Annotated in this window: 42 protein-coding genes and 2 pseudogenes; 19 read left to right on the top strand and 25 right to left on the bottom strand. The window is 69.5% G+C overall.

The window, feature by feature from the left end; translation table 11 throughout:
- The 3 genes and pseudogenes from AB0J09_RS11120 to AB0J09_RS11110 all read right to left on the bottom strand — a co-directional run.
- Positions 1 to 202 (bottom strand): annotated as a pseudogene (locus AB0J09_RS11120) (hypothetical protein); the annotation flags it as partial.
- Positions 203 to 315: 113 nt separating this feature from the next.
- Positions 316 to 564, bottom strand: coding sequence for a hypothetical protein (locus AB0J09_RS11115; protein ID WP_360688686.1), 249 nt, complete (start codon positions 562 to 564; stop codon positions 316 to 318).
- A gap of 354 nt (positions 565 to 918) precedes the next feature.
- A complete protein-coding gene (locus AB0J09_RS11110; protein ID WP_360688683.1) occupies positions 919 to 1,338 on the bottom strand; it encodes a hypothetical protein in 420 nt (139 codons plus the stop codon).
- Positions 1,339 to 1,735: 397 nt separating this feature from the next.
- On the opposite strand from AB0J09_RS11110, the gene AB0J09_RS11105 reads away from it, so the two are divergent.
- Positions 1,736 to 1,912, top strand: coding sequence for a hypothetical protein (locus AB0J09_RS11105; RefSeq protein ID WP_360688680.1), 177 nt, complete (start codon positions 1,736 to 1,738; stop codon positions 1,910 to 1,912).
- Between the two features lie 1,039 nt (positions 1,913 to 2,951).
- Positions 2,952 to 3,425, top strand: coding sequence for a carboxymuconolactone decarboxylase family protein (locus AB0J09_RS11100; RefSeq protein ID WP_360688677.1), 474 nt, complete (start codon positions 2,952 to 2,954; stop codon positions 3,423 to 3,425).
- 221 nt (positions 3,426 to 3,646) lie between these two features.
- On the opposite strand, the gene AB0J09_RS11095 is transcribed toward AB0J09_RS11100, so the two are convergent.
- Entirely contained in the window at positions 3,647 to 4,228 is a 582-nt protein-coding gene (locus AB0J09_RS11095) for a helix-turn-helix domain-containing protein (protein WP_360688675.1), read from the bottom strand.
- 79 nt (positions 4,229 to 4,307) lie between these two features.
- Here AB0J09_RS11095 and AB0J09_RS11090 point away from each other — a divergent pair, with 79 nt between their 5' ends.
- Both AB0J09_RS11090 and eccB read left to right on the top strand, forming a co-directional pair.
- Positions 4,308 to 5,783: an alpha/beta hydrolase gene (locus tag AB0J09_RS11090; protein ID WP_360688672.1), complete on the top strand. Its 1,476-nt coding sequence runs from the start codon at positions 4,308 to 4,310 to the stop codon at positions 5,781 to 5,783.
- Between the two features lie 88 nt (positions 5,784 to 5,871).
- On the top strand, positions 5,872 to 7,287 hold the full coding sequence (gene eccB, locus AB0J09_RS11085) for a type VII secretion protein EccB (protein ID WP_360688669.1): 1,416 nt from the start codon (positions 5,872 to 5,874) through the stop codon (positions 7,285 to 7,287).
- A gap of 27 nt (positions 7,288 to 7,314) precedes the next feature.
- Here the strand turns inward: eccB and AB0J09_RS11080 are convergent, their stop codons facing one another.
- Positions 7,315 to 8,184, bottom strand: a complete 870-nt coding sequence (locus AB0J09_RS11080) for a hypothetical protein (RefSeq protein ID WP_360688666.1) — start codon at positions 8,182 to 8,184, stop codon at positions 7,315 to 7,317.
- Between the two features lie 9 nt (positions 8,185 to 8,193).
- Entirely contained in the window at positions 8,194 to 9,210 is a 1,017-nt protein-coding gene (locus tag AB0J09_RS11075) for a hypothetical protein (protein ID WP_360688663.1), read from the bottom strand.
- Between the two features lie 259 nt (positions 9,211 to 9,469).
- Between AB0J09_RS11075 and AB0J09_RS11070 the strand changes: the two genes are divergently transcribed.
- From AB0J09_RS11070 to AB0J09_RS11045, 6 genes are read left to right on the top strand one after another with little or no spacing between them, the layout of a single operon-like run.
- Positions 9,470 to 9,805 carry a WXG100 family type VII secretion target gene (locus AB0J09_RS11070; RefSeq protein ID WP_360688660.1) on the top strand — a complete coding sequence of 112 codons (336 nt, stop codon included), beginning with the start codon at positions 9,470 to 9,472 and terminating at the stop codon, positions 9,803 to 9,805.
- Between the two features lie 49 nt (positions 9,806 to 9,854).
- The gene (locus AB0J09_RS11065; protein ID WP_360688656.1) at positions 9,855 to 10,166 is read left to right on the top strand and encodes a WXG100 family type VII secretion target; all 312 of its coding nucleotides are present in this window, start codon (positions 9,855 to 9,857) and stop codon (positions 10,164 to 10,166) included.
- 34 nt (positions 10,167 to 10,200) lie between these two features.
- The gene (locus tag AB0J09_RS11060) at positions 10,201 to 10,581 is read left to right on the top strand and encodes a hypothetical protein (protein WP_360688653.1); all 381 of its coding nucleotides are present in this window, start codon (positions 10,201 to 10,203) and stop codon (positions 10,579 to 10,581) included.
- Positions 10,581 to 11,966, top strand: a complete 1,386-nt coding sequence (locus AB0J09_RS11055; RefSeq protein WP_360688650.1) for a hypothetical protein — start codon at positions 10,581 to 10,583, stop codon at positions 11,964 to 11,966. The genes AB0J09_RS11060 and AB0J09_RS11055 overlap by 1 nt, the downstream gene beginning before the upstream one ends.
- The gene (locus AB0J09_RS11050) at positions 11,963 to 12,379 is read left to right on the top strand and encodes a hypothetical protein (protein WP_360688647.1); all 417 of its coding nucleotides are present in this window, start codon (positions 11,963 to 11,965) and stop codon (positions 12,377 to 12,379) included. Before AB0J09_RS11055 ends, AB0J09_RS11050 begins: the two co-directional genes overlap by 4 nt.
- Before the next feature lie 17 nt (positions 12,380 to 12,396).
- Positions 12,397 to 13,710, top strand: a complete 1,314-nt coding sequence (locus tag AB0J09_RS11045; RefSeq protein ID WP_360688644.1) for a hypothetical protein — start codon at positions 12,397 to 12,399, stop codon at positions 13,708 to 13,710.
- 56 nt (positions 13,711 to 13,766) lie between these two features.
- Here the strand turns inward: AB0J09_RS11045 and AB0J09_RS11040 are convergent, their stop codons facing one another.
- The 3 genes from AB0J09_RS11040 to AB0J09_RS11030 are packed head-to-tail and all read right to left on the bottom strand — an operon-like array spanning position 13,767 to position 15,758.
- A complete protein-coding gene (locus AB0J09_RS11040) occupies positions 13,767 to 14,207 on the bottom strand; it encodes a YbaB/EbfC family nucleoid-associated protein (RefSeq protein ID WP_360688641.1) in 441 nt (146 codons plus the stop codon).
- 49 nt (positions 14,208 to 14,256) lie between these two features.
- On the bottom strand, positions 14,257 to 15,432 hold the full coding sequence (locus tag AB0J09_RS11035) for a hypothetical protein (RefSeq protein ID WP_360688638.1): 1,176 nt from the start codon (positions 15,430 to 15,432) through the stop codon (positions 14,257 to 14,259).
- Positions 15,432 to 15,758, bottom strand: a complete 327-nt coding sequence (locus tag AB0J09_RS11030; protein WP_360688635.1) for a hypothetical protein — start codon at positions 15,756 to 15,758, stop codon at positions 15,432 to 15,434. Before AB0J09_RS11030 ends, AB0J09_RS11035 begins: the two co-directional genes overlap by 1 nt.
- 111 nt (positions 15,759 to 15,869) lie before the next feature.
- On the opposite strand from AB0J09_RS11030, the gene AB0J09_RS11025 reads away from it, so the two are divergent.
- A complete protein-coding gene (locus AB0J09_RS11025; protein WP_360688632.1) occupies positions 15,870 to 16,304 on the top strand; it encodes a YbaB/EbfC family nucleoid-associated protein in 435 nt (144 codons plus the stop codon).
- 72 nt (positions 16,305 to 16,376) lie between these two features.
- Here AB0J09_RS11025 and eccD read toward each other — a convergent pair whose 3' ends face one another.
- The gene (gene eccD, locus AB0J09_RS11020; protein ID WP_360688629.1) at positions 16,377 to 17,762 is read right to left on the bottom strand and encodes a type VII secretion integral membrane protein EccD; all 1,386 of its coding nucleotides are present in this window, start codon (positions 17,760 to 17,762) and stop codon (positions 16,377 to 16,379) included.
- A 194-nt stretch (positions 17,763 to 17,956) separates the two neighbouring features.
- Between eccD and eccCa the strand changes: the two genes are divergently transcribed.
- From eccCa to AB0J09_RS11005, 3 genes are read left to right on the top strand one after another with little or no spacing between them, the layout of a single operon-like run.
- On the top strand, positions 17,957 to 21,946 hold the full coding sequence (eccCa, locus tag AB0J09_RS11015) for a type VII secretion protein EccCa (protein WP_360688626.1): 3,990 nt from the start codon (positions 17,957 to 17,959) through the stop codon (positions 21,944 to 21,946).
- Complete coding sequence (locus AB0J09_RS11010) at positions 21,943 to 22,278, top strand: hypothetical protein (protein ID WP_360688623.1); 336 nt, start codon at positions 21,943 to 21,945, stop codon at positions 22,276 to 22,278. The genes eccCa and AB0J09_RS11010 overlap by 4 nt, the downstream gene beginning before the upstream one ends.
- Positions 22,275 to 23,363, top strand: coding sequence for a transglycosylase SLT domain-containing protein (locus tag AB0J09_RS11005; RefSeq protein ID WP_360688620.1), 1,089 nt, complete (start codon positions 22,275 to 22,277; stop codon positions 23,361 to 23,363). The genes AB0J09_RS11010 and AB0J09_RS11005 overlap by 4 nt, the downstream gene beginning before the upstream one ends.
- 42 nt (positions 23,364 to 23,405) lie before the next feature.
- Here the strand turns inward: AB0J09_RS11005 and AB0J09_RS11000 are convergent, their stop codons facing one another.
- The 3 genes from AB0J09_RS11000 to AB0J09_RS10990 all read right to left on the bottom strand — a co-directional run bounded on the left by AB0J09_RS11000 (position 23,406) and on the right by AB0J09_RS10990 (position 27,182).
- On the bottom strand, positions 23,406 to 25,553 hold the full coding sequence (locus AB0J09_RS11000) for a serine/threonine-protein kinase (RefSeq protein WP_360688617.1): 2,148 nt from the start codon (positions 25,551 to 25,553) through the stop codon (positions 23,406 to 23,408).
- Positions 25,554 to 25,671: 118 nt separating this feature from the next.
- Positions 25,672 to 26,811, bottom strand: a complete 1,140-nt coding sequence (locus AB0J09_RS10995) for a S8 family serine peptidase (protein WP_360688614.1) — start codon at positions 26,809 to 26,811, stop codon at positions 25,672 to 25,674.
- Between the two features lie 98 nt (positions 26,812 to 26,909).
- The gene (locus AB0J09_RS10990) at positions 26,910 to 27,182 is read right to left on the bottom strand and encodes a WXG100 family type VII secretion target (RefSeq protein ID WP_344997026.1); all 273 of its coding nucleotides are present in this window, start codon (positions 27,180 to 27,182) and stop codon (positions 26,910 to 26,912) included.
- 130 nt (positions 27,183 to 27,312) lie between these two features.
- Between AB0J09_RS10990 and AB0J09_RS10985 the strand changes: the two genes are divergently transcribed.
- From AB0J09_RS10985 to AB0J09_RS10965, 5 genes are all read left to right on the top strand, one after another.
- A complete protein-coding gene (locus AB0J09_RS10985; RefSeq protein WP_360688610.1) occupies positions 27,313 to 28,032 on the top strand; it encodes an SDR family oxidoreductase in 720 nt (239 codons plus the stop codon).
- 26 nt (positions 28,033 to 28,058) lie between these two features.
- On the top strand, positions 28,059 to 29,810 hold the full coding sequence (locus AB0J09_RS10980) for a biotin carboxylase N-terminal domain-containing protein (protein WP_360688607.1): 1,752 nt from the start codon (positions 28,059 to 28,061) through the stop codon (positions 29,808 to 29,810).
- A gap of 129 nt (positions 29,811 to 29,939) precedes the next feature.
- Positions 29,940 to 31,325, top strand: coding sequence for a hypothetical protein (locus AB0J09_RS10975; protein ID WP_360688604.1), 1,386 nt, complete (start codon positions 29,940 to 29,942; stop codon positions 31,323 to 31,325).
- A gap of 190 nt (positions 31,326 to 31,515) precedes the next feature.
- Positions 31,516 to 32,034 carry an AAA family ATPase gene (locus AB0J09_RS10970; protein ID WP_360688601.1) on the top strand — a complete coding sequence of 173 codons (519 nt, stop codon included), beginning with the start codon at positions 31,516 to 31,518 and terminating at the stop codon, positions 32,032 to 32,034.
- Positions 32,035 to 32,040: 6 nt separating this feature from the next.
- Positions 32,041 to 33,204: a GNAT family N-acetyltransferase gene (locus tag AB0J09_RS10965; RefSeq protein ID WP_360688598.1), complete on the top strand. Its 1,164-nt coding sequence runs from the start codon at positions 32,041 to 32,043 to the stop codon at positions 33,202 to 33,204.
- Here AB0J09_RS10965 and AB0J09_RS10960 read toward each other — a convergent pair.
- From AB0J09_RS10960 to AB0J09_RS10905, 12 genes and pseudogenes are all read right to left on the bottom strand, one after another.
- Complete coding sequence (locus AB0J09_RS10960) at positions 33,164 to 34,288, bottom strand: FAD-dependent oxidoreductase (protein ID WP_360688595.1); 1,125 nt, start codon at positions 34,286 to 34,288, stop codon at positions 33,164 to 33,166. The two genes, AB0J09_RS10965 and AB0J09_RS10960, sit on opposite strands and share 41 nt — an antisense overlap.
- Before the next feature lie 84 nt (positions 34,289 to 34,372).
- Positions 34,373 to 35,260 (bottom strand): RNA polymerase sigma factor SigJ, encoded by an 888-nt coding sequence (gene sigJ / locus AB0J09_RS10955; protein WP_360688592.1) that lies wholly within the window; start codon positions 35,258 to 35,260, stop codon positions 34,373 to 34,375.
- A 56-nt stretch (positions 35,261 to 35,316) separates the two neighbouring features.
- Positions 35,317 to 35,598: a gas vesicle protein K gene (locus tag AB0J09_RS10950; protein ID WP_360688589.1), complete on the bottom strand. Its 282-nt coding sequence runs from the start codon at positions 35,596 to 35,598 to the stop codon at positions 35,317 to 35,319.
- Positions 35,595 to 35,786 carry a gas vesicle protein GvpJ gene (gene gvpJ / locus AB0J09_RS10945; protein WP_360688586.1) on the bottom strand — a complete coding sequence of 64 codons (192 nt, stop codon included), beginning with the start codon at positions 35,784 to 35,786 and terminating at the stop codon, positions 35,595 to 35,597. Before gvpJ (AB0J09_RS10945) ends, AB0J09_RS10950 begins: the two co-directional genes overlap by 4 nt.
- Positions 35,783 to 36,541 carry a GvpL/GvpF family gas vesicle protein gene (locus AB0J09_RS10940; protein ID WP_360688583.1) on the bottom strand — a complete coding sequence of 253 codons (759 nt, stop codon included), beginning with the start codon at positions 36,539 to 36,541 and terminating at the stop codon, positions 35,783 to 35,785. Before AB0J09_RS10940 ends, gvpJ (AB0J09_RS10945) begins: the two co-directional genes overlap by 4 nt.
- Complete coding sequence (gene gvpJ / locus AB0J09_RS10935) at positions 36,534 to 36,824, bottom strand: gas vesicle protein GvpJ (protein WP_360688692.1); 291 nt, start codon at positions 36,822 to 36,824, stop codon at positions 36,534 to 36,536. The genes AB0J09_RS10940 and gvpJ (AB0J09_RS10935) overlap by 8 nt, the downstream gene beginning before the upstream one ends.
- Before the next feature lie 35 nt (positions 36,825 to 36,859).
- Positions 36,860 to 37,237 (bottom strand): gas vesicle protein GvpO, encoded by a 378-nt coding sequence (gvpO, locus tag AB0J09_RS10930; RefSeq protein ID WP_360688689.1) that lies wholly within the window; start codon positions 37,235 to 37,237, stop codon positions 36,860 to 36,862.
- A 28-nt stretch (positions 37,238 to 37,265) separates the two neighbouring features.
- Positions 37,266 to 37,496: a gas vesicle protein GvpG gene (locus AB0J09_RS10925; protein ID WP_360688580.1), complete on the bottom strand. Its 231-nt coding sequence runs from the start codon at positions 37,494 to 37,496 to the stop codon at positions 37,266 to 37,268.
- Between the two features lie 3 nt (positions 37,497 to 37,499).
- Complete coding sequence (locus AB0J09_RS10920; protein ID WP_360688577.1) at positions 37,500 to 38,312, bottom strand: GvpL/GvpF family gas vesicle protein; 813 nt, start codon at positions 38,310 to 38,312, stop codon at positions 37,500 to 37,502.
- Positions 38,313 to 38,518: 206 nt separating this feature from the next.
- Positions 38,519 to 38,692 (bottom strand): annotated as a pseudogene (gene gvpJ, locus AB0J09_RS10915) (gas vesicle protein GvpJ); the annotation flags it as partial.
- A gap of 165 nt (positions 38,693 to 38,857) precedes the next feature.
- Positions 38,858 to 39,862, bottom strand: coding sequence for a LacI family DNA-binding transcriptional regulator (locus AB0J09_RS10910; RefSeq protein ID WP_360688574.1), 1,005 nt, complete (start codon positions 39,860 to 39,862; stop codon positions 38,858 to 38,860).
- The coding region (locus AB0J09_RS10905) for a glycoside hydrolase family 3 C-terminal domain-containing protein (protein WP_360688571.1) at positions 39,859 to 40,984 on the bottom strand (1,126 nt) is incomplete at its 5' end. The genes AB0J09_RS10910 and AB0J09_RS10905, both read right to left, overlap by 4 nt.

Here is a 40,984-nt window from a genome sequence, read left to right as displayed (position 1 = left end):
TGCCATCGGTGACCTTGACGCCGATCCCGGTGTCCGGGGCGACCTTCTTCGTGCCGTCGGCAGGCGTGATCGACAGCTTGGCCACCGGACCCTGCCCCTGCTGCTTCTCAGGCGGCGTGTTGGAGCCGCCCGAGCTGCAGCCCGCGGCAAGAAGCAGCACCACCGTGAACGTGCTGACGAATATGGTCCCGCCATTCCGCATCGCCGATGCCTCCAGTCCCCCGACAAATGGGCGCATTTCAGGCTAGACAGCCCATTAATGATACAGAGAGCCCTATTCCCGTGACTGACGGTAATCATGCGGAGATGCCTAGATCAATGGTGATTTGATGTGAGATCCGCCCTGGACGACCGCGTGCCGCCGGAGGCGCCGGAGCCGGCCGACGCCGGCGCGGCGATGACGGCTTGGAGCAGGTCCTCGGCCGGGACCCCTTGGGGCACGTCGCGGCCGCCCTGGAGCGCGTCGGCCATCAGTCGTGCCAGGCGCTGTCCGCCGTCGCCGAGGCAGTACTCCACCAGGGCGGCGTTGTCGGCGGCCAGGCCGTCCAGCGTGCTGCCGCCCATCCAGCGAGTGCGGATGCCGTGGCCGGCAGAGAGGCTGTTTCGGGCATCTAAGTCCACCCCGCTGGCTGCGCTCACTCGATCGCGTGCACTTCAGGACAGCTTCGTCGCCGGCCGGCTACGCGTGGTCGGCGAGCTGATGCTGGATCCGTGCGGCAAGGGCGCACATTGGACTGGGCGTCGGCCGTGTCTTCGGAGTCGTTGTCGGCGGAGATCTGCGCCCACCGGTGCAACGTGTCCGCGATCAGCGCCCAGCGAGCTGACGGGGGTGGCATCGTCACCATCTGCCCGGGTGCGGCCATTCACGGAAGCCCTGTTCGTCGGCGGGCCAGTCCGGGATGCGGTCCCAGCCGATGCTCAGCAACTGTTCGATTGCCGCCCCGTCGTCTGCGACGGTGGCGTCGATGACGAGTCGGTCCTGCACGGGCAGCGTGAGGGTGACGATGCGGGCTCCATGTCGACCGTCCCTTCCCTCGACTCAGGCACGGTTCTCAGGACGGCGGGCTGCCGTACGGCATGCACGGAGCTGGTCCGCCGGAAGGTCGGCCGGGCGGTGTGCTTGGCCTTGCACCCGGACACGTACGTGATCAGGCCGGGCAGCAGCGGGATCGGGAGCGACTCCAGCCAGTCGGGCAGGAACGCGATGAGGCCGAGGTCGGCGTTGACCGACTGCAGGACAGCCAGGACGGCGAGCAGGCTGAGGTAGAAGCCTGCGGTGACCGCGGGGCATGCCTGCTGCTGACCCCGCTCCCAGCCGAGGGGCGACGATGTTCTCAAACATCAAAATCATGCTTGTATAACACCCCTTAGGTTTTACGTGTTGTTTGGGCTTAAAGAGGTAACTGTCAATATCTGGTGTGGGTATGTCTGCTTCCGTCCGAGTGCCTGCTGAATCCGAATGCCCGCCGAAATGGTGGGTGCCGGATTTCGGGCCCATCCATCCAATGAACGGAAACGAGAGAACGTGAATACTGAAAGTCGGCGGTCACGGACCCCACGCCATGGGCGGTTCGCGGCACTAGCTCTTACCGGCGCGGTCGCCGGTGTTATGTTCCTTCCGCTCGTCCAGGGGGTAGCCGGAGCGAGCGCGGGCTTCCCTGCCGTCCAGGCCGGCGGGCCACCGGCGCCGGCGCCGGCACCTGCGCCGCGCGTCTACGTCCACAAGGAGCGGTTCGTGCCCCCTCCGCCCCCCCGCCGGCACCGCGAGGACACCGACGTCCACGTCTTCAACCGCAACTTCAACTTCGGCCACCACAGGGACCGCTTCGATAATCGCAACTTCGAAAAGGAATTCGAGCGCTTCAAGTTCGACCGCAAGGACCACGACAACGACCACGACCTGTCAGATTGACACCATGCCAGCTGGCAGACCGATGCGGGTAGGCGAGAAAGAGGCGCTCGCACAGATGCCGGCCGCCTGCTGACGGGCTCCGAACGCAAAAACGGCCCGCCCCTCCCGGAGGAGGAGCGGGCCTTGCGATGACCTTATGTCAGCGCGTCCTTTACCGCTTTCTGCAACCCCGCCGCCACTACATCTCGGGGCTCCTCGCGTACCTGATCGTCGCGCAGAAGATAGAAGTCGGTGGGTGCGCTGGGTATTGTGCCGCGGACCCCGTAAAGCGACTGAGCGCTGCGGCAAATTCGGCTGCTGCTGGACACCCCGAACCCCATCAACTTCGGTGCCGAGCAGGACATCCCGTCCGCCGTCGTACCGCATGCCGTCGACCCGGAGTCGGCACAGCGACTCCGGGAGCTGAGCGCGCGACTGCCGGCGGCGGCCAGAGAATACAGATCACTTGATCAGAGGTTCCCGCCAGTACTGCGCCCTTGTTCCCCGCACCGCCGCCGGCCGGCGCGAATCACGCCAAGCCCATCTCACGGTCCCGATCGATCTTCCTTCCGTGCCGCCAAGATGATGAGCGCCGCGGAGATGACCCCGGAGAAGAACGGGGATGGCACAAGCAGGACGCCACCCAGCACACACCACGTCGCGACGCCCCAGCCGATTCCGGCGGGCACAGCCACCCCGCGCCCAGCGAGGTGCCATATCAGGCAGCCCAAGAGAATCAGGGGCACGGCGAAGCCTCGGACAGACCTGACGCCGCCTTCCCGGCTCACGGCGCTATCCGGCGCGTCCCTTCCGCGGGTGGACGCGGCGAGCCGGGCGCGTCGGGGCCGTGGATGATTCTTGGACAGGCGCTCAGCGCACTGACCCCCTGGGGCCGTCTGGGGTCTGCCCGGCCAGGTCCCGATGACTCAGGGGGGCGGCCCAGGAAAGGTCGAGGCGGGCGCGGAGTCGGCGAGACGCACGTCACATTCGTCTGGCTGTCACCTCTTGCCGGGCTGTTCCGTCAGTGGGGTGTAACAGCTAAGACGGCAAGGAGATCACCATGGACGCCCGTTTCAACTACTACGGCAACCCGGTCGCGACGAAGTTCCAGAAGTACATCAACTCCGCGGGCAAGGTCGTGGCGGACTCGACGCTGCCGGCCGCGACGCAGGAACTGGTGAAGATCCGCGCCAGCCAGATCAACGGCTGCGGCTTCTGCACCGACATGCACACCAAGGACGCCGCGCACGCCGGGGAAACCTCGACGCGCCTCAACCTGATCGCGGCCTGGCGGGAAGCGAAGGTCTTCACCGACGCCGAGCGGGCCGCCCTGGAACTGACCGAACAGGGCACGCGCATCGCCGACGCCGCCGGTGGCGTCACCGACGAGGCCTGGGCGAACGCCGCCAAGCACTACGACGAGGACCAGCTCGCCGCCCTGGTGTCCCTCATCGCCCTCATCAACACCTACAACCGCATGAACGTCATCATCCAGCAGCCCGCCGGCGACTACCAGCCCGGCCAGTGGGGGTAACCAGCGATCACCTCTGAAAGGCCTCGTCGAAGTCGACCCGGCCTTTCCCTGGCCCGACGTTCCGCATGATCATCGGGCACCAGTCCGCACCTGGTGAAGGGCCGACGAGCTGAGTACCTGACCCGGGGGGTCGGCGGCTGTCTCGCACGAGCACGCACGCCCTCGGGCCGGGACCAGCGTCGGACCGTCGCCGGACAGCGCCGTACGAGCATGCGGTTGGGTCAGGACTCGTCGGCGGGAAGGGTGAAGAGGCGGACGTAGACGGGGCGGGCGTCCGGAGGGGCGTCCTCGGCCCGGTGGCTGTACTTGAGCAGCAAGGCGACGTACTCGTCGTGGAACTCGTTCAGCTCCTCCTTCGTCATGCGAGCCAGGCCTCTCGAACCCTTCGCCCAGTCGGGGTCGGCGCGGTAGGCGGCCGGGAAGCGCTCCATGAGGGCGCGGTCCTCCTCGAACCCGATCCGGTGGAACTCTTCCAGGACCGCCCGATCCTCCGGGGCCAACTGCTCGGGGGCGGGGGCGCGCATGTCCCTGGGGATCCGGGCGCGGCGCCACCAGCGTTCGCGGCCTGACGAGCGTTCGGGAATCTCCTCGATGAACCCGTACTTCTCCAGCTGCCGCAGGTGGTAGCTCGTGGTGCCGGTCTTGGCGCCGAACAGGTCGCCCAGCGTGGTCGAGGTGGCGGGGCCGTGGATGTTGAGGTGGGTCAGCATGCGGCGGCGCATGGGATGGGCGAGGGCCTTGAGCCTGCCCGGGTCGTCGAGGATGAACGGCTCGTCGTCATCCCTCGTCTCGTCCTCCTTCATGAGGAGGAGCGTAGTCCTCAAGAACGATATCTGCAGACTCTTCTTTGCCGAGACTTCTCTGCAGAGTATGTTCGGCGGCATGCGGACAATTCTTGCGATCCTCGCCGCCAGTCTCTTGGCGGTCGGCCCCTCCGGCGGCTCCTTAGCGCTCGCCTCCTCCACCGGCCCCTCGGTGGCCGCCACCTCGTCAGCGTCCGGCTCCACGGCCGGGCTCGATGGGGCGCTGGACGTACCTGACGACCTGACGGCCGCTGAGGTGAGCTTCCGAGGCAGTGCCGGACTGGTGATGCACGGCAGCGTGGTCAGCCCGGTACGGGCACGGAGCGGGCGGGCCGGGGTTGTGCTGGTGCACGGGGCGGGTTCCGGAACGAAACGGGACAAGCTGCTGGGCGAGGCCGTGGCGTTCGCTCGCCAAGGACTGTCGGTGCTGATCTACGACAAGCGTTCCGAGGGGTACTCGCTGTTCCAGAGGTCGTACTCGCAGCTGGCCGACGACGCCCTGGGCGCCGTGGAGACACTGCGGCGGCAGCCGGGGATCGATCCGGCGAAGGTCGGGATCTGGGGGCTCAGCGAGGGTGGATGGGTGGCGCCGCTCGCGGCGTCGCGGTCCGGGAACATCGCGTTCGTGATCCTCGTGGGCGCCAATGCGCTGCATCCGCTGCGGCAGCAGACCTGGGCGGTGGCGGCCGGCTTGCGGAAGGCGGGGGTGCGCGGGTCCTTCGTCGACCGGGCCGAGCCCACGCTGTACCGGGTGATCGCGGATGGAGGGATGTTCCCCGAGCCCTACTACGATCCGGAGCCGGTCATCGCGAGCGTGCGGCAGCCCGTGCTCGGGATCTGGGGCGTACACGACCTTCTGACGCCTCCCCGGGAGACGCCTCCCATCTTCGCCAAGGCCTTGGAGCAGGGAGGGAACCGGCGGTACACGTTCCGGTTCTTCGCGGATGCCGATCATGCTGCTCATCGGACGCCTGATGGCGGCGTCACGCGGTTGCCCGAGCTCGCTCCTGGCTACGCGGAGCTGGTCGGCGGTTGGGTGGGAGCGGTGACCTCGGGGCGGGCGCCCGTGGCGCAGGTGACCGGGCCCGCTCCGGTCCAGGCGGACAACACGGTGGGGGTGCCGCCTGCCGAGTGGTGGGAGTCGGCAGGCGTTCAGGCGGCGGCGCTGGTGTTGTTCCTGGTGGCGTTCGGGGGGTATCCCGTGGTGGCCCTGGTGCGCCGGGTGCGACGACGGGGCGGCGTTCCGGCTGTCAAGGTGGCGCGGCTCGTGAGTGCCGGCGGGCTCGTGGTGGTCATTGGAGGGTTCGCCTATCTATTCTACGCGATCATGACCGGTGGGAAGCTGTCCTCGCCGGGACCCCTGGTGGCGGACAGGCCGCTCGTCTGGCTGGCGATCCAGGCTCTCGCGGTGGCGACCGTCGTCGGCACTGTCTTGACCTGCGTACGGTGGCGGCGGTCCGCTGCGCCTGGCGAGAGGGTACGGCTCGGGTTGCTGGTCGCGGGCGGCGTCGTGTTCGTTCCGTGGGCGTTGTACTGGGGGCTGCTCCTCCCCTGACTATCCATGGGTTGTATGTGGGGTGTTTGGGGCGGGCGGGGTTTGCGGGAGTTTATGCTGATGCGCGGATTCTGAACGGGGAGGCGCTGTGCAGACCAAGAAGGACCTCTATCAAGCACACCGCTTGATGCAGCAGAGGCTTGGCATGGCGCTCCTGCAAGCCGAGCCCGACGTCCCCGAGTCCCCCATGCGGCGCCAGAACGTGGCCACGTTCGGCGGGATCCTGATCGGGGTCCTGGTCATGGCGGTGTTCGGGATCTGGGGGCTGGTGCGGCCCGGGAACGCGACCAAGCTGACCGATCCGGGGCAGTTGCTGGTCGAGGAGGAGAGCGGGGCCAAGTTCATCTACAGCGAGAAGCAGCGTCGGCTGCTGCCCGTGGCGAACTACGTGTCGGCCAGGCTGGTGCTGGACGCCGGGCAGATCACGACCCGGAGCGTGAGCGCCGCCTCGCTGGCCGGGTACGCCCGGGGGCCGCTCATCGGGATCTCCGGGGCCCCTGACTCGCTGCCCGAGAGGACGAAGCTGGTCAAGGCGCCGTGGTCCGTGTGCGTGGTGGAAGGGCCCGACAATGTGGGCGGGCGCAAGCCGTACACGACCCTCGTAGGGGGGACGGACGTCGGCGGGCGGCCCGTGGGCGGTGACGCGATGGTGGTCTCCGACGGGCAGCAGAACTGGGTGATCTGGGGCAATCGCCGCATGCGGGTGAACGAGCAGGGCGTGCGGGCGCTCAACGCGCAGCCCAGGAAGGTGCCGGCGGCCTGGCTGAACGCGCTGCCGGCCGGCCATGACTTCAAGGGCCCGTACGTGGCGAACCGCGGCAAGAAGGTGCGAGCCAACGGCAAGGTCGCGGCGGTGGTGGGGCAGGTGTTCACGGTCGCGGCCATGCCGGGCACGGCGCAACGGTGGTACGTGCTGCTCAACGACGGCCTGGCGCCCATCTCCGCCGTCCAGGCCAGGCTGCTCCTGGAGGACCCGGCCAGCAAGGTGGCGTACGGGAGGCGCCCGGTACAGGCCATCCCGATCGACGCCGCGTCTGCCAACGCCTCGCCCTCGCGCCAGAACGTCATGGACACCACCCTGCCGACGACCATGCCCAGGGCGATCAACGTGTCCGGCTCGGTGCCGCTCTGCTCGGTGTATCCGAACACGGCGACCGGCTCGGTCGTGGCCACGGTGACGGTCGGGAGCAAGGTCGCGATTCCGACACCGTCGAGCTCGGGCGTGCAGGACCGCTTCGACCAGGTGCTGCTCCCGCCGGGCAGCGCCGTGGTGGCCGGGGTGCTGCCCGGCGAGGGCCAGCTCGGCGCGGTGGCGAGCACGCTGTCGCTGATCAGCGACCAGGGCGTGCGCTATCCGATCCCGTCGGCCGACGTGCTGGCGAAGCTCGGCTACGACCCCGCGGACATCGCGCCTGTGCCGTCGAGCATCATGCACGCGATCCCGCAGGGGCCGGCGCTGGACCCGGCCGCGGCCTGGGTGCCCCTGACCGTCGGCAGCCGGTAGACCCGGTCCGATGGGCGGATCCAGCGGCTAGAAGCCGATCTCCGGAATCAACGACGGCTGGTCCAGCCCGCTCGGGATATCCGACTGCGGGTCCTTGACGATGTCCGCCTTGGAGGGGTCCCAGATGGCGCTGGCCTGCACCAGGTTCGGCGTGCCGGTGGACGGCATGGCCTTCAGGAACGGCAGATCCTTGGTGAACTGGTTGAACGCCGTTCCCGCGAGCCCCAGGTAGAGGGTGATCTTCATGATGAGCTTCCAGTGCTTCTTGAAGATCTCCATCAGAGTCTTGTAGGCGTTCCTCGTCCACACGACGGCACTGGCCTCCGACGCTCCGCCCCACGGCGTGAAACGCACGACCGCCACCCACGCTGCTATCACCGTCAGGAGACCGGCGAAGATGTCACAGATCCACGCCAGGACGTGGAACGCGGTGGCCGAGCACTTGAGCGTGTCCCCGCAGGCGACGCGGTTGTTGTCGAGCTTTTCCAGCTCCCTGTCGAGCTCGTTGACCTTCTGCACGAACGACGAGTAGGCCCGACCGGCCCATTCGCTGTTCTCGCCGACCTCCTTGGTCATCCGCTTCAGCTCGCCGCGCAGATAGGCGAGGTCGCTGCCACCCCCCGTCGAGGGCGCCGGGACGAGCACGCCCAACGGCTGCTGCGTGGCCGTCGTGGCACCCGCCGCCATCGGCGGGTGCCACCCCTTGTTGTCGGCCTGTTGGATGTTGACCGGCGTCTTGTTGTTCCACTGCTCCGCCGCTCGGTGCTGCTCCGCGGGGTCCGCAATCAACAGGCTCATGAGCCCGAGGATGGGCAGCGCGTACGGCATGATGAGCGTTGCCGCCCCTGTGGCCGCCAAGGCGCTGTAGAACATCGCCTTGTCTTCTTCGTAAGCCACCTTGCTCGCCTAGTCCTCCCTGCCGAGCACCGCCGGCGTGATGTCCTCGTCCGTCTCCCAGACCGACTCGTCCTCGCCGGCGTGCGCACCGCGCTCGCGATCCTTCTCTTCCTGGCCGGTCCCGCCGCCCATCCCGGGCGTCATGGGATAGAGCGGCATCCCGGTGTTCAGCGCGCGGGCGATGCTCCCCGGCGCGCCCACACCTGACGCGCCGCCCGCGGCTCCGAGGCTGCCCTCCGGCATGCCGACCGACGTGCGCGGTATCGACATCGACGTGCGCGGGTCGATCCCCGTGGTGCCGGGGATCTGCGGCGTGGTCGAGGTCGGCAGGCTGGGGTTGAGGCCTTCCAGGTTGGTCTTGGGCGTCTGGTTGAGGTCGCTCAGGTCGGGGGTCTTGACATCCGGCTGCTTGATGTCGGGTTGATCAATGTTGGGTTGATCAATGTTGGGCTGGTCGACGTTGGGTTGATCGATGTTGGGCTGGTCGATGTTGGGCTGCGGGATGTCCGGATTTCCCAGGTCGTCCGTCGAAGGCTTGTCGATCTTCAGGTCATCGGGGTTGATGCCGCTCTTGGGCAGGTCGCCCAGGCCCTTGGGCAGGCCGCCCGCGCCCAAGCCCTTGGGCAGGCCGCCCCCGGGGACCGTGGGCAGGCCGCCGCCCTTGTCCTTGGCCTTGCTGGCCTCCTCGGCCTCCCGGGTGTTGGTGGCCGCGTCGGCGAGCGCCTGCTTCCATGAATCCAGCACCTCCTTGGCCTGCGACAACGCCTCGGCGGCGTTGTCGCGGACCGAGCGGTGCGCCACGTTGAGCCCGCCGCCGATCACGCCGAAGGTGAGCTGGTGCATGTCGATGGCCCGGGTCTTCTGACTCATTGAGGTCAGGTCGTCGCCGTAGCTGCCCACGTTCTTCCCCAGCGTCGTGACGCTGGAGTGCTTCATCGCGAAGCCGGGATCCTTGGAATGCGGGTCGACGGTCGTGTTACCGAGCCCGCTGAGGAGATTCGAGTAGGGATTGCTGCCGTCGGTCACGTGCCCCCCTTGTCACGATCGCCCCATAGGTTACGACAGCCGCATAGGTGCCGTACAGGCAGATACGGACGGTTACTACTCGCCAGGAACAGAGGCCCAAACAGGTACATTCTGTCAATACACCTACGATCCGCCCCGATGATATGGAAAATTAACGCGATCACATGCGACGCTAGTGGTGGATGTTCACTAATGTGACCAAACAGGCCGACTTCAGTAGTCCGCTGGAGTCAGCCGACCAGCAAGGGAGGGAGACCCTGTGGGGGCACAACCGCAGACTCAAGTAAGTGAAGCCGATCTCAAGGCCGCGATCACCCTCATCGAGGACGCCGCCGAGCGCCTGCGCGGTATCCAGTTGAACCTCGACCAGGCCGGCATCTCGCTCAAGCACCACTGGGTCGGCCAGTCGGAGGCCGCGTTCGACGCCGTCCACAAGAAGTGGCACGAGCGGATGGACGTCATCCTCGGCAGCCTGCGCCGCTTGGCGGAGAACATCGGGACGAGCAACACGAACTACGCCTCGTTCAACCAGGAGCGCACCGAGGCGATCAACCAGATCGCCAACCTGATCAACGCCGCACCGCTGTCGCGTTGACCAGCACCCCTTCGGTGACGAGGACCAACTAGCAGCACAGGAGGCCGCGATGCCCGCAGAAGACATTTTCGATATCACAAAGGTCAACTACGCCGGCCTCGGCGAGGGTGAGGACGCCTTCGCCAGGGCGTTCAACGACATGGTCACGACCCTGGACAACCTGGAGCGGGACCTGCTGGCCAAGAGCGCGATCTGGCAGGGCCAGACCAAGACCGTCTTCGACGAGGTCAGGCAGCTCTGGGAGCGCGAGGCCAACGACATGTCCCAGTTCATCGACCTGATGAAGAAGAACATCAACATCACGAACATGAACATGCAGCAGGTCGAGAAGGTCAACTCCCAGATCTTCGACGGCAAGTAAGGCGTAGCGCGGGGGCTGACACCAGAGGGGGAACATGGGCAGCGACAACGGTGGAGTCGAGCTCAGCCGGAGAGCGATCAAGGCGGCCAAGGCGGACCTTGAGGAGGCGCTCGCCATGCTGGACCCTGACAACAAGGTCGGCAAGGCGGGCGGCCACGGCGCCGTGAAGGCCATCTTCACGGACTCCGGCCCGGCCATCCAGCTCAGCAGCGACTACGACGCCCTGGGCGGGTTCTGGCCGGCGGCCCTGGGCTTCCGGCAGAGCACCACCAACGCCGTCACCGCCGTCACCGGGACCTACTCGAACATCAGCGGTCAGGTGGCGAACGTCATCGGCCTGCTCGAGCAGGCGTTGAAGAACTACGACGGCGTCGAGGTGGACAGCGAAGGCCGCTCGAAGCAGGTGCAGGTCTGATGGCCGAGTATCAGGCGGCCATCAGGGGCCACATCGGCAGCATCGAGTTCGAGGGCGCGACGCTCGATCTGCTCCGGGACACGCTGGCCAAGAACAATCCCCAGCTCATCGGCCAGGCCGCGGGCGAGTTCCTCGAGGCCAAGGTACGGCTCGACCACCTCGTCGAGGTGGTCGACAAGCACCTGCGAGAGCTGGACAAGCACTGGACCGGGGGCGAGGACGCCAAGACCGTCAAGACGCAGTTGCGAAAGCTGCGGGACGCGGCGGCGGACATCTCGACCGCGATCAGCGACCAGCCCGTCGATCCGAAGAATCCCCCGAAGAACCCGCACGGTGTCGCCCCCGCCCTCATCGTTCACGCCCGGACGTTGGCGGTGGCCAAGGGAGACGTGCCCGACAACCCCGGCAGCGACATCGACTTCGGAGAGGCCGCCGTCACGGGCGGCATAGCCGGGGCCGCCATCGGCTCCTTCTTCGGTGGGGTGGGAGCCGTGCCGGGTGTGGTGATCGGTGCCGGCGTGGGCCTCCTCGTCGGCGGCATCACCCGCTTCATCAGCGACATCCCGTTCGTGAACCTCTGGGGCGACTCCAAGGAGGAGAAGGACCGGAAGAAGGCGGCCGAGGCCATCAAGCTGCTGAGCCAGGACACCAAGCTCAACAACGAGGTGTTCCCGCCCCAGCTCAGGACCGATATCCCTCAATTCACCACGCTCTCGCCGAAAATTCCCACCGACCCGTTCAGCGGAAAAAATGGGATAAACAGCAATATTCCGGACGGCCTCAATCAGCCGTACGACCCCACGCGCGACCTCAATGATCTGAACCAGGATGGCCTGCAGGACCCCAGCCAGCACCAGATCCCCGGCCTCGACACCACGGGCAACCCGGTCAGCACGTTCCCCAACGGCACGGACGGGATCGGGGGCACGGGAATCGGGAACGGCCAGAACGGGACCGGAGCGGACGGCCAGGGCGGCAACATCCCCGGCCTGAACGACCCCTCCGCCACGAACGCGAACCTGAACCCGAACGGCTCCAACACCGGCGGCCCGAGGACGTCCCTGGCCGGGATCAACGATCCGTCCCTGTCCACCCCGTCCACCAGCTTGCCCACCACTGGCATCGGCAGTCCGTACGGCGGGTCGGGCGTGGGAGGAAGCGGCTTCGGCGCCGGCGCGGGCAACGGCGTGAACGCGGCTAGCCTGCGCGGCCTGGGCAACGGGTCCATGTTCCCGGCGGTCCCACTGTCCGGCGGCCGGGGCGGTGGCGAGGAGGAGAAGGAGAACGAGCGGACCACGTTTCTCCTGGAGGACGAGGACCTCTTCAGAAGCGACGTGACGACGACGAACCACCTGATCAACGGTGACTCGAAAGGCAAGGCATGAGCGCCCCGAGCAAAGACCCGTCGGATCACGGTCTCAAGCTCGCCAAGGACTTCCCCGGCCTCGGTGAGGGCGACAACCGCGGGCCGTACGTCGACCACGCGGCGGTCAGAGAGGTCATCTCGCAGCTGCGCAAAGACCTCGGCGGCGTGCACGGCAACCCTCGGCCGTCGATGAGCGCCACTTGGAGCGGCCCTGGCACGCTCGGCGAGGTCCAGGGAATCGGGAACGTCGGGCCGGAGGCGACCGGCAAGTGGGAAGTCGCCAGCAACTTCGGTGGCAACTTCGAATCGGCGTACAAGGTGTTCGGCGAGAGCTACAGCCAGCTCGTCGACTACATCGAGGAGTGGGCCTCCGCAGTCGAGCGGGCCATCGCCAACTACGAAAAAGGGCACACGGACAGCAGTGCGACATGACTGCAGGGATGGCGTAGATGGGTAACGAGTGGAAGCCGATCAAGGTCCATGACAGCCTCGGCAACCCCAAGCCCGGCATCTTCGTCACCAGGGCCACGGTCGTCTCCTATCTACAGGACACCGACCCGGACCGCATCGAGAGCGCCGGCAACAGTTACGTCAAGGCGGCCGGACTGGTCCACGGCAAGGACGGCCTCGAGGGCAGGATCTTGACGGCCGCCGAGGGTCTCGCCGCGGTCTGGCGCGGCTCGGGGGCCACCACGGCGCTGGAGGCGCTGCGGCTGCTGCACGCGAGCGCCGCCGCGCTCGGCGACGCCATGGAGAAGACCGGCAAGCCGATGGTCGAGTACGCCCAGCAGCTCCGGACGTCGAAGACGACGATGCCCGCGGGCGACGCCAGCGATCGCAAGACCAACGTCGACAACGAGCCCACGACGAGCACCACCGCTCCCCAACCGAACTTCCAAGTACCGAGCCTCCAAGCACAGCTCGCGGACATGGCGGCCCGGGGACACCTGGAGCAGCTGAACAACAAGATAATCGAGCTGAACGGGCAGATGGCCGACGGCCTGGCCTTCCAGCTGCCCAAGATCGCCCCCATGGTGGTGGACACCCAGAAGGCGCCGCACATCGACCCCGGCAGCGGCACCAAGACGCCGTCGGGCCAGACGAAGTACTGGAACGGCGACGGCACGGGCGACGGCTCCTCCGGTTCGAAGGGTTCGGACGGCTCCGGCGACCAGAAGGGCTCCGACGGCAAGGACGACCAGGATCCCGGCAAGAGCCAGGACCCGGGGCAGGACCAGGGCCAGGACGACCCGGGCAAGGGCCAGGACGACCCGTCCACGGGAAACCAGGACCCGGCCGATCCCGAGCAGCCCGGCGGCGACAACCCGTCGCAGAAGCCCGGCGACCAGGACCAGAGCGTGCCTCCGGTGATCGGCGCCGACAGCCCGAAGACCCAGCTCGCCGACGCCGGCAACCCGCCTCTCACCACCACCCCGCCGACCACGGGTTATCCGCAGGCCACACCCAACCTGCTCACCCACACACCGACCACCCAGATGCCGACGAGCACCCCGTTCCCCGGGGTCCCCGGACAGGGCGGCTCAGGCGGCACTTGGTACGGCACGGGCGGCGCTGGGTCAGGGGCCGCTCCGGCGGTGCTCCGTGGCGGCCCGGGGACCACGGGCTCGGGGCTCATGGCGTACCCGCCGGGCGGCATGGGCGTGGGCGGCAACCAGAGCAGCGAGCGCGACCGCGAGATCTACGACCCCGAAGGGGACGTCTGGTCCCCCGCGCATCAGATCAGCCCCGACCGCATCGGCTGACGGAACCCAACCAAAAGGCCCGGCCCACTTCGTGTGGACCGGGCCTTCGCGCGCTCTCAGCCCTCCATGCGCTGCCGAATCCTGTCCAGCTCCCCCATGAGGTCCTCGTACGTGCGGTTGTAGGCCGTCTCGGCCTGCCGTAGCACTTGCATGCCTCCCTCGGGGTCCTGGGCGAAGCGCATGGGATTGTTCTCCTCGCCGAAGACGGCGCCCATCTCCTCGGATACGCGTCGCTGCAGGTCAGCAGTGGCCTCCGCGATGACGGCCTTGATGCGTTCGGCCAGTTCGCCGGAATTGAGGCGCATGGCCTTGGGGTGCAGGATGAGCTCCTTGAGCCCCGCGCTGCCGCACTCGGCCGTGACGAGCCCGTCCGGGTCCTGGGCGTGGCCCGTCAGCTCCTGCAGGACCTTCTGGAACTCGCCGGCCCGTGCCATCTGCTGGTCGGCGTTCCTGAGGAACCTGTCGATGTCCAGCGCCCCGAAGTCCCCCTCGGTCATCCCTCACACCCCACAAGCCACAGAAGCCTCTTTTCCGGCAAGCCTATCCTCAGGGCTGGGAAGTCTCCCGCTTCGGCTCGATCCAGTCGAAGTCCTGATAGCGCGGGGGCAGGCCGGAGTTCTTGGCGGGCTCCGCGAAGGAGGGATACTTGCTGGCGTCGATCTCGATCGACTTGAAGTTGATCGCGGCGTCGCCGGCCGGCGTGATGTAGCTCCACTGGTGGTTCCTCTTCACCATGGTCGCCAGCACCTCGCCGCCCTCCTTCAGGGTGCTGGCCATCGAGGTGGCCAGCACCAGCGTGGCGATGTTGACCTCGGCCGTGATGTACTTCTCCATCAACACCCCCCACACCGCGCTTTGTGGCACCCGCTGCAGCGCCTTGGCGACGACGAGCACGCCGAGCGCGGTGAGCGCCGTGCGCATGACCCAGGTCCAGAAGCTCCGGTAGGCCGCCGCGACCTCGTCGAGCGAGCTGCCGCCCGTATTCAGGACATTGCGCAGCACCTCGGACTCGCGCTGGAAGGTCCAGAGCACCCGGTCGAACTCATCGCGGTCCATCGCGATCCAGCCGTCTTTGGCCGTGTCCCGGAGCTGCGGGAGCAGGTTCTTCATGCCGCCGTCGAGCCGTTGGGCCATGGCGCTCTGCCAGACGCTGACCGCCTGGGCCATGCCCGGCTCGTTGGCGAGCATCCCACCGCAGATGGCGACGGCGGGAGTCAGGCCCAGGGCGAGCCTGCCCGTCCTCTTCAGCAACTTGAGCGCCTTCTCCCCCAGCGACGGCCCGGCCGGGCGCGCCGCGTTGAACTCCGGAGCCGGACCGAACCTACCTGCGCCCATGTTCGCGCGCGGGGCGCCATTGGCGGCGTAGCCCTGGGGGGTAGGGGGGCCTGCGGGCTGGTTGGGGTAGGCGTAGGGGTTGCCGGGAACGGGCCTGGGCTGCGTATACGGCTGGTACGGGCCCGTCGTCGGGCTGGTGGGCGTCGTGCTGTAAGGGTTCGGGGTGGCGTACGGGTTGGAGTAGGGATTGGCGGGCACCGGCTGGGCGGGCGCCGGAGCCCGGGCGTGCGCCCAGGGATCCGGGGCGCCCGGCTGCGCCGGCGCGCCGTAGGCAGCCGGTTGCGCCGGCGTGGCGTAGGGATTGCCAGGCGGTGCCGGGGTGGCCGGCGGGGTTCGGGTGTGCGCCCAGGGATCCGGGGCGGCGGGCCCGGGGTCAGGGGTGCTCATCAGCTGCGGTACTTCACGATGCTGGCCTCCTCGGCCGCCCGCCAGTTACGCCTGGCCCGTTCCAGGGACACCGACCAGCTCTGCACGGCGTTCTCCATTTCGGTGAACGTGGTGTCCGCCCAGCGGCGAAACTCCTCGTACGCGCCGCCGATCATCACGCCGCCGATCGCCCCGAAGCCGATCCCCTCCACGGCCGTGAGCTTCAGGAGCCCGTGAATGAACTCCACGTCCGGATGCAGCTCCTCGTCGACACGCTTCCGCGTGTGCGCGATGGTGGACGAGGTGACGTAGATCTCCTGTCGCGCGTTCTGCTGGTTATTCGCCACAAAACATGATTGTTGTCCAAATTTCCCGATCAATGGACTGGATTGCGGCGATCTTCATGATTGGTTCAACAGCGCGCCAGCCGGAGATCGCCTTCGGTTAACCGGCCGCCGATGGCGTGGCGTGTCATGGACTACACCGGGGATGACGTGGACAAACTCCTGCGGGACAACGAGCGCGAGCTCACGCGCCTGGCCGCAGCCGCCGCCGAACTGCAGCTGATCACCGGCAAGGGCGAGAGCCGCAGTGGCCTGACCACCGCGGTCGTGAACGCCGACGGCACGCTCCAGAGTGTGGACTTCTCGCCGCGCGTGCTGCGCCTGGACATCAGAGCCCTGGCCGAAGAGGTCGTCCAGGCGGTGCGCCAGGCGCAGGAGGATCAGGGGCGCCAGGCCCAGGAGTTGCTGGCCGTGCCGCAGTCGCAGATCATCGGGCTGGAGGAGATCCAGCAGCAGTTCGCCGAATTCCAGGACATGTTCGGCGCGGAAACGGCCGAGCGGAACGACCGGCTCCGACGTCTTCGCGAACGGGACCCGCGCGACGGCTGACCGGCGCTACGGCTGGCCCGGCGAGGCGGCCCGCCGGCCGGGCCGCCTCGCCGGAGGTCCGGGGTGCGGCGGTCAGCCCGCCAGGCCGCGGATCCACGTGTAGACGTCGAGGACGCCGAGCGCCAGCGGGAAGAGCGCGATCAGCAGGATGACGTCCACCACCTCGCCCGCGCGCCCCCAGAACGGCGAGAGCCGCCCGGACGGCAGCCACAGGCCGAGCCCGACGACCAGCATCGCCAGCCAGAGCACGGCCATCACCACGGCCGCGGCGGCCACCGTGCCCGCGCCCGCGCTCAGCTCGATCCCCACCGCGATCAGACCGCTCAGGCCGGTGCCCAGCAGCCAGAGCCGCTGGCCGAGGCCGTGGAAGACGCGGGCGCGCAGCAGCAGCACCAGCGAGAGCACGACGGTCATCGAGACCGCCATCCAGGTCGGCGTGGTGGCCAGGAAGAGCATCGCCCCGATGGCGGTGAGCACGATCCCGACGACCATGCCCGTGGCGTACCGGCGGGCCTGCGCGGTGCGGCCCAGGACGCCCTCGCTGTCCAGCCGCTGGTTGTCGGCCCGCAGTTCCTCGGCGTTGGTGGGCAGAGCGGGCAGCGGCACCCTGGCGATCCTGAACGACAGTGTGGGGATCAGCGGGCTGAACGCGATCAGGATCGTGACCGTCATCGACGCCACGCCCGCGGGGGGCAGGCCGAACACCATGACCACGCCGGAGGCGATCGCCCCCGCCACCGCCGCGATGGCCGTGCCGAGGAAACCCGCCACCCCGTCGGCGACCACGGTGCCGCCGATGGTCGCCACCAGCGCCGTACAGGTCAGTGCGGCCAGCAGGTGCGGTGCGCCGAGCCCGGTCAGGGTGGAGCCGCTGACGAGCCCGTACAGCCCCGCCAGGAACGCGTAGGGCAGCGCCGCATAGCCGATCAGCGCGCCCGCGGAGGAGTCGCCGACGGCTCTCGACAGGGCCGCGCTCACGCCGACCAGCAGCAGCGCGAGCATGCCCGCGACCACGGCCACGCCCAGCGGCGCGCTCCCGGACAGCACCAGCGCGGGAGCTCCGAGCGCGAGCATGATGGCCGCAGCGCCCGCTCCCATGGCGCGAGTGTGGCGGGCCTCCCATTTGCCCGAGCTGTCCTTGACGCCGGTGGCCACCACGTCGGCCACGTCGTCGAAGAGCGCGGGCGGCAGTGTGAGCTCGCGCGGCCGCAGGTAGAGCAGCTCGCCGTCCAGCACGCCCAGCGACGCGAGCGTCTGCCCGAGGTCGAACGGGGCGCCCCCGAGCCGCTGGAGCACCCAGCCGGGCGGGCCGGCCGCGTCGCCGCCCGCCTCACCGACCGCACGCAGCAGCCCGGGCAGCACGTGCGGCAGCGGGATGTCGGCAGGCAGCGCCAGATCGACCCGGCGGCGCGGGGCGACGATCGTGACGTGGCACAACGGCGCCAGCGGTGCGCGCACCTGCGGCTGAGCGCCTGGTTGCATCGGCGGCCCAGGCGGCCCAGGCGGCATTGGCCGCATGGGTTGCATCGGCTGGTGGGCGAGCGAGGTCACGGCCACTCCAGGTCTGACTGACTAAATCCGATATGCCGAACATATAGGGATGATGTGTCTGGTAAGAAAGTGTTCCAGGTGACAGGAGGGTTGTCCCGTCAGTGAGCATTGTTGTCGTCCGGCGCCCCGAGCGCCGTCCCAGCCCCCAACCACCGCGCGGGGAGATCTTGCTGGAGTCTCCGCCGGAGATCCCCGAGGTGCAGCCCGCCGGGCTGGGTGGCGTCCTCATGTACGTCCCGATGCTGGCGGGCGGTGCGGCCATGGGGCTGATGTTCACCGCCGGCGGCAACTCCAACCCCATCATGTACGTGGCCAGCGGCCTGTTCGCGGTCTCGATGCTGGGCATGACGGCCGGCCAGTTCGGCCGCAACGCGGGTGAGCGCAAGAACCGGCTCAACGGCCTGCGCCGCGACTACTTCCGCTACCTCTCCCAGATCCGCAAGCGCGTCCGCAAGGCCGCCATCCAGCAGCGCGAGGCTCTGGAGTGGAGCGGCCCGGCCCCCGAGACGCTCTGGTGGGTGGCCATGGGGCCGCGCCTGTGGGAGCGCAGGCCCCGCGACGACGACTTCGGCACGGTACGGCTGGGCACGGGCGTGCAGAAACTGGCCGTCCAGCTCATCCCGCCCGACTCCAAGCCGGTCGAGGACCTCGACGCGCTGACGGCGGGCGCGCTACGCAGGTTCGTGCGGGCGCACTCCACGGTGTCGGAGCTGCCCGTGGCGGTCGCGCTCAACTCCTTCGCGCGGATCCAGCTCACCGGGGACCCGCGGGCCGTACGCGGCCTGGTACGGGCGATGATCGCCCAGCTCGTCACCTTCCACTCCCCCGACGACATGCGGGTTCTGGTGTGCGCGAGCAAGGAGTGGATGCCCCACTGGGACTGGGTCAAATGGTTGCCGCACGCGCTGCATCCCGAGGAGATGGACGCGGCCGGTCACGTGCGGCTCATGGGTGAGAACATGGGCCAGCTCGACCAGCTCGTGGGCGACGAGCTGAAGGAGCGGGCCAGATTCCGTCCGGGCACGGCGGCCGACGCGCTGCCGTACCACGTGGTGATCGTGGACGGCGGGCACGTGCCGCACGACTCCCAGCTCGGCTCCGACGCCATCCAGGGCGTCACGGTGATCGACCTGTCAGGGGCGACGGGGCCGATCGAGGAGGCCAGCACGCTGCGGCTGGAGATCCTGCCCGATGGGTTCCACATGGTGAAGATCGACCACGCGGGCAAGCGGTCCACCACCCGGCTGGGTGATCCCGACAAGCTGGACTACGCGCGCGCGGAGGGCCTGGCCAGGCAGCTCGCGCCGCTACGGGCCTCGGCGGGCTCCGGCGGCGAGTCGCAGGACGTGCTCGGCACCAACACCACGCTCACCGACCTGCTCGGCGTGGGAGACCCGGCCAGGCTCTCACCCGTGGTCACGTGGCAGCCCAGGGCCGGCCGCAACAGGCTGCGCGTGCCCATCGGCATGGGCGCCGACGGCCGGGTCGTCGAGCTGGACATCAAGGAGTCCGCGCAGGGCGGGATGGGCCCGCACGGGCTGGTCATCGGCGCGACCGGCTCGGGTAAGTCGGAGCTGCTGCGCACGCTCGTGCTGGGCCTGGCGATCACCCACTCCTCCGAGATCCTCAACTTCGTGCTGGTCGACTTCAAGGGCGGCGCGACGTTCCTCGGCCTGGAGGACCTCTCCCACGTCTCCGCCGTCATCACCAACCTGGAGGACGAGCTCCCCCTGGTCGACCGCATGCACGACGCCCTGCACGGCGAGATGGTGCGCAGGCAGGAGCTGCTGCGCGCAGCGGGCAACTACGCCTCGCTGCGCGACTACGAGCGGGCCCGCGAGCAGGGCGCCGACCTGCGGCCGATGCCGACGCTCTTCATCGTGCTGGACGAGTTCAGCGAGCTGCTGTCGGCCAAGCCCGAGTTCATCGACCTGTTCGTGATGATCGGCCGCCTGGGCCGCTCGCTCGGCGTGCACCTGCTGCTGGCCTCCCAGCGGCTGGAGGAGGGACGGCTGCGCGGCCTGGACACCCACCTGTCCTACCGGATCGGCCTGCGGACGTTCTCCGCCATGGAGAGCCGGGTCGTGCTGGGCGTTGCGGACGCGTACGAGCTGCCGTCGGCGCCGGGCAACGGCTACCTGAAGTTCGACACGACCGGCATGACCAGGTTCAAGGCCGCCTACGTCTCCGGCGCCCACCTCGACGACCCCGCGCAGGCGGTCGCCGCCGACGGCACAGCGGCGATCCGCGAGGTCGTCGAGTACGGCCCCACCTACATGCCGCTGCCCGAGATCACCACTCCCGTCCAGGTGGCGACGGAGCAGGAGGAGGACGAGCCCGCGGGCGGCAACCAGCGCAGCCTGCTCGACGTCGTGGTCGGCCAGCTGTCCGGGCACGGCCCCGCGGCGCACCGCATCTGGCTGCCGCCGCTGGCCGAGCCGCCTACTCTGGCGCACCTGCTTCCCCCGCTCTCGGTCACCCCCGAACACGGCCTGACAACCGCGGGCTGGCAGGGCAGGGGCAAGCTGCACGCCGTCATCGGGATCATTGACAAGCCGTTCGAGCAGCGTCGCGACCCGTTCTGGCTGGATGTGTCCGGCGCCGCCGGACACATCGGCGTGGCGGGCGGCACGCAGAGCGGCAAGAGCACCGTCGTGCGCACCATCGTGGGAAGCATGGCGCTCATGCACACGCCGCGCGAAGTCCAGTTCTACTGCCTCGACTTCGGCGGTGGCGCGCTCGCCTCGCTCGAAGGTCTCCCGCACGTGGGCGGTGTGGCCACCCGCCTCGACGCCGACCGGGTACGCCGTACGGTGGCCGAGATCGGCGCCATCCTGGAGCAGCGCGAGCGGGACTTCGGCGAGCACGGCATCGAGTCGATGGCCACCTACCGGCGGATGCGCGAGGAGGGCACGATCGAGGGCGACGGCTGGGGCGACGTGTTCCTGGTCGTGGACGGCTGGCTGACGCTCAGGCAGGAGTTCGACTCGCTGGAGCCGACCATCACCGACATCGCGGCTCGCGGGCTCGGTTACGGCATCCACCTGATCGCCGCGACCAACAAGTGGTCGGAGTTCCGGCCGAGCATCCGCGACCTGCTCGGCACCAAGATCGAGCTCAAGCTGGGCGACGCCTACGAGTCGGAGGTCAGCAGGAAGAAGGCGCTCGCCGTGCCGGAAGGGGCGCCGGGCAGGGGGCTGACGAAGGACGGGGCCCACTTCCTGACCGCGCTGCCCAGGATCGACGGGGTGCAGAACGCGTCGGACCTGGCGGGCGGAGCGCGCGGGCTGGTGCAGGCCGTACGGGACTCTTGGCAGGGGCCGCCGGCACCGCGGGTCAGGCTGCTGCCCGCCGTCCTGCCCGTGTCCGCGCTGCCGGACGACCGGGAGCGGATCCCGATCGGCATCGACGAGGCGGCGCTGGCGCCCGTGGCCCTCGACTTCGACGCCGACCCGCACTTCGTGATCTTCGGCGAGAACGAGAGCGGCAAGTCGAACCTGCTGCGGCTCATCGCCGAGGGGCTGGTGCAGCGGAAGCAGCCCAGCGAGGCCATGATGATTGTGATCGACTACCGCAGAGCGCTGCTCGACTCGGCGGCGACCGCCCACCGCATCGGCTACGCCGCCTCCAGCGCGGCCGCCACCGAGCTGATCAACGACGCCAAGGGCGCCCTGCTGAGCCGCCTGCCCCCGGCCAACCTGTCGTCCGAGCAGCTCCGTGACCGCAGCTGGTGGCAGGGCTCCGACCTGTACATCGTCGTCGACGACTACGATCTGGTCGCGACCTCGTCCAACCCGCTGCTGCCGCTGGTGGACCTGCTGCCGCAGGCCCGCGACATCGGACTGCACGTCGTGCTGGCCCGCCAGATGGGCGGCGCGGGCCGCGCCATGTTCGACCCGGTCATCCAGCGCATGAAGGACATGGCCACACCGGCGCTGCTGATGTCCGGCAACAAGGACGAGGGCTACCTGTTCGGCAACGTACGGCCACAGACGCTGCCGCCCGGCCGCGGCTTCCTGGTCGACCGGCGCTTCGGGGCGCGCCTGACGCAGACGGCATACCTGGACGCGGACCACACACGGGGAGAATGATGGCGGATCTCGAGATTCACCTCTCAACACTGGACAAGTGCCGCACAGCCATCCACAAGGCCGCCGGCCAGTACGAGACCACGCTGCACGAACGCAATCCGGGGGCGCTCACCTACGACGACAAGGGTGAGCCGCGCAACAACCGCACCCCGGTCAGCGCGGACACCTTCGGTCACCTGGACAACTCCGGCGCGCTTGCCACGGCCGCGAACGGCGTCTGGACCGCGTTGATCGGCGAGATGGACCAGGCCCGCAGGAAGCTCAACGACGTCGAGCGGGGGCTGAGCAACGTGGAGGAGAACATCCGCAAGGCACACAAGGCGACCTCATGAGCGTCGCAGACCTGCCCGGAGGCCCCGACCTCGAAAAGATGCTGCAGCAGGTGACCGGCGACCCCGGCGCGATCGACAAGCTCGCCACCGCCTGGCGCGCCGTGTCAGGCGACATCAACGAGTTCGCGGGCGGGCTGGGAGCCGCGGTGCAGGCGGTGGACAACGCCTGGAAAGGCAGCTCCGCCGACCAGTTCGACGCCTATATGCGCAAATACGGGTCCGCGGCTGAGGACCTGAACCTGGCGATGTCCAACTCCGCCTCCTCTCTCGACGCCGCCGCCTCCGCGCTGCGCACCTCGCACACCGAGATCAGCTCCATCTGCCGGGACCTGCGCACCAACGCCGACAACTACAAGACCAAGTACAAGTCCGAGCACCCCAACGCCACAGAAGCCGATATGAAGCCGGAACTGGAGAGGCTGGTCAACCAGGCGAAGACCGAGGCCCAGAAATGGGTGAACTCGGCGAACGAGAAGGTCGGCAAGGCCAAGGACGACATCAACGGGTTCCTGAACGGGCGCGGGCTCACTTTTCATGCCATTCCCGAGGTGTCCACACAGGAGTTCACACCGACGCCCGGGAAGAAGATCGACTGGAAGCCGGATCCCACCTACCAGCAGCGCACCACCCTGCAGAGCGGCGGGCGCGGGCCCGGCGGCGGCCCGACCGGCTTCGGGGGCTACGGCCCCAGCGGCCCGCCGCCCGCGGGCGGCGGGCCCGCGCCGACGGGCCAGGTCAAGGACTGGATCGAGCAGGCCATCGCGATCCTGGAGAAGAACGGCGTGCCGGCCTCCAAGATGAACGCCAGCGACATCTGGATGATCATCAAGCACGAGTCCGGCGGGAATCCCAACGCCATCAACAACTGGGACTCCAACGCGGCCAAGGGCACGCCGTCCAAGGGCCTCATGCAGACCATCGACCCGACGTTCAACTCGTACTCGCTGGACGGGCACAAGAACATCTACAACCCGGTGGACAACATCATCGCCGGTGTCCGGTACGCGATCTCGCGCTACGGCTCGGTGTCGAACGTGCCCGGCGTGGTCAACACCAAGCGCGGCGTGGGCTACGTCGGCTACTGACAGGCTTGTGGGCCCGGATCTCGTGATCCGGGCCCACAGGGCTCAGCTGCCGCAGCTGCCCCAGCCGGAGGTGATGTTCACGCTGTCGACGCTGCCGGAGTACCGCACGCACTTACCCCTGGCGGGCAGCTTGACCGGCCCGGCGTAGTAATCGTAGTTGCCGCGGTCCGTCTGGCCGCCGCCGCCCTGGACCTCCAGCGTCGCGCTGACCGGGGTCTTCTTGCCGATGTTCGTGGTCTTGATGGTGACCACGCAGTTCTGGCCTGTGCTGTTGTTCCAGAGCTGGTACGTCGTTCCGCCGCCGAACGGGGTGGACCGCTGGACCGTGAAGCCCGCGCCGCACACCTGGGTGGGCGTGTACGGATTCGTGGTCTGCGTCGGGGTCGGCGTGGCCGTCGTCTTCGTGGGGGTGGGCTTGGCCGTCGTCTTCGTCGGCGTCGGCTTTGCCGTGGTCTTCGTCGGCGTCGGCTTTGCCGTGGTCGGCGTCGGCGTCGGGGTCGTCCAGGTGGGAGTCGGGGTCGGGGTCGGCTCCGGGGTCCGCGTGGGCTCCTCAGTCGGCGTCGGCGTCGGCGTCGGCGTAGGCTCCACCGTCTTGGTGACGGTCGCCGTCGGCCGGCCGTGCTCCTTCTTGCTGGGAGTGGGCGTCGACTCGGCCGTCGTGGTCGTGGTCGCGGCCGGCGGCTGCGAGGCGGTGGGGATCGCGACCGGCTGCGTGGGGATCGGAGCCGGGGTGGTGGGCGGGGTGGTCAGCTCGGGCACCTCAGGCGCGGTCGAGGACCATTCGGTGGGCAGCGTCAGCGGGCCGACACCCGAGTCGTCCGGGTTGGTCGTGGCGCCCCAGGGCACCGTGGCCTCGGGCTGCGTCTGCTGCGGATCGGTGCCGCCGCCGAGGGGGTCGGTTCCTGTTCCCTGCGGGCCGGGGGTCGCCGGGACGCTGGCGGGCAGCGGGATCTCGTTCCCGTTCGCCTGCGCCACGGAGGCCGGGTTGACCTGCTGCAGCTTCACGTACCTGTTCGCGCCCCAAAGGCCCAGGGCGGAGATGAGCCCGACCACGGCGACAGCGGCGATCAGCCCCAGCGGGACGCCCCTGCGCGGCTTCTGGGAGGCGGGCCTGGAGGGCACGGCCTCGAGCATGATGTGCTGCGGCGGCTGTTCCGGCTCCGGCGGGCCCCACATCGGCGCTTCGGACTGGTGCTGATGCGGCACCGGCACGCCCTGCATGGGCTGACCCTGCATCGGGGGGCCCTGCATCGGGGGACCTTGCAGAGGCGGGCCCTGGAAGGGCGGAGGTCCCTGGAAAGGCGGACCCTGAAGCGTCGGCGGGCCCGCGACCAGCGTGTCCTGCGGCGGCACCGGAGCACCGCCCTGGCCGGGCACGCCGGGGATCGGGATCCCCTGGATCGGAACGCCCTCGATGGCGGCCTGCGGGGCCGTGGGCGGCTTGGCCGCGTTCGTGCCGCCGAGCAGCTGCATGAGCGCGCTGTACGTGGTCGGCCGCTTGCCGACCTCCTTGGACAGCGCCGCCATCACCACCCTGCGCATCGGCTCGCCCTCGATGTCCACCTCGGGCTCGCCGGTCAGCACCCCGTCACGATCGGCGAACGGCGCCTTGCCCGTGCCCGCGAACGCGATGGTCGCCGCCCAGGCGAACACGTCCGCGTAGGGGCCGTACTGCAGGCCGAGAAGCTGCTCGGGCGCCTGGTAGGCGATCTCGCCCGCCGGCTCGCCGATCCCGGCGTCGGTCACCCGCGGACCCTCGGGCCCGAGGATCACGTTGTGTGGCGTGAGCGACTTGTGCGAACGACCGGCGAGGTGAATGGCCGACAGCGCGGTCAGCACGCCGACCGCGACCCGCTCGAGCGCGTCCCCGCTCAGCGGCCCGTCGTCGGCCACCGCCTGGGCCAGGCTCTTGCCCTCGACGTGCTCTCTGACGACGTAGGGCCGCTCCTCGTGCAGACCGGCGTCCAGCACCCGGGCCACGTATGAGCTGGAGACCTGTTTGGCCCCCAGGTGTTTCGCAGGCGCGTCAGGGCCGGCGTCCGGATCGGCTGGGAGCAGCTTCACCGCGACGATGGGTGCGTCCTCGGATTCGCGACCAAGGAACACCTCGCCCCGAGGCCCCTCTCCCAGCCGGCCGATAATGCTGAGATCGCCGATCCGCTCGGGATCACCAGGGCGCAAAGGGTGCATGACTAAACCTTTCACGGCAAAGCATGATCTGATCACATTGAACCAGATCTTTCACACCCGCATCAGAAGTTTCGGCCCGTACCAGACAATTCACCGTTTTGTTTCCTTGCAGCCCCAGTTACTCGGGCCTGCCGGGCCGCCATCCCCTGCGCCGCGCCATCGGGATCATGATGCGGGCGACCGCCACCACCATCGCCAGCCCGAGCGCGGACCCGGCGACGATCAAGGCCAGCTGGATCGCGTCGTGGTCCACGGGCGGGACCTTGGCCACGGCGTCCGCGGGGAGCGGGCTGGGCGGAGGGGGCGCGACCACAGGGGCGTCGGCGGGCTCGTACGGGAGGATCGCGCTGAGCGCGAGCATGGGGTTGACCATCCCCGCGCCCTTGCCTCCGCCCGTGGCGCCGTCGGCCGTGGCGATGATGCGCTGGCGTACCTGGGCCTCGTCCAGCTTCGGGAAGCGGGCCCTGACGAGCGCCGCCACGCCGGCGACGTAGGGGGCGGCGTAGCTCGTGCCGTTGAGGTCCTTGTAATAGGAGCGGCCCGGCCAGGTGGACGTGATGCCCTGGCCCGGCCCGAGCACGGCGACGGGGGTCTTGACGTTGGAGAAGTCGGACAGGATGCCGTTCGGACCCGCCGCGCCCACCGCGAGCACCCCGTCGTAGGCCGCCGGATAAGCGGGCACAGGGGTGCCGTCCTCCTTCTTGACGTTGCCGGCCGCCGCCACGATCAACGCGTCCTTGGCGAGCGCGTACTGCACCACCTCGCGCAACTCGGGCAGGTCGCTCGTCGACACCGACACGTTGATGACCTGGGCGCCCTCGTCGGCGGCCGCCTTTATGGCCTTGACCAGCAGCTTCGGGTCGCCGTCCCGTTCGGAGTCCGTCTGCTTGTACGAAAGCAGCCGCGCGCCCGGCGCCATGCCGTAGAACAGCACTCCCTGCATGTACTGTGCGCCGATGATGCCCGCCACCGCGGTCCCGTGTCCCACGCAGTCGCGGTAGCCGGTCCCGGTGAGGTCGGCCCTGCCCGCGAGGCGGATCTGCGGATGCTGCAGGTCGACGCCGCTGTCGACGATGGCCACCTTCACGCCCGCGCCGGTGGACAGCGACCAGGCGCGTTTGGGGTCGAGCCGTTTCTGGGCCCAGGACTCGCCCACCTGCATGGTGCCCCTGGGCGGCTGGCAATCGTCCCTCACGGCCGCGGGCGCCAGCGGGACCTGTAGGGCGAGCGCGCTCGCCACCAAGGCGCGACCAATCATGGGGGAAAAGCGTAGCTTGCCGGGATCACGCGATCGTGTGGACTGCCGGAATCAGCGGAAGAAGCCCCGGCACCCTCGCCAGGGCCCCTGTCCGTTGCTCATTTCGTTGCGGACTCGATGTTCTGGCGGTAGGTGCCGATGACCCGCGAAGCCTCCTGCAGCTCCTCGGTCATGCGCTGGAAGGCCGTACGGTAGTTCTGCCACGCCTGCTGGAAACGCTGGGCGCCCGGCCCCGTCCACGCCGTGCCGACCTTGGCGGCCTCACGGTCGAGCGCGGTCATGGTGGTGCGGACCGCTTCCGACTGCTGCGTGAACTGACTGGCCATCTGCTGCATTTCGGCGAGGTCGCCGCCGAACATGCTCTGGCTCATGCATACCTCCTGGAACATGTGAAAGCGCCCTCAACTTAAAGGGGAGCCACCGGCCGTCGCCCGCGTTATACCGAGCGGCTATGGTCTACCCGAGGATTGTTCGGATTCGTCCCTGGGAGCTGTCCGTCTCATGCGCGAGGTTGTGGTGACCGGCGGGGGCACCGGCATCGGGTACGCCGTCGCCGCCGCCTTCGTCTCGCTCGGCGACCACGTCACCATCACCGGCCGCCGCGAACACGTGCTGGAGGAGGCCGCGTCGCGGCTCGGAGCGGCGTACGCGGCGTTCAACGCGGCCAGCCCCGTCGCGGTGAAAGAGGCGCTCGACAGCCTGCCGCAGCACGTGGACGTGCTGGTCAACAACGCCGGCGGCAACACCAACCTCGACCGCAGGCAGCCCGGCGAGCTGATGGACGTCGCCGAGGCCTGGTGGGCCAACCTCAACGCCAACCTGATGTCCGCCGTCCTCGTCACGACCGCGCTGGCGCCGCGTATGAGGGACGGCGGCCGGATCGTCTCCATCGGCTCGATCGCGGCACGCGGCACGGGCTCCGGCTCGTACGGCGCCGCCAAGGCCGCTGTGGAGTCCTGGACCGCCGACCTGGCCGCCGAACTCGGCCCCAGGGGCATCACCGCGAACGTCGTCTCCCCCGGTCTCGTCCTGGACACCGAGTTCTTCCGCGGGCGGCTGACGAAGGAAGGCATCAAGGCCCGCGTGGAGAACACGCGCAACGGCCGCCCTGGCACTCCGTCTGACGTGGCGGATACCGTTCTCTATCTGGCCTCCGCGGGAGCCAGGCATGTCACCGGGCAGGTGCTCCACGTGAACGGCGGCGCGTACCTGGGCCGCTGAACTCTCTCAGGAAGGACTTTGGGTCGGTGCGGAAGGTTCTGATCGCCAATCGCGGCGAAATCGCCGTACGTGTGGCACGCGCGTGCAAGGACGCCGGGATCGGCAGCGTGGCCGTCTACGCCGACCAGGACCTCGAGGCCCTGCACGTCAAGGTCGCCGACGAGGCGTACGCGCTGAGCGGCCAGTCTCCCGCCGAGACCTACCTCCACATCGGCAAGCTGCTCGAGGTGGCGCGCCGCTCCGGGGCGGACGCCGTGCACCCCGGATACGGCTTCCTGGCCGAGAACGCCGGCTTCGCCCAGGCCGTCATCGACGCGGGCCTGATCTGGATCGGCCCGCCGCCGTCCGCCATCGCCGCGCTCGGCGACAAGGTGCAGGCCAGGCACATCGCGCAGAAGGTGGGCGCGCCGCTGGTCGCGGGCACCAACGACCCGGTCTCCGGAGCCGGCGAGGTCGTGGCGTTCGCGGAGGAGCACGGGCTGCCGATCGCGATCAAGGCGGCGTACGGCGGCGGCGGGCGCGGCATCAAGGTGGCGCGCAGGCTGGAGGAGGTCGCCGAGCTGTACGAGTCGGCCGTGCGCGAGGCCGTCGCGTCGTTCGGACGGGGCGAGTGCTTCGTGGAGCGCTACCTCGACCGGCCCCGCCATGTCGAGACGCAGTGCCTGGCCGACTCCCACGGCAACGTGGTCGTGGTCAGCACGCGCGACTGCTCGCTCCAGCGCCGCCACCAGAAGCTCGTGGAGGAGGCGCCGGCGCCGTTCCTGACGGAGGAGCAGGTCGAGGTCCTCTACTCCAGCTCGAAGGCCATCCTGAAGGAGGCGGGGTACGTCGGGGCCGGCACGTGCGAGTTCCTCGTCGGCCAGGACGGGACGGTCTCGTTCCTCGAGGTGAACACGCGACTGCAGGTCGAGCACCCGGTCACCGAGGAGGTGGCGGGCATCGACCTGGTGCGGGAGATGTTCAGGATCGCCGACGGGGAGGCGCTCGAATACGGCGACCCGGCGCTGCGCGGCCACTCGATCGAGTTCCGGATCAACGCCGAGGACGCCGGGCGCAACTTCCTGCCCGCTCCCGGGACACTGACCGTCATGCGCGCGCCTTCCGGACCCGGGGTCCGGCTCGACTCCGGGTACGAGGCGGGGATGACGGTGCCGCAGACGTTCGACTCGCTGGTGGCGAAGCTGATCGTCACGGGGCGGACGCGGAATGAGGCGCTGGAGCGGGCGCGGCGGGCGCTGGCGGAGTTCGAGATCTCCGGCATGCCCACCGTGCTGCCGTTCCACCGGGCCGTCGTGTCCGATCCGGCCTTCGCCTCCGCGCCGTTCTCGGTGCACACGCGGTGGATCGAGACCGAGTGGGAGAACACGGTCGCGCCGTACGACCAAGAGGCCGCCTCGGGGCCTGGCGCCGCCGCGCGCGAGACGGTGACGGTCGAGGTCGGCGGGAAGCGCCTGGAGGTCGTCCTGCCCGCCGGTCTCGGCACCTCCGCGGCCGGCACTTCCGCCCCGGGCAAGGCGCCACGGCGCGGCGGCGGTTCCAGGAAGGCGTCGGCGGCGGGCGGTGACTCGCTGGTCAGCCCGATGCAGGGGACGATCGTCAAGGTCGTGGCCACTGATGGGGACGTGGTGAACGAGGGCGACACGGTCGTCGTCCTGGAGGCCATGAAGATGGAGCAGCCGCTGGCGGCGCACAAGTCGGGCACGGTGACGGGGCTCACGGCGACGGTCGGGCAGACCGTCACCTCCGGCGCCACGATCTGCGAGATCAAGGACACCTGACCTGCAATCCATGGCTCCAGGCTCTTCGCTCACGGTGTGCGCTTGCGAGCTCCCCTACGGGTAACGTGCGCAGTGAGGAACTTTGCCGACCGCCCGTTCGTCCTCATGGGCGAAGGAGGCTTGCTGCCAATGACCCATTCGCTGCGCCGAGCAGGGGCCGCGATCGCGGCTCTGATCGCCGGTCTATTCGTCGTTCTTGCGCTGTCCCCTGCCGCCAACGCGGCGGCACCCCCTGATGCTCAGTCGGTGGTGTCCTACTGGAAGGACAAAAAGGACCCGCTCTTTGTGGAGTCGGGCTCGCCACTGACGTCGGATCAGCAGAGTGAGATCCGTGACGCGCTGAAGGGGGCCGACAGCAAGATCTACGCTGTGGCGCTGCCCGACGGCACAGTCACCGACTCCACCATTGCGTCGTACATGAGCTCGCTCAACTCCGGGCTGACGGCCGCGGGCCGTAACCGCGCCACGTTCGCCGTGCTCGACGGCCAGACGTTGTTCGCGGCCTCGAGCGCGCTGCGTCAGGAGGGCCTCGCCGGCGAGCTGGCCAACCGCGCGGTGAACGCCAACTCTGACGTCGTGGACGGAATGAAGGACTTCGTCCACCGAGTGGACCTCGCCGTGAAGGGCGACCGGTCCGCCCTCGACACCGGCAGCCAGGCCAACCCCGGCGCCGGCGGCACGGCCGCGCTGATCGCCCTGGGCGGGCTGGTCGTGGTCGGCGGTGGCGGCTACTTCCTCTACTCCAGCAACAGGAAGAAGAAGCGGGCCATCCAGGAGGCCAAGGACCTGGCGGCCGTCAAGCAGACCGTGGACGAGGACGTCACCAAGCTCGGCGAGGAGATCACCGCCCTCGACACCGACGTGACGCTCGCCGGCAAGGGCGGCAGGCACATCGAGGAGTGGCAGCAGGCGCTCGACTCCTACGAGAAGGCCAAGACCCAGCTGGCCACCGTCCAGCGGGCCGACCAGGTCCGCGACGTCACCCAGACCCTCGAGGACGGCCGCTACGCGCTGGCCGTGGTCAAGGCCAAGGTCAACAACGAGCCGGTCCCCGAGCGGCGCGCCCCCTGCTTCTTCAACCCGCAGCACGGCCCCTCCATCCGTGACGTCCGCTGGGCCCCGCCCGGCGGCGCGCTCCGCGACGTACCGGCCTGCCGGATGGACGCGGAGGCCGTGGAGCGCGGCTTCGACCCGCAGATGCGCGAGGTCATGGTCGACGGCCACCGCCGCCCGTACTACGACGCGGGCCCGGCGTACCAGCCGTACGCGTACGGCTACTACGGCGGCTTCGGCGACATCATGACCGGCATGTTCATCGGCACCATGATGGGCAGCATGCTCGGCGGCGGCTTCGGCTTCGGCGGCTACGGCGCCGGCTACGCCGAGGGCTACGCGGACGGCGGAGGCGGAGACTTCGGCGGCGACTTCGGCGGCGGGGACGCCGGTGGCGGCTGGGGCGACTTCGGCGGCGGAGGCGACTTCGGCGGCGGGGACTTCGGCGGCGGCGACTGGTAAACCCACAACGAGCGCTCCCCTGGGCCTACGAGCCCGCGGGGAGCGCTCGCGCGTTGGGGCTCCTCATGGGGCACCGGGAGCGTAAATCAACATACAGATCGATGTCGATGACCCCTGTCGGGATGCCACGGCGAGGGAGGCCGCTGAACGAGCACTGGTCCGGCAGCGAACTGTCCACAATTCAGGCAGCATGAAACCCGTGCTCATCGTCATCGGCGGCCTCCCCGCGACAGGCAAGACGACGCTCGCCCGCCTCCTGGCCACGCGCATCGGTGCGGTCCACGTGCGCATCGACACCATCGAGCAGGCGATCGTCCGCTCCGGCCTGGCGAGACAGCCTCTCGGCCCCGCCGGATACGTCGTCGGTTATGCCCTGGCCGGGGAGCACCTGCGTCAAGGACTGAGCGTGATCGCTGAGTCGGTGAACCCCCTGGCCATCACCCGTGACGCGTGGCGGGAGGTCGGGGTCGAGGCAGGGGTGCCGGTGGCTGAGGTGGAGGTGGTCTGCGGCGACCCGGCCGAGCACCGGCACCGGGCGACCTCGCGCTCGATCGACATCCCCGACCTGCGGCCGCCCACTTGGCAGGAGGTCGTCGACCGCGAATACGAGCCATGGGACCGCGAGCACATCGTCGTGGACACCTCCGCGCAAACGCCGGAGGAGTCGCTCGGCGTGCTCCTCCGAAGCCTTGATCGATTTTCGGGGTGAGTGCATATGGGCATCAGGGTGCTGTGCCTGCGCCATGGCGAGTCGGAGAACGTCGTCGCCGGGGCCGCCGGGGCGCTGCCTCTCGCGGAGCTGACGTCGAAAGGGCGGGAGCAGGCGGCAGAAGCGGCCGAACTCCTGCGCGAAGAGGGAATCACCCGGATATATGCCAGCACCGCGCTCCGCGCCCGGCAGACCGCCGAGATCATCTCGGATGCGCTCGGGCTGGCGGAGGTGGTATTTCTGCAGGGGCTCGTGGAGCTCGGCGTCGGGCGGCTGGAAGGCGCCACCGACCCGGCGACCCGGGCACGTACGGCCGAGGTCCTGCGCGCCTGGATCGTGGACGGGCGGCTGGACGAGGCGGTGGCGGACGGCGAGGACGGGCACGCGGTCACCGCACGCGTCGTCGCCGCTCTCGCCTCCATCGCGGCCACGCACCCGAAAGGGACGGTCGCCGTCGTCGGCCACGTCGGTAGTCTCACCGCCGGGCTCAACGCTCTTTGCGGGCTGGGGGAGCGGGTGTGGGGGGCGCCTCTCCCGCATGCCGTGCCGTTCGCGGTCGAATGGGATGGACGGTCCTGGTGGTGCGCATCCTGGCCGTCTTTGACACAAGATCGATCAGTGACCTACCTCGCCGAAGGAACCCGCGTCGGGATCCGCCACATCAGCTGCCAGGACCGCGCCGAGTTCCTGGCCCTGAACCGGGAGAGCGCCGACCTGCTCACCCGCTGGATGCCCGGCGACCCCATCACCACCGACGAGGCCTTCGAGGGGTATGTGGCGCGCTTCGACGGGCCGCCCAACGAGGGCTTCGTGATCTGCCGCCTCGACACCGGTGCGATCGTGGGCCGGGCCAACATCAACAACATCGTCCGGGGCTCGCGCCAGGACGGCACCCTCGGATACTGCACGTACTCGTCCACTACCGGCCGCGGCTACATGACCGAGGGGCTGCGGCTGCTCGTCCGGTACGCGTTCGACGAGCTGGGGCTGCACCGCATCGAGGCGAACATCCAGCCTGCGAACGCCCCCTCCCTGAGCCTGATCAAGCGCGTCGGCTTCCAGCGAGAGGGCTATTCGCCGAACTTCCAGTTCATCGACGGGGCGTGGCGGGACCACGAGCGGTGGGCGATCACTGTGGAAGAGGCCGGTAAGGGCCCGGATGGCGCATGACCCAGACAGTGCCGCGGGCGATGGACTCCTTGAAGGCCGCCGAGGCCCGGCCGGTGAGTACGGCGTCGACCGGGCTGTCGTCGGACCGGGTGAACTGGGTGACCCCGTCGTGCCGGCCCAGGCTGATGTTCTGCCAGACGTACCGGAACCTGGCGTGCCGCGGCTTCCGCCCGGTCAGCAGGTCGGCCACCGCCTCGCCTCCGTAGAGCCCCATGGGAAGGCCCGTCTGGCAGGCCATCCGGGTCGGCCGGCCGCTCCTGTCGGCCGCGGCGGCGTCGCCGATGCCGAACACCTCCGGATGCGACACCGACCGCAGTGACCGGTCCACGAGCATGCGGCCGTGCCTGTCCGTGGCCAGCCCCGCCGTAGCGGCGAGATGGGGTACGCGGAACCCAGCCGCCCACGCCACGGTCTCGGTACGCAGTTCGTCCCCGTCCTCCAGCAGCAGGCCGTCGGTGCCGACCTTGGCGACCGGCGTGTGCTCGCGAACGGCGATGCCCATGCGGGAGAAGGCCCGGTGGAGGTGGCGGCGGGCCCGTACGGACAGCCCCTCCCCGATCAGACCGGCGGAGACGAGGGAGACCCGCAGCCCGGGGTTGGTGCAGGCGAACTCGGTAGCGGCCTCGATGCCGGTCAGCCCGCCGCCGACCACGGTCACCTCGCCGCTGTCGATCAGGTGTGCCCGCAGCCGGACGGCCTCGTCGACGGCGGCCAGCGTGTACGCGTGCTCGCGCACCCCCGGCACGCAGTCCAGGTCCGCGGCGCTCCCGAGCGCGTAGACGAGCACGTCATAGGAGAGGTCGTACGGGGGCGCGTTCAGGCGCACGGTCCTCGCCTCCGGGTCGATCCCGATCACCCGGGCGACCACCAGTTCGATGCCGGTGTCCTCGAGCAGGCCGGCCAGCGGCAGGTCGGGCAGGCGCTGGCCCGCGGCGAGCTGGTGGAGCCGTATCCGCTCCACGAACCTGTCGCTCGCGTTGACCAGCGTCACTCGGGCATTGGCGCGCCGCAGCCGCCGCGCGGCGCGCTTGGCCGCCCCCAGCCCGGCGTATCCGGCCCCCAGCACCACGATGTGGTCCGTCATGGTTCCTCCTATCGAGTCCCCACTTGAACTGGCGAGCCCACCTATCCGTGACAGGATCGGCGTGTGATCGCGCTCACACCTCGGTCAGGCGAGCTGTGCGGTGGCGAAGGCGAGTTTGGCCGGGTTGACCATGGTCCGTATCACGACGACGCGGTCTCCGGCGACCTCCAGAGCCATGATCGCCACCAGGTCGCGGTCTGACGAGCAGATCAACACCGCAGGTTCGCCGTTGATGTCCAGGATCTCGATCATCGCCCCGACCGCCTCCGGCCGTGCGAGCAGCCCTCCGAGGTAGCGCACCACCTTCGGCAGCCCGCGCACGGGCCGCCGCGCCGCGGACGACATGCCGCCGCCGTCCGCCCAGGCGACCACGTCGTCGGCGAGCAGCCGTTCCAGGGCGGCGACGTCCCCGTTCATGGTCGCCTCCATGAACCCCTTCAGGATGCGGCGGTGGTGCTCCCGATCGCTCTCGAACCGCTTGCGCGGCTCCCCCACGTGCGTCCTGGCCCGCCGGTAGAGCTGCCGGGAGTGCGCCTCGTCGATGCGCAGGATGTCGCCGATCTCCGCATGGCTGTGCCCGAACGCCTCCCGCAGCACGAACACCGCCCGCTCCGTCGGGGTCAGCCGCTCCAGCAGGATCAGCATGCCCAGCGACACGGATTCGCGCTGCTCGACGGTCTCCAGCGGCCCGAGCGCGCCGTCGCCGGTGAGCACCGGCTCCGGCAGCCACGGCCCCGCGTAGCTCTCCCTCTGCCGCCGCGCGGAGGAGAGCTGGCTGAGGCACAGGTTGGTGACCACTCTGGTCAGCCACGCGGCAGGCACCGCGACCGGCCCGGTGACCTGACTCCACCGCAGGTACGTCTCCTGCACCATGTCCTCGGCCTCGGAGGCGGAGCCGAGCAACCGGTACGCCAGCCCGAACAGCCGCGCCCGCTGCCCCTCGAACACTTCCGCCGACCCCGCGCCATCCACCCGAACGATGCTAACTCGACGCGACTTCGCCCTGCTTTGCGGCATGGACAGGGGGACTAGAGAAGCGTGCCGAGGGGGCCCAGGTCCAGGTTGAGGTCCTCGGGCTCCAGGCCGAAGCGGTCGCACACGTCGGCCATCGCCTCCTCCAGGCGCATCAAGGTCACCCCGAGCACCTCGACCTGCTCGTCCGACAGGTCTCCCTGCTCCATGCGGCGTACGCACTGGCGCTCCACGAGCTGACGGATCAGCTCGACCAGCGTGAGCACGAGCCGGCTCAGGTCGCGCTCGATCGTTTCCGAGTCGGCGGCTATGCGCAGGCGGGGGCTGTCCGTGCTCACGCGACTTCATCCCCCTCGATCGACACGATGAGCGTACGGAGCGAGATGCGTACGAGGTCCACGTCCGCGATCGACAGGACGAGGTCGCCGGTCACGACGACACCGCCGGCCAGCAACCGGTCCAGCAGGTCCACGAGGGCCACGCGTTCGGGCGGGATCCGGTCGTCGACCACCACGTCACGTCTCAAGATGTCTCCAGCACCGTGAAGGAGTACGGGGCCCATGGGCCGGTGAGGTGCACCTCCACCCCGTCCCCGCCGAGGCTGCCGGCCGTCGCGGCGAACTCCTCGTCGCGGCCCTCGTCCACGAGGTAAGCGCCGTTCAGCAGCATCACCTCGTCGCGGCCCGAGAGTTGTGGGTCCTGGGCGCGGTGGCGGCAGCTCGCGGCGGCGAGCGACGACAGGGTGGCGTGGATGTGGTCGGCGCGGCCCATGATCTGCCGGCGGGCCTGCTCCCGGCCGCGCAGGCTCGCCCGGCGGCGCTGGAGATAGGCGGTCCCGGGCTTCCCCACGTCGTCCCCGGCTCCCTCATCGCCGTCCCTCGTCGCCGGGGAGGCCGCGCCCGGGCCCACGTACGCCTTGACGCCCCATTCCCTGCGCCCCATGACGTGGGAGAGCACCTCCAGGAAGTCGTCCCTGCGCCGCTCCAGCAGGTCGCGCACCTGGTCGTCGTCCGCGTACACGGTGACGAGCCGGACCGGCGCCGTCGGCGTGGCGGTCGCCACGACGTCCACCACGCGGTGATGGGCGCGGGCCGTCACCGCCAGCCAGTCCAGATCCTCCAGCGAGCGGCGCAGGGGCTCCTCGCCGAACTCCGCCAGCGGCACCGTGCTCACATAGGCCACCAGGCCGGCCCCGGCGATCGTCCGCACGGGAGCGACGCCATCAGGGCACTCGACGGCCGAGCGGGCGACCGCGTACACGTACGTGCCGGCGTCACTCATCCCCGCCCCTCACGGCGAGGAGGCGGCGCAGGCGGCGGTTCTCCTCGATCAGCTCGCGGTCCCGCCCGGACAACCAGGGGTCGTGCTCCCACCAGTCGATGCCCAGTTCCCTGGCCGTGTCCACCGAGGCGATCAGCAGGCGTAGCTTGATCGTGAGCAGCTCGATGTCCAGTAGGTTCACCCGGATGTCGCCGGCGATCACCACACCTCTGTCGAGCACGCGCTCCAGGATGTCCCCGAGGTTGGCCGGCTCGCGGCTCGCGCCGCCGTACGGCTGGCGCATCACAGGGGCCGCCGTTCCTCCTACTCTGTCCATTGTCACGCCTCACCGGTGTCGGCGTTGGAGCGCCGGTATCGCCGTAGCCTCCGATATGACAGCAAGTTCCCCTCCGCGTCGATCTCGACCTGGTAAAGGGCGAGGATGTCGCCCGAGGAGGGGATGCGGCGATCTTCGACGACCTCTACGCCGACCTTCCAGCCGTCCTCGGCCGGTTCGACGGCCGTCACCCCCTCGACCTGCTTCGTGGTCAGATCGGCGATATGCCGGAACCCGATCTCACCAGCCGTCATGGCCGTCAATCCCTTCGGCCGGGGCTCACGGACTTCACGAGGCTCACGAGGCCGGGGCTCACGGGGTTCGCGAGCCTCACGCGGTTCACGAGCCTCACGGGGTTCGCGAGCCGCACGCGGCCGCATGGCGGTGGCGCGTTTCTCGATCATGCGATTACCTCCGCCCCGCGGCCATCAGCTGGAGCACCCGCTCGACCGCCTGGCTCTCCTCCTCCTCGGTGATCTCCCCGGCCTCCCTGGCCGCCTCGATCTCCTCCAGGTGCCGCCTGACCGAGGCGGGGTTCCTGGTCTCCATCTCCACTTGTTCCTGGAACAGCTCGGCGAGCCAGAGCAGCCCGCGGAAGGGCGCCAACGGCCACCCGAAGATCAGCCCCAGCAGGCCCATGGGTCATACCCCCTGCTCCTGCGCGACGACGAAGTCGTAGGGCGCCAGCGGCCCGAGCAGCCGGAGGTTCACCCGCCCCTCCCAGCGCTCGCCCAGCCGGCCCAGCGCCTTCTCGAGCGCCCTCTGCTCGTCGACCTTGGCGAGCATGGCCACGTGCACGGCGTCCTGCTCGTGCGTCGGCTCACGTACGACCGCCGTCGAGAAGTGCGAGGCCAGCGCGTCCAGCAGCATGCGCGTGTCCATGTCGCGCTTGGCCTCGATCCCGGCCGCGATGATCTCCCCGAGCCTGATCCGCTCGTTCCTCGTCACGTCCTCCGAGCGGCCGCGGATGGCCTCGCGCAGGCCGGCGGCCTCCGGGTTCTCCGCGAGGATCTCCCCCATCACCGCGGACTCCACGTAACGGCCCTTGACGATGTACTCGGCCTGGCCCGCGAGCTCCTGCAGCGCGCCGAGGAACTCGTCATGGAACGGCTTGAGCAGCTCCTCCACGACCGCTTCCGGATTCGCCATCACGGCGCCGAACCGGAACGGGAGCACGGGCGCCTTGGCGGCGACGGAGTCGAGCAACCGCTCATAGGCCAGGAAGTCGCCGGGCTGGCCCAGGGGCTGGTCCACGTTCACATCGCTCATGAGGACGGCGATCTCGCCGTGCCGTACGAGCTGGACCTCGCCGGCCGGGTCACCGAGCCCGCGATCGTCGCGCGACAGCTTCGTGTCCCCGGGAACGACCCCGTAGAGGTATGACGCGATGTTCTGCTGCCGGCGCGTGGCCTGCTTGGGTACGGAGGCTCCGGAAACCTTGGTGGATCGTCCCATCTCCCTCACTCTTCCTCTTCGCGCCGGCGAGGAGCCTTCTTCTTCATGCCGTGGCTCTCGACGATGTCGGTCAGCTTCTCGTCCGCCGCTTCCAGCACCCCCTGAACCACCTTCTTGGAACGATCCACACTGGGAACGCCCTTCGTCGTCTCCAGGACCTCGGGCAGGCCCTGCTCCCCGGTCTCGGCCATGTCGAGCCGGTTCGCGGCCTCCGCGAAGCGCAGGTACGTGTCAACGCTGGCCACGACGACGCGCGCGTCGACCGTGAGGACCTCGATGCCGACGAGCGAGACCCTGACATAGGCGTCGATCACGAGACCCTTGTCGAGAATCGTGTCGATGACGTCGGCCAGGCCCGTCGGAGACGGACGTCCGGCCATCTGGCCGGTCGCCGCCGGTTGCACAGACGTAGTCATCATCCCTCCCCTTGCCTCCGCCAGCCTGCCCCGAAAAGCGACACCGAATCACATAGGACACAAAAACGGGCAGGGCTTGACGTACTCGAATGACTACGGTCCGCAATCTTTGGCGACGAGGTGTTTACGTCAGGTGCTCGAGCGGACGGCGAGGAGAGGGGTGAGAAGGGTGGAGTCGGGCACCGCGCGGCCTTCCAGCTTGTCCATGACCAGGCGGACCGCCTCGCGGCCCACTTCCTCCGCGGGGATCAGCACCGAGGTGAGGGGCGGGCTGGCGCGCTCGGCCACGTCGTCGGGGCAGATGGCGACCACCGCCACGTCGTGCGGCACCCGCCGGTCGAGCTGCCGCAGCGCCGCCAGCACGTGGCCGACCGCCGCCTCGTTGTGCACGACCAGCCCGGACAGGCCGGGGTGGTCGAGGAACAGGTCACGTACGGTCTCGTAGACCTCGTCGAACGTCTCCTCGCACGGCAGCGCGACACCCTTGAGCCCGTGGGCCTCCACCGCCTCCACGAACCCCTCGCGCGTCCGCCGGGCGAACCCCGTCCCCCGCTCGTACACCACCGAAGGGGCGCCGAGCAGCGCGATCTCCTCGTGGCCGCGCTCGGCCAGGTGCGCCACGCACCGCGCGCCCGCGGCGGCGAAGTCCAGGTCCACGCAGGTCAGCCCGGCCGGCTCGGCGGGGAAGCCGATGAGCACGCTCGGCTCGGCCAGCTCGCGCAGCAGCGGGACCCTGCGGTCGTCCAGCTCGACGTCCATGAGCACCAGCGCGTCCACCAGCGCGCTCGCGGCCACCCGCCGGATGCCGGCCGTGCCCTCGTCGGCGGTCAGCAGCAGCACGTCGTGGTCGAAGCGGCGCGCGGCCGTGACCACGGCGCTGGCGAAGCGCATCAGGACGGGCACGTGCATGCCCGCCCGCAGCGGCAGCACCAGCGCGATCACGTTGGAGCGCTTGCTGGCCAGGGCGCGGGCGCCGGCGTTGGGGTGGTAGCCGAGCGCGCTGATGCTGTCGAGCACCCGCCGCCTGGTGTCGGCCGAGATCGTCCGCTTGCCGCTGAGCACGTAGGAGACCGTGCTGACGGCCACGCCCGCGTGCTTGGCGACCTGGGCGATCGTGACCGTGCGCCCGTTCAAGCCCCTGCTCCGAAGTCGAGCCGGGCCAGTGTCACGCCGTCGTTCTCGAACACCACATACAGATCGTGCACCCCGTCCGCTGCCGGGAGCGAGGCCGTGATGGCGTGATAGGCGTAGCGGTCGGTCCTGGGCACCGGGAACGTGGCGAGGGCCGGTCCGTAGAGAGGGTCGCCGCGGCGGATGGTGATCACGCCGCCCTCCGTGCTGCCCGCCGTCGCCACGCAGGCCGCCGCGCCGGCGAGGTCCACCTGCCGGAACAGGATCCACGCGCCCTCCGCGTCGGACCTGACGGCGTCGCCGTCCACCTTGGTCTCGTCCACGAACGTGATGGCGTCGTACTCGTCGTGCGCGGCCGCGCTCAGCAGCCCCGACTGGGGCGGGATGATCTCGCCGTCGACCTCGAAGCGGGCGCTCAGGCGCAGGTCGGTGGCGCTGCGGCCGACCATGAGCTGGTGCGACGAGCTCTCCACGGCGAACCTGCCCCTGGTCACGTCCCAGAAGGCCAGCTCGGAGACGGGCAAGGTCAGGGTGACGGTACGGCTCTCGCCGGGCGCGAGGCGTACCTTCTCGAAGCCGCGCAGGCGGCGCAGCGGCTGCTTGACGCGGGAGCGCTGCTGGTGGGTGTAGAACTGGACGACCTCGACGCCCGGCCTGGTGCCGGCGTTCGTCACGGTGGCCTCGGCGCTGACCACGTCGCCTTCCAGGTGTACGCGCAGGTCCGCGTACTCGAAGGCGGTGTAGCTGAGGCCGTGGCCGAACGGGTGGAGCGGGACGCCGCGGAAGTACAGGTACGTGGCGTCCGAGGCGATGATGTCGTAGTCGAGCAGGTCGGGCAGCTCCTGCTCCGAGCGGTACCACGTCTGGGTGAGGCGGCCCTCCGGATCGGCGTCGCCGAAGAGCACCTCGGCCAGCGCGTGGCCGTACTCCTGGCCGCCGTGCGCCGACCACAGCACGGCCGGGATCTCGTCTTCGGTCCAGGTGAGCGGGTAGCCGCTGGTGACGACCATGACGGTACGGGGGTTCGCCTTGCGGGCGGCCCGCACCACGGCGTCCTGGGCAGGAGCGAGGGCCAGCGTCATGCGGTCCTCGGTCTCGCGGCCGTTCACGAGCGGGTGGTCGCCG

It is taken from the genome of Nonomuraea sp. NPDC049784, from assembly GCF_040659615.1.
Classification (GTDB): Bacteria; Actinomycetota; Actinomycetes; order Streptosporangiales; family Streptosporangiaceae; genus Nonomuraea.
The sequence above is the reverse complement of the archived record's forward strand: the minus strand, read 5'-3'. Positions and strand labels throughout refer to the sequence as shown.

What these genes read in the sequence shown, in the direction of transcription:
- AB0J09_RS10940 (WP_360688583.1), bottom strand. Translation starts at nt 36,541, where the DNA reads ATGAGTGACGCCGGCACGTACGTGTACGCGGTCGCCCGCTCGGCCGTC.
- AB0J09_RS11045 (WP_360688644.1), top strand. Translation starts at nt 12,397, where the DNA reads ATGGGTAACGAGTGGAAGCCGATCAAGGTCCATGACAGCCTCGGCAAC.
- AB0J09_RS11040 (WP_360688641.1), bottom strand. Translation starts at nt 14,207, where the DNA reads ATGACCGAGGGGGACTTCGGGGCGCTGGACATCGACAGGTTCCTCAGG.
- AB0J09_RS11025 (WP_360688632.1), top strand. Translation starts at nt 15,870, where the DNA reads ATGGCGTGGCGTGTCATGGACTACACCGGGGATGACGTGGACAAACTC.
- AB0J09_RS11065 (WP_360688656.1), top strand. Translation starts at nt 9,855, where the DNA reads ATGCCCGCAGAAGACATTTTCGATATCACAAAGGTCAACTACGCCGGC.
- AB0J09_RS11100 (WP_360688677.1), top strand. Translation starts at nt 2,952, where the DNA reads ATGGACGCCCGTTTCAACTACTACGGCAACCCGGTCGCGACGAAGTTC.
- AB0J09_RS10970 (WP_360688601.1), top strand. Translation starts at nt 31,516, where the DNA reads ATGAAACCCGTGCTCATCGTCATCGGCGGCCTCCCCGCGACAGGCAAG.
- AB0J09_RS11115 (WP_360688686.1), bottom strand. Translation starts at nt 564, where the DNA reads ATGGGCGGCAGCACGCTGGACGGCCTGGCCGCCGACAACGCCGCCCTG.
- AB0J09_RS10960 (WP_360688595.1), bottom strand. Translation starts at nt 34,288, where the DNA reads ATGACGGACCACATCGTGGTGCTGGGGGCCGGATACGCCGGGCTGGGG.
- AB0J09_RS11035 (WP_360688638.1), bottom strand. Translation starts at nt 15,432, where the DNA reads ATGAGCACCCCTGACCCCGGGCCCGCCGCCCCGGATCCCTGGGCGCAC.
- AB0J09_RS11055 (WP_360688650.1), top strand. Translation starts at nt 10,581, where the DNA reads ATGGCCGAGTATCAGGCGGCCATCAGGGGCCACATCGGCAGCATCGAG.
- AB0J09_RS11010 (WP_360688623.1), top strand. Translation starts at nt 21,943, where the DNA reads ATGATGGCGGATCTCGAGATTCACCTCTCAACACTGGACAAGTGCCGC.
- AB0J09_RS10990 (WP_344997026.1), bottom strand. Translation starts at nt 27,182, where the DNA reads ATGAGCCAGAGCATGTTCGGCGGCGACCTCGCCGAAATGCAGCAGATG.
- AB0J09_RS11000 (WP_360688617.1), bottom strand. Translation starts at nt 25,553, where the DNA reads ATGCACCCTTTGCGCCCTGGTGATCCCGAGCGGATCGGCGATCTCAGC.
- AB0J09_RS11095 (WP_360688675.1), bottom strand. Translation starts at nt 4,228, where the DNA reads ATGAAGGAGGACGAGACGAGGGATGACGACGAGCCGTTCATCCTCGAC.
- AB0J09_RS10975 (WP_360688604.1), top strand. Translation starts at nt 29,940, where the DNA reads ATGACCCATTCGCTGCGCCGAGCAGGGGCCGCGATCGCGGCTCTGATC.
- AB0J09_RS10920 (WP_360688577.1), bottom strand. Translation starts at nt 38,312, where the DNA reads ATGGGACGATCCACCAAGGTTTCCGGAGCCTCCGTACCCAAGCAGGCC.
- AB0J09_RS10925 (WP_360688580.1), bottom strand. Translation starts at nt 37,496, where the DNA reads ATGGGCCTGCTGGGGCTGATCTTCGGGTGGCCGTTGGCGCCCTTCCGC.
- AB0J09_RS11050 (WP_360688647.1), top strand. Translation starts at nt 11,963, where the DNA reads ATGAGCGCCCCGAGCAAAGACCCGTCGGATCACGGTCTCAAGCTCGCC.
- AB0J09_RS11090 (WP_360688672.1), top strand. Translation starts at nt 4,308, where the DNA reads ATGCGGACAATTCTTGCGATCCTCGCCGCCAGTCTCTTGGCGGTCGGC.
- AB0J09_RS11005 (WP_360688620.1), top strand. Translation starts at nt 22,275, where the DNA reads ATGAGCGTCGCAGACCTGCCCGGAGGCCCCGACCTCGAAAAGATGCTG.
- AB0J09_RS10995 (WP_360688614.1), bottom strand. Translation starts at nt 26,811, where the DNA reads ATGATTGGTCGCGCCTTGGTGGCGAGCGCGCTCGCCCTACAGGTCCCG.
- gvpJ (WP_360688692.1), bottom strand. Translation starts at nt 36,824, where the DNA reads ATGCGCCAGCCGTACGGCGGCGCGAGCCGCGAGCCGGCCAACCTCGGG.
- AB0J09_RS10985 (WP_360688610.1), top strand. Translation starts at nt 27,313, where the DNA reads ATGCGCGAGGTTGTGGTGACCGGCGGGGGCACCGGCATCGGGTACGCC.
- gvpO (WP_360688689.1), bottom strand. Translation starts at nt 37,237, where the DNA reads ATGCGGCCGCGTGCGGCTCGCGAACCCCGTGAGGCTCGTGAACCGCGT.
- AB0J09_RS11060 (WP_360688653.1), top strand. Translation starts at nt 10,201, where the DNA reads ATGGGCAGCGACAACGGTGGAGTCGAGCTCAGCCGGAGAGCGATCAAG.
- AB0J09_RS10965 (WP_360688598.1), top strand. Translation starts at nt 32,041, where the DNA reads ATGGGCATCAGGGTGCTGTGCCTGCGCCATGGCGAGTCGGAGAACGTC.